Below are 56442 nucleotides of genomic sequence, written 5' to 3'. Positions count from 1 at the left end.
CGATCAGCTACTTTCAGAACGCTGTTTATGAGGTCGAAAAGAACTCCGCGGCGCCGCTTCATTCCGTTCCGCAGGCCAGGAACCTGTTCGCGGACATGGATCGCGCACGGTTTCGATCGGTCGCCGGCAGCTTGCATGCGAACAACACGTTCATGATCAAGCTGCGCGACCGGATGATAGAGCCGGACTCGCTGATATCACGCACCGGCTTTTGCCGGAAGGTCGCCGAGGAAACCGGCGAACCAGTTGATCTGGTCATCGCCCATTTCAAGGGCGCGCAAGTTTTGGCGCGCGGCCAGCACTTCAAATCCGATCAAAAGCCCTCTCTCTCCAAGCGGGAAACCTTCGAAGATGCTGTCCGCAATTCTGGCCTGACGCCCGAACAGCAAGCCTATCTTCTTGGACTCTGATGCCGCATGAAGTCATTTGAGACCATCCGCGATCTTGCCGCTCAACTTCATATGGAGCTTGTGCGGAAGGGTGCCAATCCGCAGGATCCGGAAAGCCTGATCGCGCACGCCATCACGCATTTCGACCTTGAATTGACTTTTCTCGAAACTGCCGACCCGGCGCTGAAGGGCGCGAAAGCGCTTTTCGACGAGCAGAGCGGGACGATTTGCGCGGCGAAGATCGGCTCTGCCGCCGAGCGGGCCCTGGTCGTCGCGCACGAAGTCGGGCATCTGGTCGCGCATGCTCAATCCTGTTCCTGTGGCGAGTCGGACATCGATCCGTCGCGCTCGACCGAAGCGGCGCCCGTCGGCTTGCAGAAGGTCGAGGATTACGGCGCCAAGGAGCGGCGCGAACTGGAAGCGAATGTCTTCGCGCGGGAGCTTCTTTTCCCGCGCTTTCTGGCATCCAAATGGTTTCTTGAGGACAGGGCCGGTGCGTCTGCCATCGCGTCGAAATCGGGGCTTCCGTTGCCGCTTGTGCGGCAGCAAATCCTGGATGCGGTCCTTCTGCCGAAGCTGGAGGCCGCAAAGCCGAAGCCTCCCGTCACGTTCAGGCGCGATCCCGCCCAGGAACGGGCCGCCGCGCATCGCAATTCACCGTACCAGCTCCGCGCCGGTCCCGGCACGGGGAAGACGCGAAGCCTCGTCAGCCGCATTCAGTCGCTCCTTGCGGATTCTGTCCAGCCTGCCGCGATTCTCGTTCTGACGTTTTCCAACCGGACGGCCGCGGAGCTTTCCGAGCGCCTCACGCTCGCCCTCGCCGACAAAGCCGCTGCCGTCTGGGTCGGAACCTTCCACGGATTCGGCCTCGACCTGGTCCGGCGTTTCCACGACAAACTTGGATTGCCGCCGGATCCCACATTGTTCGATCGCAGCGACGCAATCGCCGTGCTCGAAGAGATTCTGCCGACACTTCCTCTCAAGCACTACAAAAACCTGTGGGATCCCGTCATCGTGCTGCGGGACATCCTGCAAGCGATCTCGCGCGCCAAGGACGAAGTCGTGACGGCGCCGGAGTATCACAAGCTTGCAGAGGCCCAGCACGCGCGCGCCGCGGCTTCCGGTGATCCCGAGGCCATCAAGGCGGCGGAGAAAGTCCGCGAGATTGCCTCCGTCTACGAACTTTACGAGCAGGCAAAGGCCGCCCGCCAAGCGGTTGATTTCGGCGATCTCATTTTGTTGCCGACATTGTTGCTGGAGCAGGACGAAGCCGTGCGGGCTGCAACGCGTCTGCGCCACCGGCACATCCTGGTAGACGAATATCAGGACGTGAACCGCGCCAGCGTGCGCCTCGTGAAAGCCTTGGCCGGCGATGGAAAGAATCTTTGGGTCGTCGGCGATGCCCGGCAATCCATCTACCGGTTCCGGGGCGCGTCGTCCGCCAACATGGCGGCGTTTGCCGCGGATTTTCCGGGCGCCGTCTCTGAACCGCTTGAGATCAACTATCGATCCACGCAGAAGGTCATTGATGCCTACAGCGCATTCGCCGAGCGCATGGACATGCCGACGGCGCTCGCCAGGCTGGATCTGGAAGCGGCCCGCGAAGAGAATGCCCATGTTCCTGAAATCCGTGGATTCGGCACTCCAGACGACGAAGCTGCGGGAATCGCGGCCTGCGTGAGGCAGCTTGAGAAGGAAGGCATCGACTTGCGCGATCAGGCGGTCCTTTGCCGCACCAATCCACGGATCGACGAGATCGCCAAGGCGCTTGAATCGCGCGGCATACCCGTCCTGCATCTTGGAAGCCTGTTCGAGCGCGAAGAAATACGCGACCTGCTCTCGCTTCTGAGCCTCGCCACAGACCGCTTCGGAGCCGGACTGGTGCGGATTTGCACGATGCCGCGTTATCAGGCCTCGCTCCAAGACGTGAAGCGATTGCTGGCTCACCTCGACGGGGGCGACAAGCCTGCACTATCCCGGCTTGATGAACTTGCGGAGTTGCCGGACCTGTCCGCACCCGCGGCGGCGGCCATCAAGCGCCTGGCGGGAGATTGCGCAGGACTCAAACCCTCGCAGTATCCCTGGGACTACCTCACGACCATTCTTCTGGATCACGGGGACTGGACTCGGTCGCTTGCCGGCGGCGTGGACATCTCAGATCGCATGCGCGGGATCGCCATCTGGCAGTTCCTCAATTTTTTGCGCGAACAAAGTCCGGTTTCCAAAGGCTCGCCGATTTACACCGCGCTGGAGCGGGTGCGAAATCTCGTTCTTCTCAACGAGGAGCGCGATCTCCGGCAGGTTCCGGAGGCGGCGCTGCGAATGAACGCCGTGCGCCTCATGACAATACATGGAAGCAAGGGCCTGGAGTTCGAAGCGGTACATCTCCCAGGCATGGTCGTCACCGGCCTTCCCGCCAACCCGCACCCCGTGCAATGCCCTCCGCCCGAAGGAATGATCGCTGGAGCGACTGGATCGGTCGCCGAAGAACACGAGAGGGCGCATCGGCAGGAAGAAGAGTGCCTTTTCTTCGTCGCCATGTCCCGTGCCCGGACGCGACTCTGCCTTTATCTGACACGGTTGCAAAGAAACGGCCGCGGAAGGTCGCCCTCGCCGTTCATTGCGCGCGTGGCATCCAAGATGCGAAGCATCGACGACGCGCCTACCCTTCCGGGCGCAAAGCGGTCGCGCCCGACGGAGATTCAGGTCGCTTTTTCGGAAAGCTGGTCTCTCACCGACCGGCGCATCGGCTCTTACGAGCGTTGCCCGAGGCGATTCTTCTATACTCACATTCTGGATATTGGCACCGCGCGCCGGTCAACATCCTTCGAGCGCACCCATTCCTGCATCTACGAGTTGATCGACTGGCTCGCGAAAACACGGCTCGACGCTGTTCCTACCCGCGAGGAGACCCACGCTGCGTTCGATGCCATCTGGGCGCAAAAGGGACCGACAGATCCGGCCTATGCCGCGGACTACCGCCATCTTGCCCGCAAACTGGTCGACGGGCTTGTCGATGCCGGCGCCAGCCGGATATTTCGGGAAGCCACTCCGTTGGCGATCGATTTCGCCAATGGCCGCATACTGATCGAACCTGCCGAGATCGCCGAGCGCGCCGACGGCGTCGTCGTGGTCCGCCGTATCCGCAGCGGGCACCGGGGCAAGACCGAGTTCGAGAAGCTCGAATATTTTCTCTACCACGCGGCCGCAACCAAGCACTTCGGGAGCGGTGCAGTCGTTGAAGCCATCCATTTGACCGACAACGAGGTCGTCGACGTCCCTGCCCTCAAGCCCAATCAGACCAAAACCGGCACCAGGAAGACCGAAGAGCTCCTCGCCGGCATCGCGCGCGGCGCCTACAACCCGAAACCAAACGCCTTCACCTGCCCGCGCTGTCCCCATTTCTTCATTTGCGCCGCCGCGCCTGACGGCCCGTTGACCGCCGTCTGATTTTTTCTGCCGGGTGGTTTCGGCACGCCGATCCCGAGGGATTACCGGATCAGAAGCCAGTGACGGCAATCGCGCCGGTCACGGCTCTGTTCAGATCCGGAGTTCACATGAAGACCATCAACATCTTTTATCAGGGCGAGGGCGTCGCCGCGCTCGAACACATCGAGATCGGCGATCACGAAACCTTCGGCGCGCTTCGCGCCGAGCTCGCCAAGAAGCACGGGCTGGGCGCCGATGCCTGCCTGTTCATCGAGGACGAGGCAGAGCCGGTCGCCGACGAGGTGCCGATCGCGAGCAAGGCGGGCCGGGCCGGCGTCAAGGTCCACATCCATCGCTGCCGCGAGATCAAGGTCACGGTCCACTTCAACGGCAAGTCGGTGCACGACAAGTTCGCGCCCGGCGCTACCGTTGCCAGCGTCAAGCAGTGGGCCGCGATCCGCAAGTTCGGCATGACGGAGGAAGAGGCGAGCCACCACCACTTGCAGCTTGCCGGCACCACCATTCAGCCGGATCCCGGCACGCATATCGGCACGCTCGCCACGTCGGGCAAGTGCGCGGCCGAGTTCGACCTCGTGTCGACCCCGAAGGTGAACGGTTAAGTCCATGGCCACGCAAACCACCGGCGCGCCGGACGAGCGTGCCTTCCGGGCGGACGCGGCGAAGCCCGCGTTCCGCCTAGCCGAAGCCGAGGGACGATTTCGCGTCATCAGCATTGCCTGGCCGATCGTGCTGGCCGGCGTGCGCGCGGCCGACGGCACCGAGTTCTGCCTGCGGCTCGACTGCGCCGGCTATCCGGCAATCGCGCCGACCGGACGCTTGTGGGACCTCAAGAAGAACGCGCCGCTGGCCCACGCCTCCTGGCCCGGCAGCAAGGGCGGGCGCGTGAAAGCCGTGTTCAGAACCGACTGGAAGGACGGCACCGCACTCTATCTGCCGTGCGACCGCGTCAGCCGCCAAGGCCACGACAACTGGCGGCAGGAAACGCCGACGATGATCTGGGATCCGTCGCGCGGCATCACTCAATACCTGGAGATCGTTTATGAGCTTCTCAATTGCGGCGATTATCAGCCGCCTGTTCGCACCGCGGCATGAGCTGTCCTGCTCGTGGTTCCTCTGGCAGCGGCTGACCGCGCGCCTGCGCGAGCGCGGCCGCAACGAAAGCCGCGAGAGCGGCGCCTTCCTGCTCGGCATCCAGGAGCCGGGTCAGCCCGCGCGGATCCTTGACTTCATTCTTTACGACGATCTCGACCCGCACAGTCTCGACACGGGTATTGTTCGCTTCGACGGCAGGTATTTCGGCAAGCTCTGGTCAATCTGCCGCGAGCGCGGCCTCACCATCGTCGCCGACGTCCATGTGCATCCCGGCGGTTCGGCGCAAAGCGCCTCCGATAAGGCGCACCCGATGGTGACGCAGGCCGGCCATCTCGCGCTGATCCTGCCGCAATTCGCGCGGGCGCCACTGCGCCGCGAGGAAATCGGCATCTATCGCTATCTCGGCAACCAGACCTGGCACACCGTGCCGCGCACGCAGCGGCGGGCGTTCTTCCATATCGGATTGTGAGGCTCATAATGAACGCATTCACGTCGGCAGATACGATGCACCGCTTAGCCAAGCGGGCGATGGACAACGGCAGCGCCCGCAGCCGCGAGGAAGCCGAAGCGCTGTTGCAGGGCTACAGAATCGCGATCGCGGTCGACGACGCGGTCTGCACCGATCGGCATCACCAGGCGGCAGTGCTCGCTGCTGTTGCGCTTGGCCGCCGCGTCTTTCTGGGCGGCGTGACGGTTGCGGGCAATCTGGACGTCCCGCTTGTTGCGCCCCTGCCCTTCGGCCGCACGCTTGGCGAAGCGGTCGTCGCGCTTGGCGGCGCGCCCGGCGACATGCGCGCGGGCCTCCCGGTGCTGCGGATCGGCAATGGCTCCGGTGGCCGCGTGCAGGGGTTCTGCGTTCGCCTGACCTTCGCCGGCTGGCGTGGCGGGATTGTGCCGAACGACGCCGAGGGCATCGCCGCCCTTGCGGGCGAGACTATGGCGCTCGCGCCGATGCTCGCGGCGGCCTTGGCGGTCAACGAAGCCTTCCTGCATCTCTCCGGCGAAATGCCGTCGGCGGGCCGCCGTTGCGTCGGCCTGTCCCTGTGGAATCTCGCGGACAAGGACTGGCTCGATGCCCGCGCCCCGGACCCCGTGCTGCGGTATTTGCCGACGCGCCTCTGGCTGATCGGCCTTGGGCATCTCGGGCAGGCGTTTCTCTTCGCCCTAGGGCTCCTTCCCTACGAACGCCCGTCCGATCTTCACCTTCTGCTTCAGGACGACGACATCGTCACACCGTCGACCGAGAGCACCTCGATCCTCACCGACGCCGCCATGGTCGAGAAGAAGAAGACGCGGACGATGGCCGCATGGGCCGAGCAGCGCGGTTTCAACACGACCATCACCGAGCGGCTCTTCGACAAGGACACGCGGCGCCAGCCGCACGAGCCCGCCATCGCGCTCTGCGGGCTCGACAATGCCGCAGGCCGCCGCCAGCTCGATCTCGCCGGGTTTGACTTCGTCGCCGAGGCCGGCCTTGGCCGCGGCCACGCGGATTTCCGCAGCATGCTCATTCATACGCTGCCGGGCGACGCGCCGGCGGCCAAACTCTGGCAGAGCGTCGACGCTGGCGGGAGCGCCATCGACGCGGCCGCCTACCGCAAGATGCTGGAGGACGGATCGCTCGACCGCTGCGGCGTCACCCTTCTCGCCGGCAAGGCCGTCGGCGCGCCGTTCGTCGGCGCCACGGCCGCAACCATCGTCATCGCGGAAGTTCTGCGCCTGCTGCACGGCGCGCCGGTCAACCGCCTGGTCGAGCTGAACCTTATCAATCCCGATCACCGGCGGACGGCGCCGCAGCGCAACGATTTCTCAGGTCTCAATCCGGGCTTTGTGCCCGCGCTTGAGAGGAGTGAACAGCGTCCGGAGTAATGCACAAATCTGTTCGCTTTCTGTTCTTTCACGTGCTAGGGTTGAAACTTCTTCTGACCTTGACGATCGCGTGCAACATTTTCCGTGGGGGGGAGACGTGACCAATTTTCAGTTCCTGCACACTGGCGACATCCATCTTGACAGTCCGCTCAAGGGCCTTGCCGGGCAGGATGGGCCGGCCGCCGATCTCATTCGAACAGCCACGCGCCAGGCTTTCTCCAATCTCGTTGACCTGGCCATCGCGGAAGAAGTCGCGTTCGTCGTCATCGCCGGCGATCTCTACGACGGGGATTGGCGCGACTATCAAACCGGCCTGTTTTTCGTGCGCCAGATGGGCCGCCTCGCCCAAGCGGGAATTCCGGTCTACCTCATCTGGGGTAACCATGACGCGGAGAGCCAGATCACGAAGCGGCTCAACCTGCCAGACAATGTCAAAGTCTTCTCATCGCGCAAGCCGCAGACGCTCACGCTGGATGGCTTGAAGGTCGCCATCCACGGACAAAGCTTCAAGCAGCGCGACGTCACCGACAATCTTGTTCCTGCCTACCCCGCTCCGATCGCGGGCTGTTTCAACATAGGCGTACTGCACACTGGCCTTGGCGGCATGGGCGGCCACGCCAACTACGCACCGTGCAGCATGGATGACCTGATCAACAAGGGCTACGACTATTGGGCGCTCGCGCATGTGCACCAGGGCCAGGTGCTTCACGAACGCCCGCACGTCGTCTTCTGCGGCAACCTGCAAGGCCGCCATATCCGCGAGACGGGGCCGAAAGGCGCCTGCGTCGTTTCGGTCAGGGACGGCGCCGTCGACAACATCGCAACCATCCGGTGCTCCGTGGTGCATTGGGCCCGTCTGAATGTCGCGGCCGACAAGGCCCACCATTTCAACGATCTGATCGATGCCATTCGCGATGCCATCACCCGCGCCGTAGCTGCGGATGACGGCGGGCAATTGCTTGCCTGCCGGATCCAAATCACCGGCCGGACCAGCCTGCACGCGCAGCTCCCTGGCACGATCGAGCAGCTCACGGCCGAAGCCCGCGCTGCCGCGCTTGGTCTCGGCGAAGCCGCCGCGTGGATCGAGCGCATCGCGATCGACACCGAACCGGAGCTTGATCGGTCCCACGCCGTGCGTGCTGACGCGCTCGGCGATCTGCAGAAGATCGTCGAAGATGCCGCGTCGGATGGACAAGTCACCGCGCAGATCGAAGCCGCGCTCGGCGATCTGATCCGCAAACTTCCGCACGACCTGCGTGCCGAACTGGAATCCGGCGCGCTTATGGACGCCGCCACAGGCGACTACAAGAGGCTGATCGAACGCGCGGGGCGCGATCTTCTGGCGCAGCTCGAAGCGGAAGGAGCCTGATCATGCGCATCCGCCGACTCGACCTTCTCCGCTACGGGCATTTCACCGACGCTGCATTGCACATGCCGCCAGGCCAGCCGGATTTACATTTTGTCGTCGGCCCCAATGAAGCCGGCAAATCCACGGCTCTTTCTGCCATCGAGGACCTGCTGTTCGGTATCCCTCACAATTCCACGCGCAACTTCACGCACGACTACAACACGATGCGTATCGGCGCCCTTCTTGAGACCGAAGGCGGGCAGCTCGACATCCGCCGCCGCAAGGGCAACCGCGACACCATCATCGACGGCAACGGCGTCCCCTTTCCCGCTGGCGAGTCGGGTCTCGCTTCGTTTCTTGCAGGAGCCGACCGTGCTTTTTTTGTGCGAATGTTTTGCCTGGACCATGAACGCCTGCGAACCGGCGGCCAGGAAATCCTTCAGGCCCAGGACGATGTCGGACAAATGCTCTTCTCCGCCGGTGCCGGGATATCAGGGCTTCGGCAACGCCTGAAAGCGCTTGAAGAGGAAGCCGATACGCTTTGGGCCAGTCGCCGCGCGGGGCACCGCAAATTCTACCAGGCCGACGAGAAGCTGAAAGCTGCTGAAGCCGCTTTGCGCGAGCATACCTTCGCCGCTACCAAATGGCAGGACCTCAAGACCGCCGTCGAAGAGGCGGACGCGGCCATCGCCAAATTGGAAGCTGACATCGAATCGAAGGCAGCCGAACACCGGAAACTGACCCGCGTGCGCCGGGTCTGCCGCGACGTGCGCAAGCGCGCCGAGATCGACGCCGCCATCCAGCAACTTGGTGAGACGGTTTCGCTGCCGCAGGACGCCGCAGTTATACTGGCCGATGCCATCCGCGATCAGAACATCGCGGCTACCCGCATTGACACACTCAATGAAGAGATCGCCAAGCTCGAGCGCGAGCGCTCCCTGCTCGTTTACGATGAGAATTTTCTGATCAGGGGCGAGGACATCGCGCGCCTGCACGAAAGACGCATCACCATCCGCGACCGCCGAAGCGACCTGCCGAAGCGGCGCGCGGAACTCGCAGTCGCGGAATCGCAGCTTGCAGGCCTTGCCGCCGAAATCGGCTGGACACCAGGCGATGCCGCCGCGATTGTCGCGCGTATTCCGACCCGCACCGCGCTCGCTAGCATTCGCTCCCTGCTCAATCAACGCGGGGAGATGGACTCGGCGGTCGCCAGTGCAGAAGAGACAGCGCAGGAAGCCGAAAACAAGGCTGCCGAGCTGGTTCAGACACTTGCCGACGCGCCGGCTGTGCCGGATGTTTCGACGCTTGGTGCTGTCATCAAAACCTGTCGCGAGGCCGGCGACATCGCTGCGCGTATTGCCGCCGCCGAGCGTGACGCCAAGGAAGCGTCGGCCGCTTCCGAACGCCTTCTGAAATCGATCTGGCCGAAGGCTACATCTCTGGCCGACCTTGCGGCCCTCGCGCCGCCGTCCAAGGACGCCATACAGGCGCATCGTGATGCCGTGCGCGACCACGAGCGACGCACGCAGGCCTGCCTGGAGCGCATCCGCGCAGCCGAACAGGAATGCCTCCGCCACGACAAAGCCTATGCCCGCATCGCCAAGACGGAAAACGCCGTCTCGCTGGAAGGCCTTCGCAGTCTGCGGGAGCGGCGCGATCTCGGCTGGTCGATCATCCGCAGAAAGCATCTTGATAATGCGCCTGTCGGTGACGACGAAATCGAAGCGTTCCAGGGGCGCGGCACCCTGCCCGATGCTTATGAGGGCGCTGTCCGAGACGTTGACGATGCGGCCGACCGCCGTTTTGACAATGCGCAAGCCGCAGCCCGGCTTGCCGAAATTGGACGGCAACGCGCCGAGCAGCAGGAACTGCTTGATGCGCTCAAGGCTGAAAACGGCGCGCTGACAGCGGAGCAGCAAAGGCTTGACGGCGCGTGGACAACGCTTTGGGCAAATACAGGCATTGCTCCGGCTGCGCCCGACGAGATGCTCGCATGGCTCGATCTGCGGGCGCAGGCCATCGACTGCGCGGGAAAAATCGAAGCCGCAGAGCGCAATGCAGATTCTCTTCGCACAGAGGAAGACGCGAGCAAATCACTGCTCGCAAAGGAACTGACGCCCCTTGGCGTCGACCCCAGCCAGATTTCGTCCAAGCCTTTACGCGTCGTCATAGAGTTCGCTGCCGACGCCCACAAACGCTTCGAGAAGCAGGACGAGACCAGAAAGGCCCTGGAAGACTCTTTGAAATCGGCAAATGCCGAAGCAGCGCGAAAAAAGGCGGCGCTAGCCGCCGCCCAAACACGGCGGTCTGAGTGGCAGGACAAATCAGCCGCCGCCCTCGCCAGCCTGGGTGTGGACCAGAGCGTCCCTCACGAGACGCTGCTTGTTCAGCTCGGCATTCTCGATGAAATGCGCGAGATCGCAGCCAGGATTACGGACCTGCGGCAGGAACGCATCGAGAAGATCGAACGGGACATCACGGCATTCGAGGAAGAGGTTGCAGAGCTTGTTAAGGCGATCGCGGCCGACCTTGCCGCCACAGCGGCCGACGACGCAATCCTTGAACTGCACCGCCGCTCCGGTGAAGCCATCAAAATCCGGGACGAGATTGCGGCGAAAGACAAGGCGCTTACCGAGCAGCAGCAAAAAGTGGAGGAATGCCGCAAGTCCGGCGCAGGCGCGCAAAAGGCCATCGTTTCATTGCAAGCGGCGGCCGCCGTTACCTCACTCGACGATCTGAAGGATGCCATCAAACGGTCCGACACCATGCGCGCTCTCCGCGGAGACATGGACTCTGTCACCAGTACGCTTTCCTCTGACGGCGACGGCCTCACCGTCGCCGAGCTCGAAACCGAGTGTGCCGGCGCCGACCCCGATCATCTGGCCGCGCGCGAGGCGACCGCAGGCGAGGAGCTTCAGGCTCTTCGGGACCAGCTTGTCGATATGCGGCAAACCCAGAGAGATGCCCGGAAGAATTTTGACGCCGTCGGCGGCGCCGACGGCGCCGCCCGCGCCGCCGTGGACCGGCAATCGGCGCTCGCTGAAATGAGCGAGATCGCGGAGCGCTATGTCAGGCTGCGGAGCGCGGGCATTGTCCTGCGTCATGCCATTGACCGATACCGGCGCGAAAAGCAGGCGCCGCTTCTCAAGCGTGCCGGACAGCTCTTTTCCACGCTGACCGGCCAGTCCTTCACCGAGCTTCAGCTTGAACTGGACCAGCACGACAACGCGCATCTCGCCGGCATCCGACGCGGCGGCGGGAGCGTTCCGGTGTCAGGCATGAGCACGGGCACCGCGGATCAGCTCTATTTGGCGCTGCGGCTCGCAGCCGTCGAAGACTATCTCGGCCACGCCAGGCCCCTGCCCTTCGTGGCCGACGACCTGTTCATCAACTTTGACGACGATCGCTCGCGGGCCGGCTTTCAAGTTCTCGGCGAGATCGCAAAGAAGACACAGGTTCTCTTCTTCACGCATCACAAGCATCTGATAGACGTGGCGCGGGAAGCTTTGGGCGACGGGATGTCCGTCACCGAATTGGACGGCCCCGCTGTGGCGTATCAGGCGCCTTTGGCGATTGCCGCTGCGGAGTGACAGCGAGGTCTCCATGAAAGGAGTTTCCTCAAAGCATCAGGACCGCGCGAATTCCAACAGCGGCCCGATGTCGTGATTGTCGGCGGCTTGCAGGGCCGCGACATAGCGCGCGCGCAGCGTGCCGACATCGGCAAGGCTGCCGCCGCCCCAACTGAAGGGCTCACCGCCGAGCCGTTCGATCAGCAGGTCGGCCATGAGTCGCGCGTGCCGGCCGTTGCCGTTCGGAAACGGATGAATCGCAACCAGCCGGTGATGCAACCGGACCGCAATCTCGTCGGGCGGATAGGTCTTGTTTTCTACCCAGAACCGCACGTCGTCGAGCAAAGCTGGCACTTCCGTGGGGATGCGGAAGGCGTCAATTCCGATATTGCGTTCGGTCTGGCGATAGGTGCCGGCCCAGTCCCAGACGTCGCCCAGCATTTGCTTGTGGAGGTTCTTGACGAAATCCTCGGTCAGCAGATCGGCAGGCTTTTGTCCACGCCGGCGGCGCGCCCAGGCCGCGCCATCGATGATGTTCGCTTCCTCGGCCTCGTTGAGGTCCTGCCGGTTCGTGATCCAGGCCTGCAACAGACCCGCGCGTTCTTCGGGAGCGAGCGGCGTCGCATCGTTCGGCTCCTGAAACAGATCCGTCATCGCTCGTCCCAGAGATCGCGGTCGTTGAGATGCTCGCGGATATAGGCCTCGATCCTCGCTTCGAGACCGGCATCGCCCGTGCCTTGCGCTTCCAGCTTCATGGTATGCGCAATGCGGCCGAGATCGCGCATGGCGATCTTTCGCGCGCGCGTGCGCACGGCGCCATCGAGCGTCGCATTCGGCACGAGCGCATAGACAAGCGTGCAGTCGAGCGCCTCGGCGGCGCGGCGCAGGGTCTTGAGCTGAACCGTGCCGGTGGCTTCGGATTTTTCGAGCGCGTCCGCGCTTTGCGGACTGACCTGCATCCGGCGGGCGAATTGCACGCCGGTCATGCCAAGCGCTTCGCGGATCGCCTTTACCCACCCTTTCGGAGGCGGGGTAAAGCGGTCCGTGGGCTTAAGAGCCGCGAGGCGCTCGTCGAGCCGATGACGGGCATGTTGACGGAGGGTCGGTTTCATAGCAGAGCCTGAATTCCCTGACACTTGTATCAGATTATGGTTTGATTTTAGAGCCGACAATATCATACCGCAGACTGATTTTCCAATTGTAAAACTCAGACTAGAGGCTGACGCAGGATCGACGGAATCAAAGAACCGAGTAATTTCAAGAGATGCGGGACACAAGCGCCCTGTCGAAAACGCTCGGGAAACGTCACTTTTTTTTCAACATGGCGCGTCGGCTAATGGCCGACCGGGCTCTTGTGAACGGAGCCACGCTGACGGGCTTTGTCTCCGCCCTCCGGCTTCGATCCCTCGCGCACCGTTTTCCCGACGCTCCCCGCGTCGAAGCGCTTAGGGGCGCCACCCCGTCGGCGCGCCGCCAAGGACAATCTCGCTTGCCGTGGCGGCGCCGCCAAGGACAATCTCGCTTGCCGTGGCTCGGCTAAAGCCTGCGCCCGCACCCAACCCCGCGAGATTCTCCTTGCGGCTTACACACCCCGCTCTCGGCGAGGGCCAAGGCTGCATCGCACCGATGCAACCCTTGACCACGAAGAGAGGAATAAAAAATGATCGACACGATCCTTGCAGACCTGAACACCCCGGTGAATTGAAGACGGCCGCAATTCGAATATCTGTCTCGCGTTCGCGATCACCTTCTCACGACATCGCCTTTAGAGTTTCGCGCACGCCCAGATCGTCAGGAAAAAGATCGCGGGCGCGCCGAGCAGTATGGCGTTCGAGAGGAGGACCGCCTGAAAAGCCGACCGCTTTCGCCGCGCCCACGGGGTGAGAGCGACGACGAATACGGCAGGCGCGTACAGGATTAGCGCCAGAAGAGCGCCGGGCTGCAGACGCAATGTCTCGATGGCATCCTGAAACGTGGTCAGCCCGGCAGATAACCTGAAGCTCGAGTAGGCGGCGTACAAGATCGCGCACGAGATCCACAACAGGAGCAGCGTCGGGACTGGGGTGGAGCCTTCCACATAGCGCAGCGGCGGATCCCAGGTGGGCTGCACATGGGCTCGAACTGTTCGGCGTCTTCCACCCGAGCCGGGAGTGGGGACGCGATTATTGTAGTCGTTCCGCCAGCATGGGAGCGCGACGCGGGCCCGGGGAAACGAAGTGAACAGGGTCTACTTCGGTAGCACATCCTGCAGCTCGGCCTAAAGACCAGGCCAACCAACAAACCAAGCGCCCTTGAGAGCCAATGATGGGTGGGCCGAAAGCTAAGATCTACAGTGCGATCGCACGTGGCGACGTTGATGGATGCCTTCAAGGAGGCTTGACGCAGGTGCACAATTGTCGAGCTTTCTGACAGTGATTGCGGAGCGGCCGAGGAAATTATAGGTCGGGAAAGGCAATCATTTTGAAAGGCGAGCCGATAGCGTACGTCAAGAAGGAGTAGGTCGTCATGCCGTCGTCGCAGACTGCCACGCGGCTCGATGCAGCACTCCCCTTCTTGAAGGCCACCCCTTCCCTGTTCGTTGCCGCGGCCAGGTAAGTGAGTCCAATGCGGCGCCTATGGGGGGGGTTCGCATATCGGCGTCCGCGAGCTGTTTGCAGAGCGCGCTATTCCTTCGCAATCTTCGACCGAGCGTCGGGCTTCAGTAGCTCGAGATAATCCACATCGAGGGCGACCGACAGTTCGTAAATCGTCACGACAGTTGGGTTGCGCTGCCCCTTCTCCAGGCCGCTTATGTATTGCTGGCTGAAGCCAGAAATCTCCGCCAGCTTCTCCTGAGTCATTCCTTTGTTTTTTCGGATCCGCAGAACGTTGCGGCCAACCAATCGACGCATGTCCATGGGCAGAAGTCAGCCCATTGCGCGCATGGTTTTTATCAACTATAGTATGTATCCACTAAAGTATGTAACGCCTGATCGGCCTGAGAGGAGGTTCTGTGTCGCAAGGTCGTTTCGCCGAACCAAATTCGCAGGGTCGTGCCGTGGCAGTGACCGCGATAGAACATGGCAACGTGGTCATTACAGTCGCAAGCTTAACGTGCGAGCGCACCGTGTCCGCCGCCCCGGTCTGCGGCTTCATCACCACGATTTTGGGAGGTCCACTTCGCGGCGAAACGCGGGAGAGCAAAACGTGGAGCGGGATGATTCGCAGTCACTCGGACGCTGTCTCTCGCGTCTCCGAGCTCCTCGTGTCTGAGCAGGATGACGCCTCGCAAGCAGACGATGAGCACCCGCGATAGAGCCCGTGAACCGACCCTTTTGCTTCCGATAGCGCGATGACACTTCCGAAGGACGCAAAGACCTTCACTGTTACCTGATCCAAGGCCTAGACACGTCCTCCGGTGTTTTTTTCCGGCAGGTGCACAGGGCTTCGGAAAGGGTATCCGATCGATGCCAAGGCAGACGGCTCTCCCGTCATCACTCAAGCCGCGGCTCATTACACGCGAGGCGGCAGCCGCCTATATCTGCGTTTCCGCCAACGTCTTTGATCAAATGGTGCGAGCAGGCACCATGCCAAGGCCCAAAATTCTCGGCGAGCGCCGGAAAGCATGGGACGTCCGAGAACTGGACACTGCCATTGATCTGCTGCCTTCAGATGGCAATGATCCTGGCCTTGACGAGACGTGGAGCGATGTCGATGCCTCGAAGGTTGCCGCCATACGTTGAGCGCAATCACGTCAAGGGGCATACGTACCTGTCATTTCGGCGCGGCAAGGGTCGGCGCATTCGCCTGCCAGATGACCCGACCAGCCCTGAGTTCATGTCAGCCTACCAAAGCGCCCTTCTAGGTCAGGTGACAACGTCGAGACCCGAAATCCGCTCTCCCGTTCAGGGCACAATCTCCGCGCTGATCGCCTCTTACATGCGAAGCTCGGAGTACATCGGCCTTCGAAAGACCAGCAAGGAGGGGTACGGCAGACGCCTCGAGGCCATCAGAATCGAGCACGGGCATCGGACCGTCGCTGGACTTTCTCGCGAGCGCATCATCACCGGCATTCTTCAGCCGTTCGCCGATCGGCCCGGCGCGGCTCTCGATACTCTCAAGAAACTTCGCATTCTGATCCGTCACGCAATCAACATCGGATGGATCAAGCACGATCCGTCACTCGGGATAAAGCGACCCAAGCTTCAGCGCATCAGATCTTGGACCGAGGACGAGATCGAGCTTTTCCGCAAGAAGTGGCCTCTGGAAACCAAACAGCGGCTGGCTTTCGAACTGTTCCTGAACACGGGCCAACGACGATCCGACGTGGTCCGCATGGCATGGTCCCACATCACGCCCGAGAACAGAATCGCCGTCGCGCAGCAAAAGACAGGACGACGATTGTTAATTCCGCTCCACCGTGACCTGCTTTCGGCCTTGGCCATCGCGAAGCGTGACCACGTGTCGATCATCACGACCGCCTACGGCCAGTCCTTCAGCGTCGACGGCTTCAGCCAATGGATGCGGGACGCGATTACTGACGCAGGCCTGCCGCTTGGTTGTCAGCCACACGGTTTGCGGAAGGCAACCGGCCGCCGTCTGGCGGAGGCTGGCGCGACGGCAAAGATGATCATGTCCGTGCTTGGCCACACCACTCTTGCAGAAGCTGAGCGATACACCGAGGAGGCTGATCAGGCGAGCCTTGCGGTCGATGCTCTGGCGCGCCTTGAAGGACACAAGGCGAACGACTTTCCCCAAACGCAATCTGCCGGTTTGGGAAAACCGACCAAAAGCTCAAGGAAATCAGCGGGGGAAAGGCAGAACTGGCGCTCCCTAGGGGAATCGAACCCCTGTTTCAGCCTTGAGAGGGCCGCGTCCTAACCGCTAGACGAAGGGAGCGTGAGGTGAACCGCATAGCCTTGAACGCGCCGCGCCGCAAGACGGCGGATGCAGAATTTGTGGGGGTGCGGTGTCCGTGCCCCAAGGGTCTTTCCCCGTGTGGGCCCCCTCCCCTAGCCCCTCCCCACAAGGGGGAGGGGAACGGACTGCCCCGGGTGGCGAGGATCGCTCATTCGGCCATCATGGGATGAAAGCAGCCGGCCGCGAAGGCTGTGGGCTCCCTCTCCCGCTTGCGGGGGAGGGTTGGGGTGGGGGCGCCGCGGGCGCTGGTGCCAATGGAGAGAGTTCCCCCCACTCGCATCGCACTGAAGATGCGATGCAAGCTCTCAGAGCGAGCTTCGCTCGTCTCGCCCCGCAGGCGGGGGAGGCGCTGACTGCCCGTGTCGTCGGAGGTGGGGCCAAAAGAGAGAGGGGCCGAAACGGGCGGGCGAAACCGCCCTGCCCTTACGGTTCCACCGCGAAGCGGAGGCGGCCGGTGGGTTTCAGGGTCTTGGCGTCGAAGGTGCGGATCTCCGTGGTGCCCCCCACATCCAGGGTCACCGCGAGGCGGTCGCCGGCGGTGCCGGTGGCGACGATGCGGGCGCCCTTCGGGAGCATGGCGGTGAGGTCCGGGCCCGAAGCTGTGCTTCCCTCGCCGCGGAAAAGGCGGTAGCCGATGGCGACCAGGAGCACGGCGATCGCGATCGAGGTGGTCACGCCCGCGATCATCATCATGCGCCGCAGCCGCGCCATCAGCTGGGCCTGCTCGGGCGAGGACGGCTCGGGCGCAACGGTAGAGTTCATGGACATCTCGACTTCACAATCCCACGGTCTGATGACGGTCATTGTCGCCGGCGACGAAGGCTCGCCGCGGCTCGATCGCGTGCTGGCAGCCAGGCTGCCGGAGCTGTCGCGGTCGCGGCTGAAGGCGCTGATCCTGGCCGGACAGGTGTCGCTCCGCGCGGCGGCGGTGCGGGACCCCGCTTATCACGTCACAGCCGGCGACACGATCACAATCGACGTTCCGGAGGCCGTCCCGGCCGAGCCTGCGGCCGAGGCGATCCCGCTGAAAATCATCTACGAGGACGACGACATCATCGTCATCGACAAGCCGGCCGGCCTGGTCGTGCATCCCGCCGCCGGGCACGAGACCGGCACGCTGGTCAACGCGCTGATCGCGCATTGCGGCGCCAGTCTTTCGGGGATCGGCGGGGTCAAGCGGCCGGGCATCGTGCACCGGCTGGACAAGGACACCACCGGCCTGATGGTGGTCGCGAAGAACGATCACGCCCACGCCTCGCTGAGCGCGCAGTTCGCCGATCACGGCCGCACCGGCGCGATGGAGCGCGGCTATCTCGCTTTCGCCTGGGGCGTGCCGCACCGGCCGCATGGCACCATCAACGCGGCCATCGACCGCCATCCGCATGCCCGCGACAAGATGGCGGTGCGGCCCAAGGGGCGCGAGGCGATTACCCATTACGAGGTGCAGGAGAGTTTTGCCGGCCGCGACGGCAAGCCGGTGGCCTCGCTGATCGCCTGTCATCTCGAGACTGGACGCACCCACCAGATCCGCGTGCATCTCGCCCATCTCGGGCACCCGCTGATGGGCGACGCCGTCTATGGCCCGCATTTCAAGACCAAGGCCAACCAGCTCGCGCCAGGGGCGCGGGCGGTGCTCGAGGCGCTCGGGCGGCAGGCGCTGCACGCCTATCTGCTGGTGATCGAGCACCCCCGGACGGGAGAAATAATGCGCTGGGAATCGGAGCTTCCGGAGGATCTTTCTCTTTTGGGGCGCGCCCTGCGAGCGGCGCTATGACGCAGGACCTTCAGAAAAACGCAAGCATGTCAAAAACTTAATGGAGCCACACGGGGTCGTGACCCCCGGAATCCTTCCACCGGGGGGCGAAAATGGTGTATGTTGCGCCTGCGTCGAATGGTCGACGCATGGAACGTCGCAAACCGGCCGGCTTTAACCAAGCGACCGCTTTGCCTGGCCCGCCGCTATCGGGGGCCTGAACCAACTGGAGGGCGCTCGATGGCCCGTACAGCTACTCTGCCGGTTCTCAACGGAGAATCGGGACTTTCACGCTACCTCGCCGAGATCCGCAAGTTCCCGATGCTGGAACCGCAGGAGGAGTACATGCTCGCCAAGCGTTGGCGCGAGCATGACGACAGCGACGCAGCGCATAAACTCGTGACCAGCCACCTCAGGCTCGTGGCCAAGATCGCCATGGGCTATCGCGGCTACGGCCTGCCGATATCCGAAGTCGTTTCGGAAGGCAATGTCGGCCTGATGCAGGCGGTGAAAAGGTTCGAGCCCGAGAAGGGCTTTCGCCTTGCCACCTACGCCATGTGGTGGATCAAGGCGTCGATACAAGAGTACATCCTGAGATCGTGGTCGCTCGTGAAGATGGGCACGACCGCGAACCAGAAGAAGCTGTTCTTCAACCTGCGCAAGGCCAAGAGCCGGATCAACGCGCTGGATGAAGGCGATCTGCATCCGGATCAGGTCAAGCTGATCGCGAAGCGCCTCGGCGTGACCGATCAGGACGTGGTCGACATGAACCGCCGCCTCGGCGGCGACGCCTCGCTGAACGCGCCGATCCGCGACGACGGCGAAGCGGGCGAGTGGCAGGACTGGCTGGTCGATAACTCGCCCAACCAGGAAGCCATCATGGCCGAGCACGAGGAGTACGACCACCGGCGGCAGGCGCTGAACGGCGCGATCGGCGTGCTCAACGCGCGCGAGCGCCGCATCTTCGAGGCGCGGCGCCTGGCCGACGAGCCGATGACGCTCGAGGACTTGGCGGCCGAGTTCGGCGTGTCGCGCGAACGCGTCCGCCAGATCGAGGTGCGCGCGTTCGAGAAGGTGCAGTCCGCCGTCAAGGGCGCCATCGCCAAGCAGGAGGCGGCGGCCCTGGAGGCCGCGCACTAGACGCGCGGCTTGCTTGAAGGTGGTCTTTGGATGCGATCGGAGCCGGCGGAGACGCCGGCTTCTTTGTTAGATGCGATCAGTCCGGCGCGGCGCGGGCGAGCCCGGCGAGCGCACAGCCCTCGCAGTAGCGGGCGTCCTTGTAGTCGATCCAGTTGTGCGCATAGATCCGCTCCCGCGGGATGTTGTAGCGCAGCCGGAGCAGCTTCGAGAGGATGCGCCAGGCGGCGATCTGGGCCTCGGTGGGAGGCGTGGTGACGTCGGGATAGTTGCCGGCGAACTCCACGCCGATGGAATTGTCGCGCACGACCTTGCGATAGGTCGGGCCGTTGTCGATATAGCGGTTGTCGTTGCGATTGGCGCCGTCGCCATGCAGCGTGACCAGGGTTTCCGGCACCGCCCAGTACACGGTGCCGTCGGTTTCGACCCACAGGGTGACGCCGCGCCGTTTCGGGTTCTTGGCCTGCGCCAGCGCCCCCGCCCGCGCCGACCCGGCCGGCCCTTCGGTCTGGTGGACGATGATGTTGGTCCAGGGATGAGCCTGGTGCGGATCGCCCCATGGCGCCAGCCAGACGATTCTGAGCCCCGGGATCTCCGGCGTGCCGGATGATCGGGCCAGCGCGGCGAGGTCCTCGGCCGAGGCCGGCGGAGGCAGCGTGACGAGAAGCAGCGCGAGCGCTGCGCGGAGGGAGAACAGGACCGGCCTCATGGCCGGCAATGATAGCACCGCCTACCCGGCGGCGGCATCCTGGCGGCGCGGCGTTGCCACCAGCGGCTCGATCTGGTCCGGCGCCAGCGCCGGCGTCTCGTGATCGGGCGTGACGACGGCATAGCGGTTCTTGCCGTCCTTCTTGGCGACGTACAGCGCCTGGTCCGCCCGCGCCATCAGCCGGTCGGGGGATGCGCCGACATCCTCGGTCCATTCGGCGACGCCGATCGAGACCTCGATCGGCACCTCGGCGCCGGCACAGGCCTCCGCATCGTCGCGGCAGACCTGCAGGATGCGCCGCGCGATCATCGCGCCCTCGCGGAGCGAGGACGCCGGCAGCACGATGCAGAATTCGTCGCCGCCGGTGCGCGCCAGCATGTCGCCGGGGCGCAGCCGGGTCTGGGCCATCAGCGTGAAGTGCTGCAGGCAGGCATCGCCGGCAGCATGGCCATGGGTGTCGTTGATGATCTTGAAGCCGTCGAGGTCGATCACCAGCAGCGCGAACGGCCGTCGCGAGCGCTCGGCGCGCGCGCACTCCTCGCTCAGGCGCTGCATCAGGTGACGGCGGTTGGCGACGCCGGTGAGATCGTCGAGCAGCGCGAGATCGGCGACCTCGTTGCGCAGCCGGTCCACCGCCATCAGCAGGAAGCCGAAATTGAGCGACATCGACAGGAAGATCAGCAGCAGCACCGCGGCGGCCTGGCCGCTGGTGGAGTGGCTGAAATTGAAATCGGCGCCGATGAACGCCCCGATCGACCGCGCGGCAAACACCGCGATGATCAGAACGGACAGCAGGCCGGCCAGCCGCGCTCCCGGATTGACGGGCCCGCGCCTCGCATCCAGCACCAGCCGCGCGATGATCGCCATGGGGACCGCCTGCCCGATCGAGTAGCACAGGATCCTCAGCGGGCCGTGGTCGTATGCGTATTGGAAAAATGCGATCGACGCGCAGGTCATCGCGACGACGGTCAAGCTCAGCCGCCACGACGCCCTGTAGCCGTAGAAGCGCTCCACGCCCATCGCCGCGAGGCAGATCGCGAAGGTCATCAGCGAGCCGCCGGCCAGCAGCGGAACGAACGAGCCGAAATAGAACCGCGTCAGCGCGAATGTCGCCGCCGGCGCGCACATGAACGCAGATGCCGTCCAGTACCGTGCCGAATCCAGATTGGGATAGCTGCGCATCACGTAGGCCCAGATCAGGCCCAACGCGAGGAAATTGACCACGAAGGCGGTCCACAGCGTCGGAACGTTCAGCATCCCGACAGCAGGACGCCGCAGGCCCTGTCCTCGATGTTCAATAACGCCACGCTCATGAGCTACCCTGTTGTTCGGGGCAACATGGGCGCGGCGCAGTTAACGGTTCCTCAAGGGCGCAACCAAGATTGCGCCTTGGTTTTGAATCAATGAAGACACTTTTTACGATCCGCTAACCTTGTCAGGACCCGAGCGCCAGCGGCGCAACTTGCCGGCCAATGCATCGAGCTGTGGATAAGCGCAACGGCGCTGGTGACGGCGTGAGGCAGAGCTTCGCGAATCTGCTGGGATCGACACCCGAGGCATGATGCATGGCTGGCGTGCGCCAGCAAGCCTCGAAGTCGCGTTGCAATCCATCAAACTCCTGACGAGGATTCCATGGCGAAGAAGGCGAAGAAGGCCGCAAAGGCCACCAAGAAAGCTGCGAAGAAGACCAAGAAGGCTGCCAAGAAGAAGTAGTTGCACTTCCCGGGTGGGAGCGCGGCTTCCACCCGGCTCTCAGTTGGCTCGACCGCTAGCCGATTCTACTACGTCTCCACCGGTCGGCGTTTGCCACGCATCACCCTTTGAGCAACGCTGGCGGCGCGAGACCTTGCCTCATCCGATATCGGGCGTGCGCTCGAGCGTCACCTCGGCCTCGCGCAGCACGTCCAGCGGCGCCCACGGCTTGCTCCAGAACTTCGTGCCGCCCGGCAGCGGCTGCGACAACGGGCGGCCAGACGTGACGACCACATTGATGTGGGGGTGACGCGCCTTGGCGACATGGGCAAGCTCGACCCCGTTCATGCGGCCCGCCAGATTGACGTCGGTCATCAGCAGCACGATGCGATGCCCCGGCTTGTTCAGGACGAGTTCGGCGGCCTCCGCGCTCTCACACGCGATCACGTCGTACTCGCTCTCTTCGAGCAGCAGCGTGATCATCTCGCGCTGCGCCAGATCGTCTTCCACGATCAGTGCGGTGGCGCGAAAAGGTTGCGACTGTCCCATGCAGGTCCTCCACGAATGTGTGCTCGTAAAGTAATGTGAGTTAAAAGCTGAACCGCCGGATGGTTCGGTTCCAATCAGAAAAAGTGGCAGAAAACCCAGCTGCAATTCAACCAGGCACGTGGAACCGGTCCATCAGGGGAGTGAAGCGACAATGACGATCATTCGAGGCGCAGCTGCCGCCGTGACAGGCGCAGCCAGCGGTATTGGCCATGCGCTGGCGCAGGAGCTGGCGGCGCGCGGCTGCGATCTCGCACTTGCCGATCGCGATGAGGCGGGCCTCGCAAGCCTCGCCGCCGAGCTCACCGCAAGCGGCCGCAAGGTGACCACGCACCGGCTGGACGTCAGCGATGTGGTTGCGGTCACGCAGTTCGCCGAGGACGCGACCCGCGCGCATCCCGGCCTCAACATCGTCGTCAACAATGCCGGCGTGGCACTGTTCGGCAGCTTCGCCGAGATCGATCAGGCGGAGATGGACTGGCTGTTCAACATCAATTTCTGGGGCGTCGTGCACGGCACGCGCGCGTTCCTGCCACATCTTTCGCGCCGGCGCGAAGCGCATGTCGTCAACCTGTCCTCGATCTTCGGCATCATCGCTCCGCCCGGCCAATCGGCCTACGCCGCGGCAAAGTTCGCGGTAAGGGGATTTTCCGAGAGCCTGCGCCACGAGCTCACAGCCGCCGGCAGTCCGGTGCGGCTGTCGGTCGTGCATCCCGGCGGGATCGCCACGGCGATTGCGCGCAATGCTCGCGCTGGCCACGGCATGACCGACAATGCGCGCCGCGTGCAGGCCATCGAGCGGTTCGAGCGGCTCGCCAGGACCAGCCCACGCGACGCCGCGTTGCGGATCATCCAGGGCATCGAGCGCAATGAGCCCCGCATCCTGATCGGCAGCGATGCCCGCTTCATGGATCTCCTGCAGCGGTTCATGCCGGGCACCTATTGGCGCGTGATGGCGAAGCGGCTCGAGAAGGCGGCCGCGAAGCAGGCGTGAGCCACGGGACAGGGGGCCCCGCCCCGGCTCGCGCCCGTGGCGGATACGCCGGAGCGATCGGCGTGTCGGCAACCTTGATACGTCAGCCGCCCAACGAGCGGTCAGGCCGCTCTGATATGGGCCAGGAACTGGTTGACCTCGCTGCGCAGCCGGGTCGACTGCTGCGCGAGTTCGCCGGCCGCCGACAGCACCTCGTTGGCGGCATGCCCGGTCTGCACGACGCCGGACGTGACGCCCGCGATGTTGCGCGTGACGTCCTGGGTCTTGCCGGCAACGACGTTCACACTGCCGGCGATCTCGCGGGTCGCCGCGTCCTGCTGCGCGATCGATGAGGCGATGATGGTCGAGATCTCATCGACCTCCTGGATCGTGGCGCAAATCATGCCGATGCTGTGGACGGCAGCGGCGGTTTCGGCCTGAACCGCGGCGATCTGAGCCCCGATCTCTTCCGTTGCCTTAGCCGTTTGGGTCGCCAGCGTCTTCACCTCGCTGGCCACGACGGCGAATCCCCTGCCCGACTCGCCGGCGCGCGCGGCCTCGATCGTCGCATTCAGCGCCAGCAGATTGGTCTGGCTGGCGATCTGGGTGATGAGCGCGACGACCTCGCCGATCTTGCCGGCCGCGAGGTTGAGCCGCTGCACCTTGTCGTTGGATTGCTGCCCTTCGTCCGCCGCCTTGCGAACCACGGACGACGCACGCTCGAGCGTCTTGCTGATCTCGTTCATCGAGGATGACAGCTCTTCGGCCGCCGAGGCAACGGTGTTGACATTGTCCGATGCGGAGCCGCACGCCTGCGATACCGTCAGGGCCTGCTGTTTCGACTGATCGATCGTCACCGACATCGAACGGGCGGTCGCCTCCATTTCGATGGCCGCAGCCGACACTGCGTCGACGACGCCGCGGACGCTGGCCTCGAAGCCATCGGCCACCTCCATCAGCATGCGGCGCCGGTCCTCCTCGGCACGAGCCTGGGCCTTCTCCTGCTCCGCCTGCAGATCCCTCATCCGGACGGCGTTGTCCCTGAAAATCGAAACGGCGCGTGCCATCTGTCCGACCTCGTCCTTGCGCCAGTCGGCCGGGACGCGAACGTCCAGGTTGCCGTCGGCGAGCTCGCGCATCGCGCTCGTCATCTGGACGATCGGGCGGGAGATGCTGCGCGCGATCAACAGCCCGGCGAGCGCGATCAGCACGAGGCCGGCCAGCGTCATCCCGATTGCCAACGCCCCGGCGCGATTGCGAGCCTGGATGAACTCGCTGTTGTCCATGACGATCTCGACGGCACCGATCGGCTTGCCGGAGAAATCCTTGATCGGGCCCAGCAACGCGACGACCGGAACACCTTTGAGCTGTCCTTGGCGCGACAGGAAGCCGCCGGCCGACGCCTCCCGATAGTCGCCGCTTGCGAAGAAGGAGGTCTCCCCGATCGTCGTCGCGAACAGCTTGAAGCCGGTGTCGCCAGCCAGGCGGAACGCGACGTCGACACTGCGGCTGCGCTTGAACTCGTCGAAGAAGTTTTGGCCAAAGGTCAGGCCGAACTCGACTGAGCCCAGATGTTTGCCGGCGGAAACGATCGGTACGACGCCGCGGAGGCCGAGGCCGGCAACGCCGCCCTCCAGCCCGACGATCGGCTTGCGGTCGGTGTTGGCGGCCACCACCGTCTTGCGGAATCCCGACAGATCGTCGCCGAACTTGGCCGGCTGGTGCACCCGCAGGAAGGACATCGCCGGCGGCGTGTGAAACTGAAACTGGTCGACACCGTAATCGGCTTTCAGGCTGGCCATGCCCGCACCGAACAGCCGCATCAAGGCGTCGCGGTCGTTCTGCGCCATGGCGTCCTGGACCGCGGGGATCTTGGCGACCACCGCGCTCATCGCTTCCGCGCGGGTCGACTCCAGCTGCAGGCGCGAATTGAAGGCGTCATATTGGGCGTGGAGTTCGCGCTCATTGGCGCGGTCGATGATGCCGCCGATGATCCACATGGCGACCAGCAGCACGAAGAGGGCCGTCGCTGCCGCACCGATCACCAGAGAAAGGGTGATCCGGGTTCTCAAGCCAACAAACTTCAACATGCGATCCTCGAACGTCGACTGGTGTCCGAGTATTGCAGCGCTGCAACTAATTATTCCTGAACGAGTCAGCCATTGTAGCGGACTAACAGCAAACTCTCGCGACGGGGCGGCGCGACGTTGCTAGCGAAACTCCCGTCCCCCGACTTGTTATTAACCTGCCGCAATCCCCTTTGATTGCAGACATGCCGACGTTCAACTTCGCATATCTTCGATCTCAGGCCATGACATCGCTGAATGTCGGGCTGGTCGGACAGTACGAGCCTACGCGACAGGGCCGCCCCGCGCCCGCCAGCCGCTCATGCCGCCGGCATAGTGGCGGATATCTTGCCGCCCGGCCGACAGCGCCCGCCGCAGGGCGGTGGCCGAGCGGCCGCCGGCCTGACAGATCAGAACCACCGGCTTGTCGTGCACGAGGTTGCCCGGGTCGAAACGCGACAGCGGGTGATTGACGGCGCCCGGGATGTGGCCGCCCTTGAACTCATGCGGCTCGCGCACGTCGACGATGACGCAGCTTCGCTGCTGATGCGCCCGCACCAGCTCATCATGCTCGATCGCCGGCACGCTGGTCGACCCTGTCAACCTGCTGAACAGTCCTGATAGCATGGGAGGAACCTCTCACTGTTTGACGTAGGGGCACTCGGGCGACTCAGCCTAGCCCTGCGTCCGCTTCGCCTTGGCCTCGGACGCTTCGACCCAGAAGAAGAACGCACCTGCGCCGATCGCGAGCGCGGCGAACCAGACGCCATCCGGCACGCCGGTGATGTCGGGCAGCCGCACCTTGCCGAGCGCCCAAACATTCAGGACGTGGGCCTTCACCCAGTCGAAGCTCAGCGCGTAGAGGATCGCGCCGACGATCATGCCGAAAGCGCCGACTGCGGCATGCACGCTGCCGCTGGCGATGGCGCCGAGCGCGGTGCCCGGGCAGTAGCCGTAGACCACCATGCCGATGCCGAAAAGCGCCGCGCCGAGCGCGACCGCGAGCATGTTGGCGTCCTTGACGTAGTATTTGGTGTTGCCGGTGTCGACCAGCAGCAGCACGCCGATGCCGCCGACGACGATCGCGGTGCCCATCACCTTCAAGACGGTGAAGTCGCGCAGCCGGAACTGATTCTCGATCACGTTGCAGCTCGTGACCTTGCCCTGCTGTAGCAGATAGCCGAACACGGCGCCCATCAACAGCGGGCCGGCGATGCTCATCAGCGACGTCATGGCCCTTCTCCTACGCTTTGCGGAACATGAGGCGCGACACGAAAAGGCCGGTCGCGAACATCACGGCGAGGAACAGCCAGCTCGACAGCGCCAGTTGCAGACCGCCTGAAATGCCGTGTCCGCTGGTGCAGCCGCCGGCCAGACGCGCGCCATACATGATGACGATGCCGCCGAGAAACGCAGCGACGAAGCGCTTGAACACCGACGGACCAAAGCGCTCCCTCCAGACCTCCGGCACCAGCTCGAGGCGCCACGTGCCGGAGATGACCGCCGACAGGAATGCGCCGAGCGGAATGCCGACCAGAAACCAGACGCCATAGTCCCATTTCAGCGGCATCGACTTCCAATAGCTGTTGGCGGCGACGGCGTCGGATCCGATCACCGGCGCGGCGAACAGCGCCGCGATGCGCGAGAACGCCGTCGTCACGCCGAGCGGGTCGCCGAACCCGGCAAAGGCCACCCAGCTGAGGATGCCGATGCCGGCGCCGACCAGATAAGGCGACCAGTCGATCCCCCGGGACGTGCCCAGATCCTTGACCATGACGTCGTTCATCATTGCCACGACGGGTCCTCCCTGCTGACGCGGCCCAGCGCCGCGACCGACGTACGCCACTATATACATATATTCGAATTTATGCAATTATATTCAGCGGGTGCCGATAGGTGACGATGCCGATAGGTGAAGAGGCGGGGCTCTGCGGTAGCGTGACGGCGAGGAAACAGCGGCACTGACGACTTCGGGAACGGCAGCCCCGCGCAAGCCGCGGCGGAGCTTGATCCGCCGCGGCCCCACGCGCTCTATTCATGTCGGCGCGGGCCTCGCAAGCCCATCGCCACCACGCGACTCGGTCGCGCAGCTTGCCGCGGCCGCAGGGAGAAGTCATCGAGATTGGGCTCGCAGGCCAACGCAGAAGCGATGGCCGGCGAGGGGTGGCCGGGGCCTGCGCACCTGTCCAGCACCCCCGACGCGGCCCGGCGAATGGCGGCGAGATCGGATCTCTGCGGCTCTCGGTCGCTGCGAGCTCCTAGGCGGCTCTCACGCCGGCGATGAACTTCTTCACTTCCATGCTCAGTCTGGCACTGTCGTCGGCCAGCGATTTCGCGGCGGACAGCACCTGGGACGCGGCGGTTCCGGTATCGACGGCGCCGCGCTGCACATCCGCAACGTTGGCCGAGACCTGCTGCGTTCCCGCCGCCGCGTGCTGGACGTTGCGCGAGATCTCCTGCGTCGCGGCGCCCTGCTGCTCCACGGCCGATGCGATCGTCGACGAAATCTCCTGCAATTTCTCGATGGTGATGCTGATGTCGCGGATGGCACCGACCGATTGCTGGGTGGCGGACTGGATGCCGGAGATCTGCTGGCCGATCTCGCCCGTGGCCTTCGCCGTCTGCTCGGCCAGCGCCTTGACCTCGGATGCGACCACCGCAAATCCGCGGCCGGCCTCGCCGGCGCGTGCGGCCTCGATCGTTGCATTCAGCGCGAGCAGATTGGTCTGTCCGGCAATCGTATTGATCAGCTCGACGACGTCGCCGATGCGGGCAGCGGACTTCGAAAGCTCGCTGACCTGTTCATTGGTCTTGCGGGCCTGTGCCACCGCCTCATTGGCCATCCGGGCGGAATCCTGGACTTGCCTGCTGATCTCGTTGACGGACGCGGAGAGCTCCTCGGTCGCAGATGCCACCGACTGCACATTGGTGCAGGCTTCCTCGGAAGCCGCGGTGACGGACGTGGCGAGGTTCTGGGCTCGGCTCGCCGTGTTGCTGAGCCCGCCGGCGTGACCCTCCAGAGTGCTCGATGCCGTGGACACGGTGTCGACGATCTCGCCGACCACGGCCTCGAAGCGGCCAGTGATCTCGTCGAGCCGCCGGCTGCGTTCCAGTTTCACCTCCGCCTCTTTCGAAGCGATGTCGTCGGCCAGCTTCTTCGCAATCAGGGCGGTCTTGAAGACCTCCAGGGCGTCGGCCATCATGCCTACTTCGGTCTTCTGGCCGCGATAGGGGATCTCCATCGCCAGGTTGCCCTCACCGAGCGCCTGCATCGGCCTGATGATGGAGGCGATGCACCGGGAAATGTCGCGAACGAACCAGCTTCCGATGCCGACGCCGGCGAGAACGGCAAGGACGATGACCGTCGACATCAATTCAAATGCCTCCGCATAGCCATCCGCGGCGATCTTGGTTTCGGCGTCGGCGCCACGATTGTTGAGGTCAATCAGCTTCCGAAGAAATTCGTCCGACTGATTGGCGACGCTCCGGACCGTCTTGTTGAACAGATCGCTCGCCTGCTTGGTCGTATTGCCGTTCCCTGCGCGCAGCACCTCGAGCACACCATCGGCAGCCTTGACGTATTGCTCCCAGCCCCGAGACCAGCTCTCGAACAGGCTGCGCTCCTCGGCCGACGAGATCATCGCCTCATAGGAGCGGCGCGCCGTCGCGATGACGACGAGCGTTGCCTTCATGTTGCGGTCGAGATTGTCCTTCTCCTCAGTCGTATCAGCCGTCATGTAAGCCCGGAGCTGCGCCCGATTGAGGTTGATCGCCGAACGCAACTCGCCGAGCACGCGCACGCTTGGCAGCCAGTTCTTGGCGATCATTTCGGTATGCGTATTGATTGTCTGCATGCCGCGGACGGCCAGCAATCCGACGATGGACATCGCCACCAGCAGCAGCGCAATGACGGCCGCCATCTTTGCTCGAATGGAGAGTTGCGACATCTCGCGTGCCTTTCGTCGTCCCGGCGATTCGTATCGGTCCGCCGCATGATTGCGCCGTCCCCCGCGCGACGGTAACACCCGACCTTCGCAAATTGGTTAACATGCGGGATCTCCAGACCGGGATCTACCAACGTGATGTTCGGGCGTGATGGTCCGAATGCCGTGTTCGGCACGCATCTCCTGTGGCCAACCGCGGACTACGCGATCTGCGCGCCGGCGTGACGATGCAAAGACGCGTGTCTTCAGGTTCGATCCGATCTGATCAGACAGTATTTTTCGTCAGAGGCTGGAAGTGCGCCGACACACCAGGCATCGACGAGCCTGTGACCGGAGATTCATGAATGCTGCTCTTTGACGCTGCATTTGCAATGCCGCTCGGCAGAGGCAGGCTCGCTTCCGCAGGATGCCTCAAGAAGGCATGGCGGAGGGCGACTGAACCGGGCTCTGCGCCGGCTTGGTGGCGAACAGCCAGCGGTCGACGACAAAATCGGTGACGGCCGCACCCAACCACATGCCACCGAGCACGATCCACGCTGTGAGCGCGAACACCGATGCCCCGGTCACGCCGGCGCCAACGGCGCAGCCGCCCGCCAGCATCGCGCCGAATCCCATCAGGACGGCGCCGATCATGTAACGGCGCATGCCGCGCCCATCCGAGAAGCCTTCGAGATTGAGTTCGCGCGCCAGCGCGGCCGCAACGAACGAGCCGATGAACACACCCGGAATGATGCCGAGATCGAAGCCCGGCTTCAGTTGCGGGCTGGCGAGCACCTGCATCAGCAGCTCCGCCGAAGGACCGCTGAATGTCAGGCTCTTCAGCGGCACCGGCGAGAACGAGGCCTGGCCGAGCTGATAGGTGAGGAGCCAGCCCCCGGCGACCGCCGCGCCCGCGGCCACCGCCGAGCGCAGGATCTTCGGGCCAACCTGAAACTTCGACACGGCGGCGAGCCCGGCCAGGAACCACAGCATGCCGAAGCCGAGCTTCTCGGGCGTACCGCCGCCGAACAGGCTCATGATGTCGCGCGACGGTCCGCCGTCGACGAGCCAAAGATTGGTGAGCCACTCGCGTGCCGGCGCGAGCAGGCCGCGATAGGCGGACTGCGCCGTCACCGCGAAGATGAGGCCGGACAGCAGCGCCCGCAGATTGCCGTTGGCCGAGAGCACCAGCAGACGGCTGGCACAGCCTCTCGCCAGGATCATGCCGCAGCCGAACAGCGTGCCGCCGATCATCGCGCCGGAAATGCTGCCCTGCTGCGCCAGCTGGCGCGCTTCGGAGACGTCGAGCAGGCCCATTGCCACCAGCGCCTGGGTGCCCAGCAGCGCCGAGGCGAAGGTGAGGAGCCACACCGCCAGCCGCGGACCGCCCTGCCCGCGCGCGAACTCGATCGTGGCCGCCCGGAGGCAGAAGCGGCTGCGCTGGGCGAAGAAGCCGAACGCGCCGCCGGCCGCGAGCCCGCACAGCAGCGACACCAGCTCCTCACCCAGAAGGTCGATCAATGCGGTGAGCACAGGCGCTCCCGTCGTTCAGGCCGGCCGCTCAACCTGCCGGGCGGCATCGGCAAGGACGCATGTGCCCGTCACGGGCGCAGGTAGGCGTATCCACTCTGCTGCAGCTCGGTGAGGCGCACGACGCCGCCCTTCTCCGCCACCGCAAAGCCCGGCAAGAGATCGTCGAGCTTCACGCCCTGCGCCTTCATGGTGTTCGCACAGGCCTCGAAGCCGACGCCGGCCTTCATGAGGCGCTCGGCCAGAGCCGAGATGGTCTGGTCGGCCGAAATCGCATGAAAGGCCCGCAAGCCCGGACCGTGGATCACCAGGCGAATGTCTGCGCGTCCAGGTCCTCCGGTGCCATCGACGTGGTTCTGGAGGTTGCCGAGAACGAACAGGGCGCGGTCCTGATCGGCGAGATGATAGGCGACGCGCTGGCGCGGAGATTCCGTCGCCGCGCGTGCGCTGCTGACACCGAAGATTCCAAACAGGCTGGCAAGACCAGCTTGCATCAAAGATCGACGTTCCATGGTGGCTCCTAGCGCGCGGCTGCAATGAATCCTGCGATGCGATCAGCGGCATCCTCGGCGGCGAGATCGCGAAAGAAGTGATCTGCGTCGTCAATCGTCTCCAGTCGGACACGGCTGCCGGCGCGTGAGGCCAGCGGCGCGAACGACGCTGCCACGTCCGGCACCGTCTTGTCTTGCGCTGCCGCAAGCACCAGAACCGGCAGGCTCACATCGGCGATCAGCGCCGCCGTATCCTGGCGCCGGTCGGCGCGATAGAATGCTGCGAATGCGCGCGCCGTCACCTTGGCATCGCGGCAATAGATGAAGCCCGGCACCGACATCCAATCACCGCCGCGCCCGGCGGCGATCGCAGCCTCGGCCTTGTCGAGCAGCGGCGCCAATCGCTGGCCGTAGCTCTCCGCATAGGCGTCTCTCAAGCCGGTCTCGATGCTCGCCGTCGCCGGCGCCAGGAGGATCGCACCGTCGACCGCGGCCTTGGGATTGGCGGCTAGATAGCGCGCGACCTGATTGGCGCCGCGCGAATGTCCGAGGACGAAGACGTGCGACGACGTCTTGCGCGCTTCGCTCAGCCACGCGGTGATCTCCACGACCGCATCGTCCGTCACATAGTCATGGGGTTTGGCACAATCGTACATGCCGGTGCGGCGATCGAGACCGAGCACGAGATTGTGCGCGAGCGAGGCGATGCCCCGCTCGGCCAACGCCTTGGACAGGCCCTGGATGGTCTCCATGTCCTTGTGCGCGAGCGTGCCGTGCGTCATCAGCACCAGCGGCACATCCGGTCCAGACTGCGCCGGCAGTCGGAGCGTGCCGAGCGCCGTACGCCCGCCGATCGTGAGTTCGCGCGGCTCCTCGGCCGCGAATGCGATCGACGCAATGAACGAGACGACAAGAGCGAGCCACCACCGCATCGCAAATTCCTCAGGGACGCACGATCGTCCAGTTCTTCTCGGACAGCTCCAGCAGGGTCGCGACCCCGGTCTTGACCACCGTGACACCATCGAGCAGAGGCGGCCGCCGTCCCTCCTTGCTCGCGAGCGTCTCCAAGGTATTGCCGCAGGCGATGAAGCTCACATTGGGCATCGACTTGGCGAAGCCGAGCACCCGCTCCTTCACCGGCGAGCGGTCGGCCAGCAGCATGTCGAGGCCGCCATTGAACGCGACGATCACGATCTCGACCTCCGCGCCCTCGCCCGAATAGTGGCGGGAGACATTCGCGGCGACGTCGAGCACCGCGCGCATCTTGGCCGTATCCTCGTCGCTGATCTGCAACGCGAGCCTATGTGGCTCGGCTGCAGCGGCGATGGATGCAACCCCGCTTCCGGCCAGGGCGACGGATGCGGCCGCCAACAGCATCTCGCGGCGGCTGCATCCGGCAATCCTCACTCGACGCCTCGCGGCTTGCCGTCCTTTTCTTCCGGCGTGACGTCGACCGCCGTCGCGCGTCCGGTGATCTTGACCGGCGCGATGCAGTTCTTCATGCAGGGATCCTTCTGCCAGAACGCCTTCTCGCTCGTGGCCCGGTCATCCATGATGAACCCGCCCTCGTTCGGCATCTTGATCGTGGCGAGATTGCTGTTGCTCAGCTCGAAGTTCTGATCGGTGATCACGTCGTTCAGATAGAGCACATAGGCGACCAGCGCATAGTACTCGTCGACCTTCAGCGACTGCGGGCTGCCGAACGGCATCGCGTGGCGGACGTAGTCGAACAGCGTCGAGGCATAGGGCCAGTAGGAGCCGACCGTCTTGACCGGATTGTCTGATGTCAGCGATCCCTTGCCGCCGGCAAGCACCGGCCAGCGGCCGGCGCCCTCGCCGAATTCGCCATGGCAACTGGCGCAATTGTCCATGAACAGCTTCTCGCCCTGGGCGACGGTGCCCTTGCCGACGGGCAGCCCCTGTCCGTCCGGACGCACGTCGATATCCCAGCCGCGAATCTCCTCGGCGCTCGGAGCTCGGCCGATGTTGAAGCGCTGCGGCGCCTTTACATCAATCTTGGCCTCAGTCTTCTCGCCCGGGCCGCCGGCGAATGCCACCGAGCCCGCAAGGGTTGCGAGCGCTGCGGCGGCAATGATGAGCTTAGGCGACCTCGACATTCTCGACCTCACCGTTTGCCTGCACGTGCCAGGTCTGGATGCCATTGTTGTGATAGATGGAATTGTAGCCGCGCACCTTGCGCAGTTCGGCCTTGGACGGCTGGACGTAGCCGGTCTCGTCCTGGACCCGCGACTGCAAGAGCAGCGGCTCGCCGTTCCAGTCGAACTCGTAGTAGAAGCGCGTCAGCGCCTTGTCGAGCACCGGGCCGTCGATCCGCGCCGGCCACCAGTTGCGGCCGCCATCGAGCGAGACGTCGACGCGCTTGACCTTGCCGTTGCCCGACCACGCCAGGCCCGACACGATCGTAAAGCCCTTGCCATGCTTGATCGGCGCCTGCGGGCTCGGGCTCGTGATCACCGACTTCGCATCCATCGCCCAGGTGAAGCGTCGCGCCTTGCCGTTCGGCAAGAGATCCGTGTACTTCGAGGTCTCCTCGCGGGTGTGCCAGGGCTGGTCGCCGACCTTGATGCGGCGCAGCCATTTGACCCAGAGATTGCCCTGCCATCCGGGTACGACCAGGCGCATCGGATAGCCCTGCTCGGGATACAGCGCCTCGCCGTTCATCTTGTAGGCGATGATGCAGTCGTCGAGCGCCTTCTCGATCGGCAGGCTGCGATCCATCGACGCGGAGTCGGCGCCCTCCACCAGCAGCCATTTGCCGTTGGTCTTGACGCCGGCCTCTTCGAGCAGGGTGCGCAGCGAGACGCCGGTATATTGCACGCAGTGGATCATGCCGTGCGTGAACTGGCAGCCGTTGAGCTGGGCGCCGCGCCACTCCATGCCGGAGTTGGCGGCGCATTCCATGAAGTGGATGCGGTTGACGCGCGGATAGCGCTTGAGCTCGTCGAGCGACAGCAGCAGCGGCCGCTCGACCAGGCCGTGGATCATCAGCCGGTGATCGGCCGGATCCACGTCGGCCACGCCGCCGTGATGGCGTTCGAAGCACAGTCCGTTCGGCGTGATGATGCCTTCCAGCTCGTGCAGCGGCGTGAAGCTGACCGAGGATTCGCGCGAAGCCGTCAGCCATTCGACGTCGCGGCGGACGACGTCCTTCTCGAACTTCGACGGCTTGCCGTAGGGCCGGACGGCGACGCCCTCGCCGAGGGTGCGCGTCCATTCCGGCACGTTCGGCGGCTGGTTGGCGGGATTGCCGGCGCCGGCTCGCGCCTGCGAGGCCAGCGCGGTGGCGGCGAGACCGCCGGCCGCAGTCAGGAAACCACGACGCGAGGCGCGTGGGGCTGAGGGAAGTGATTTGTCCTTGGACATCGTCGTCACACTCCGGAGACTTTGACGGCCCGGTTGGGCTCGAGACGAACGGTTTTCTGGCGCTGCAGATAGCTCGACACGACCTCCCAGATCGGCGGCCCCTGCGTGCCTTCGTTGACGCTGGCCCAGCCCGCGACCTGATACTCGCGCGCCGGATCGATCGCGGCGCCGGTCTTGATCAGGCGCATGTCGGAGATGCGCCGTCCCTGCGGCTTGTTGACGTCGATGGCATAGGACATGCCGCCGATGCGGACCATGTCGCCGCCCTGCTGGTAGTAGGGATCGACGTTGAACAGGTTGTCGGCGACGTCCTCGATGATCTCCTTCAGCCGCGTGCCGGTCATGCCCATGCGATAGACAGCGGGATAGGTGATCGCGGTGGCGTTGGTGACGTCCTCGAAGGTGATGTCCTGGCCCGGCATCACGCTTGTACCCCAGCGGAAGCCCGGCGACAGCGCGATCTCGGCATCGCGTTCCTGCAGCAGCGCCTGGCAGATCAGGTCGTCGAATGTGCCGTTGAAATTGCCGCGGCGATACAGCAGCGTCTCGGTCCGTCCCAGCGGGCGGGCAAGATCGGCGGCAAACGGCTTGCGCACCTCGGCGATCTTCGCCGCCATCGCCGGGTCCGGCGTGATCACGTCGGAGAACAGCGGGATCAGCTTGTAACGATAGCCCTTCACCTCGCCGTCCTTGACGTCGAGATCTAGCCGCGAGACGAACTTGCCGGACGACCCCGACGCGATCAGCAGTGTCTTGCCGACCTTGACCGCTTCAGGCAATGCATCATGGGTGTGACCCGTGAGAATGACGTCGAGACCCTTGACGCGGCTGGCCAGCTTGCGGTCGACGTCGAAGCCGTTGTGTGACAGCAGCACCACGAGGCCGGCGCCGTCCTTGCGCGCCTTGTCGACCTGGGTCTGAACATCCTCCTCGCGCACGCCGAACGACCAGTTCGGAATCATCCAGCGGGGATTGGCGACCGGCGTGTACGGGAAGGCCTGGCCGAGCACCGCGATCTTGACGCCGCCGCGCTCGATCATCGTCGAGGCTTCGAACGCCGGCTCGTTCCATTCGGTGTCGCGGATGTTGAGGCCGAGGAAGGGGAAGCCCAAACCATCGACCGCCTGCTTGACGCGCTCGGTGCCGTAGGTGAACTCCCAATGCCCGGTCATCGCATCCGGCTTCAGCAGCGCCATGCAGTCGATCATGTCCTGGCCGCGGGTCTTCAGCGACGTCCAGGATCCCTGCCAGGTATCGCCGCCGTCGAGCAGCACGACCTTGTCGCCGCGCTCGGCGCGGATGGCCTTGATGACGGTGGCGGCGCGGTCGAGCCCGCCGATCCGCCCGTACGTCTTGGCGAGCGCCTCGAAATCCTCCGAGGTCAGCGCATAGGCCGACGACGAGCCCGGCGCGATGCCGAAGCGGGTGAGGAAATCCTTGCCGGTGACATGCGGCGGCTGGCCCTTGGCGTCACCGACGCCGAGATTGGTCGACGGCTCGCGGAAATACAGCGGCATCAGCTGGCCGTGGATGTCGGTGACATGCACCAAGGTGACGTTGCCGACCGGATCGAACGCCAGCAGCTCCTTCTCGGTCAGCTTCTGCTGAGCAAAGGCGCGGGTCGCACCCGCAAGACCGGAGCCACCCGTCAAGGCAGCCGCCGCCAATGCGACCTGAACGAATTCGCGACGCGATATCATGATGTGTCTTCCTTGTGGCCGCGGCTAGTTGCGGACCGACGGTGTCTCGACGGGAAGCCCGATGCCGCGCCAGGCGACGTAGATTTCGAGCGCGAGGAACTCGTCCGACAGCGGCTTGTAGGGCACGCCACGAACGTCGAACATGCAGCCCTCGAACCGTTCGTGCAGCGGGACCAGGCGCTGATCGCGCAGCCGGTAGGTCGGAAAGCCGTTGGTCTGGCCTTGGCTCAGAAAATCGGCGCGCATGAACTTGCCGTTGTTCTTCTCGTGGCAGGAGGCGCAGGCGAGATCGAGCTGGCCGACCCGCGTGTAGTAGATCTCCTTGCCCTTCTCGAACCACGGCGACATCGGTCCGTCGGTCTTCACCGCCACAGGCATGCCGCGCGACTGATAGCGGATGAAGGTCGTCATATCCGTCAGCTCCTTGGACTTGAACGGCCAGGGCTGCGCCTTCATATGCTCGGCGCGGCAGATGTTGATCTGCTGCTCGAGATTGACCGGCTTGTTGAGCTTCTCGCTCCATTTGGGCATGGCCGCGCCGACGCCCTTCATGGTCTTTTCCGCCTCGCCGTGGCAGCTCATGCACGACTTGCCTTCGCCGCCGTCGACCGTCTTCCAGACGTCGGCGGCGCGCTCCACCGCGAGGAAACCGGGATTCTCCAGATCGTCATCCTGGAGCGCGCGCGTTTCCTTGGTGCGGAACTGATAGCCCGAGATGATGGTCTTGAAGACGTGGCCGGGAGGCGCCGGAATGCCCTTCCGTTCGGCCTCCTGGCCGTACGTCGCGATGGCCGACAGGGCCAGCGCGGCCGACGCCAGGACGGCGAGAGAACCGTAGCGAATGGACATCCGTCACTCCTCCTAGCGATCACACGCTGCCGGTCAGGCCTTCAACGCGATCTTCTCTTCGGCCGTCACGACGGAGCCATCGTCATCCGTCCACGCGAACTTGAACGTGCCTTCCTCGTCGATCCTTGCGTCGAACTGGATGTACGGGTTGGCGGAGATCGCCGGCTCCAGCGCGCAGGAGAACACCGGCTTGCCGTTGAACTCGCAGGTGAACTTGTTGATGATCTTGCGTGGGATCGGCTTGCCCTGCGCATCCTTGCGCTGACCCGATTCCATCAGGTGCGAGACCAGCGTCTTGATCTGGATGATCTCGCCCTTCTTGGCTTCCTTCGGAAGCTTGATGCGCGGCTTGTCTGCCATATCAGTCTCTCCCCTGTCTCAGCCGCCGCAGCCGCCGATGGTGACCTTGACGGTCTTGCGCTCTGTGAAGAGCGAACCGTCACTCATCTTCGCGACCGCGATCACGTTCTGGGTCTGCGCCAGACGGATACGGATCGACGCCTCGGCCTTGCCGGACATCGGCGTGAACATCAGCGTGGCGACGCCGCCGTTCGGATTGCCGTCGGCCACGAACAGCACTTCCTTGACGTAGTTCTCGGCGGTCATCGGGCTTTCGACCGAGAGCGCGAGCGGCACGGTGTTGCCGTTCTCGGCGATCTCAGGCAGATCGAGCGTGATCTTGCCCTTGGCCGCTTCCTTGCCGCCGGTGAACTTCTTGATCATCTCGGCCGCGTCGTTGCTCGGCTCGGCGTTGGCGGCCATCGGCAGCACCGTCAAAGCGACGAAACCGCCGCCGAGAAGGAACGCCTGTCGTCTGTTGATTGCGCCCATGCATCATCCTCCAGAGGCGGTTATTTCAATGTTTCGAGATAGGCGACGACGTCCTCGACCTGCGCGGCGGTGAGGACGGGTTTGCCGACGAACTCAGGCCTGACGCGATTGAGTCCGTCGTTCTTGTAGAAGGCGGGCATCACCGTGTCGGTGAAGATGCGCTTGGGATCGGCGACGATCAGGCGCAGTTGCGCCGTGTTGTAGCGGGTCGCGACGCCGTCGAGCGACGGACCGAACTCGCCGTGAAACTCTTCCGACTTCAGCGACGACACCTGATGGCAGGCGAGGCAATTGCCCAGCGTCCGCGTCAAGAACACCTTCTTGCCGGCATCGGCATTGCCGGGCGCGCCCGTCAGCGATTTCGGAATGGCGTAGTCGACGACATCGAGCCTGATCGGCTCGTCACCTCGCGCGGTTGCCGACAGCAACACGCACAGCAAGGCGGCCGGAATCAAACGGCGCATGTTTCCACCCTGACCGACGAGGCGTCCCCTCGCCTTACGATGACACGACGGACTTACGATCCATCATATTCAAGAATTATGATTTGATAATGTGATTGGTGTCAAGCGTATTTCGATGCCGCAGTGCACTCAACCCTTGGTCGAAGCGAGATAGTCGCGGAATGTGCCGCGCTCATAGGCCCTCTCGCGCACGAAGCGGAACATTGCGAGGAAATGCGGCGGCTTGAGATAGCCCGGCGCGCGCGCCACCTCGCGCGCGAGCGGCTCCTTCGTAGAGACGCCCTCGGCCGATGGCGGAAAGAACTGGAACGTCGGCGTGAAGCGGATCGCGTAGCGCTCGGCGAGCTCCTTCTCGGCGAGCTCCTTGCCGTCGAAGTCGATCACCTTGCGCGCGCCGAGCAGGTTGAGCTGCAGCACTTCGAAATTGGCACGGATGTAGTCCGCGATCTCTTGATCGGCAAAGTTCACCAGATGCGTCTCGCGGCAATACGGGCAGCCGCGCAGCTCCCACATGATCGCAAGCCGTTTGCCTTCCGATGCCGCGCTTTCGAGATCCTCGCGCAGGTCCAGGAAGCTGTTGAGAAACCAGGACTGGTGATAGAGCCCGTCGTCGCCCAGCACCGCGTCGGCCTGCGCCGGCGCTGAGGCCAGGCCGACCGCCGCCGCGGCAGGCAGCAGCGCAACCAGATTGCGCCGTGTCATCGTCCGGTTCGTCGTCATCAGCCTGCTCGCGCGCTTTGCCAAGTCACTGGCACCAAGTCCACTTTGCCAAGTCCACGGAATTTCGATACATGATATTCGAATAACAGAATGTGAAAAGGACATTCGATGCTGCGCCGCGTCATGATGCTGTCGCTCGTGCTGTCATGCCTCACGCATGGCGTCCGTGGGCACGCCGAAGGGAACGCGGATGTTGCTGCCTTCATGCACTCGGCGATGGCCAGCCTGCGCACAGCCGCGAGCTATGGCCGCACCGGCAATGTGGGCTTGGCGCAGATCGAGCTCGACGACGCCCGGATCGCCTGGGGCAGGCTCAGCCGGCTCGCCGAGCGCTCCCATGCGCCCTATTCGGCCAGATCCTTTGCAGAGCTGATCGCCACCGGCAACGATCGCCTGAAGCAGGCGGACGAAGCGCTGACCGCAGGTGACGGGGCACGCGCTGCGGCGGCCATTGCCGCGTTGCGCCGGTCGCTTCACGCCCTGAGGCAGGACGCCGGCGTGGTCGAGCTCAGTGATTGCGTGTTCGACCTGTCACCCGTCATGGACGCGTTGCGCAACGCCGCGGCGCGGTTCGCAGCGGGCAAGGCCGAGCCTGGCGAGGTCGTCCAGGCCGGCACAGCGCTGCGCGACCGGCTGCAACGCTGCAACGGCCTCGCCACGCCCGACGTGGCGAGCCAGGCCGAATTCCGCCGCCTGATCGACGGCGCCACGACGAGTGCCAACGAGATCGGCCGCGCTGCGCGCGAGAGCGACGCCGGCCTGGTGCATCGCTATGCGATCGAACTGCAGTCCTTCGTCAATCTATTGGACTTCCGCTTCGGCTGATCAGCCGATGGTGGCGAGCGACGGAAAGCGCTCGAAGATCCATTCCGACATCCGTGGGATCACGCCGGCGAGAAAGGCAGCGCCGGTCAGGACGAGAAAGCCGCCCATCGTCTTCTCGACCAGGGGGAGATGCGGCTTGATGCCCTTGAGCATGGTCATGAACTGCCCCGTAAAGGCAGCGGCGATCAGGAACGGGATGCCGGTCCCGACCGAGTAGGCGGCGAGCAGCAGCGCGCCCTTCCCCACCGTCGCCTCCGCGCCGGCCATCATCAGCACGGCGGCCAGGACCGGCCCCGCGCACGGCGTCCAGCCGAAGGCGAAGGCCAGTCCCATCACGAACGCACCGAGCAGGCCGGCCGGCTTGCGTCCGACGTCGATCGTCGCGCTCCGGTACAGCAGCGGAATCCGGAGCACCCCGAGGAAGTGCAGCCCCATCATGATGATGACGAGGCCGGCGAGGATGCCGAGCTGGCTGAGATGGCCGGCGATGAACCGTCCGAACACCGAGGCGGTGGCGCCGAGACCGACGAACACCAGCGAAAAACCGCCGACGAAGCACAGCGCCGTCAGCACCGTCCGCCGCCGCTGGGCCATGCTGGTTTCGCCGATCGCGTCGGCCGCCGAGACGCCGGCCATGTAGCACAGGAACGGCGGGACCAGCGGCAGAATGCACGGTGACAGAAACGACAACAGACCCGCGGCCAGCGCGGCGCCCAGCGTGACGTCGAGATCCATCTTTCCTCCCGGTCGGCCAGCGCTGCGTGCCCGGCCTACCGGGCGGGATTCGGAAATCGCGCACTAGTACATATTCGAATTTAATGATAGATTGGCCGACAAGTCCAGAGAGGATCTCGGCATGACCGGCAGAACTGCATCGCGCGGATTCGCAACGCTCGCAGGAGCGGTGGTGACCGGCATTTGCCTCTCGTCGCCGGCTTTCGCCTCCGAGCTCGTGATGTTCGAACGTCCGGGCTGCGGCTGGTGCGCCCGCTTCAACGCGGAAATCGGTCCGATCTACGACAAGACTGACGAGGGGCGCGCGCTGCCGCTGCGACGGGTCGACCTTGCCAAGCCGCTGCCGACGGACCTGTCCGGTATCGATCCGGGAGCGTTCACCCCGACCTTCGTGGTGGTCGATCAGGGCCGCGAGATCGGACGCATCCGCGGCTATCCCGGCGACGCGTTTTTCTTTGGGATGCTGGGTCGTATAATGAATGCTACAAGCGGGGCGCCGGCCCGCTCCTGACGCCAACCGAGGGATCCCGAATTCATGCCGCTGCCGAACTTGAAGGACATCGAAACCTCTGCCGAGCTCGAGCAGATGATCGAGAAGGCGCGGGAAGCCAGCGAGATGCTGAAGGCGCTGTCCCACGAGTCCCGGCTTTTGCTGCTCTGTATCCTCGCCGAAGGCGAAAAATCCGTCACCGAGCTCGAGCAGTTCCTGGGCGAGCGGCAGTCGACCGTCTCGCAGCAGCTCGCCCGTCTCAGGCTCGACCGGCTGGTCACGACGCGGCGCGACGGCAAGACGATCTACTACAGCCTTGCGAGCGAAGATGTCCGCAAGATCCTGACGGCGATCTACGACGTCTATTGCGAGCCGGTCCGCAAGCGCCGCCGCTGACAGGTTCGCCCTCGCGGTCTCGGGCTTCGCATCGGCGCGCCCTGTAGCGGCGCAAGAGGTCTGGCGTCCCCGCCGTTCCTGGAGCACAATACCGGGAAACCAACGAGGACGTCGGAGAGGAATGCTCGGCCCGTCAGCACTGACGTTCATGTGTGGGCTGCTCGCGGGCGCCGTCCTCGGCGTCGCCGGCCGCGCCGGCCGCTTCTGTACGCTCGCGATGCTGGAGGACGCGTTCTTCGGCGCCGATACTCGCCGGCTCAAATCGTTCGCGCTCGCGGCCGCGGTGGCGCTGGTCGCAACCCAGTTGCTCGCCAGCTTCGGCCTGATCGACCTGTCGCGCTCGATCTATTTGACATCCTCGATTCCGCTCGGCGGCGCCATCATCGGCGGCTTGTTGTTCGGAATCGGGATGGCCCTCGTCGGCACCTGCGGCTTCGGCACGCTGGTCCGGATCGGCGGCGGCGACCTGCGCGCCATCGTCGTGTTCCTGGTGCTGGGCGTGTCGGCCCTGGCCGCGATGCGCGGGCTCACGGGATTCCTGCGCATCTCGCTGATCGAGCCGCTCTCCATCCGCCTGCCCGAGACCATGACCCAGGGCATGGATGCGCTGCTGTCGTCCGCACTCGGCTCATATGCGCGGCCGCTGACCGTATCCGTCGCAGCAGTTGCGCTCGCGGCCTGGGCACTGGCCGACGGGCGCCTCGTGAGATCGCCGCGCCTGCTGCTATCCGGCCTCGCCGTGGGCTTCGCGGTGGCGTTCGGCTGGTTCGCCACCAGCTGGCTCGGCAATGACGATTTCGATCCGGCGCGCGTGGCATCCCTCACCTTCGTTGCCCCGCTCGGCAACACCGTGCTCTACATCGCCACGCTTTCGGGCACGCACGCCGACTTCGCGATCGGCTCGGTCGCCGGCGTGATCCTGGGCTCGTTCGTCGCGGCGATGTTTTCGCGCGTTTTCCGCTGGGAAGCCTGCGACGACGCGCGCGAGCTGAAGCGTCACATGACCGGCGCACTGCTGATGGGCACCGGCGGCATCATGTCGATGGGCTGCACGATCGGACAGGGCCTCTCGGCCTTCTCGACGCTGGCGGTCTCGGCACCGCTGACGATGCTGGCGATCACCTGCGGCGCACGTCTCGGCCTCGAATACACCATGACCGGCGAATGGCGCCCTGCCGTGCGCAACCTGCTGCGTCTGACATCGTGACGAGCGGCTACGCTCGCGCAAGGTGCGAACTTGCTCCCACGGCTGGCCAATGACGCTGTGCCGCAGGCAAGCGGACCGTGGATTTCGTCCGTTCCCTCGACATTTTCAGTTCAACGCAAGCTTCGCAAATTGACTGCCCACTCCCAGTGGCCGTCTGGAGCGCAGTCCCCCTGATAATCCTCGGATCGTCCGACGCCGCGCTTCACGAGGCGGCACCGTCCTCCTCAGCTGCACAGCAGCTTACCGGGATGAAACAGGGATGCAGAGGCACAAACCAAAAACTCCCGCAGCCTCATCGGCTACGGGAGTGTCGGTCTCAATGGTTGCGGGGATAGGATTTGAACCTATGACCTTCAGGTTATGAGCCTGACGAGCTACCGGGCTGCTCCACCCCGCGTTAACTTGTGCGTCACCTTCAGGGAAGTGCCAGGCGGTCCTGGCAGACACCTGAGGCGCTGCCGATCCATCCCAAAGGCTTCCTGAGAAGGCTTGAGCCCGTTGGCCTAGCCGACCGTCGGGTGCGGGGCGGTATGTACCAATGCGAGGCCGGTTTGGAAAGGGCTTTCGGGAAGTTTTTTTGCCGGATTGTGACACCGCTTGTCGCGGGACTCATTTCAGAAATTACATCGATATGACAGACGCTTATGTGGCGGCCTGTTTGCCGGCGGGGACCAGGGGCACGGCGCGGGCTGGGGACAAGGAAAAAGTTCCTCGAAGGGCGGCGGCAGGGACCGACGACACACGCCCGCCAAATGGATCGGCTCCACGCGCGCGCTAGGCGGCGCGAAACCGACGCCGCGCTTGCCAAGGGTTCCGCAACGCGGCAGCTTTAGGCCAACCAGAATGACGGCCCTGCACGCGGCCGCGCTACACGCGAGGAGACGTCCATGGACCAGTCCCTGAAGAGCCCCGCCCTCTCGGCGCTCGACAACGCGTTCCACACGCAGGTCGAAGCCTCACGCAATGCGCCTCCGCCCGCCCTCGCAGCACGGCTGGACGGCCTGAAGCGGCTGCGGGCCATGCTGTCGGAGAATGAGACCCGCCTGGAGCAGGCGATCTCAGCCGATTTCGGCCACCGCTGCGTGGTCGAGACGACGATTGCCGAGACGCTGTTCCTGCAGGCTGAGATCAGGCACACGCTCAAGGCGCTGCCGCGCTGGATGGCGCCGCGACGCATCGCCACCGCGCTGCAGTTCTGGCCGGCGCGCAACCGCCTGATGCCGCAGCCGCTCGGCGTGGTCGGCATCATCGCGCCCTGGAACTACCCGCTGCAGCTGACGCTGGCGCCTGCGATCGGCGCGCTCGCCGCCGGCAACCGGGTCATGATCAAGCCGAGCGAGCTGACGCCGCAGTTCTCGGCGCTGCTGAAGGAGCTCATCGCGGCGAATTTCGACCCGACCCAGTTCATCGTCACCGGCATCGAGGACGGCGTCGCGGAGGCCTTTGCCGGGCTGCCGTTCGATCATCTGGTCTTCACCGGCTCGACCCGCGTCGGCCGCATCGTCGCTGAGGCCGCCGGGCGCAACCTGACCCCGGTGACGCTCGAGCTCGGCGGCAAGTCACCGACCATCGTCGACGTCTCCGCCAACATCGACGAGGCCGCCGAGCGTATCGCCTATGCCAAGCTGCTCAACGCCGGCCAGACCTGCATCGCGCCGGACTACGTGTTCGTGCCCGAGCAGCACGCGGACGCGTTCGCGAGCAAGCTGCACCGACACATGCTGCGGATGTTCGGCACCAACCCGGCCAATGCCGACTACACGTCGATCATCTCCGAGCGGCACTATGCCCGGCTGGAAGGATTGCTGCGCGACGCGATCGCGCGCGGCGCCAGGACGCTGAGCACGACCAGCCCGGAGGATCCGGCCTGGAAGAAACTGCGGAAGTTTCCGCCGACGATCGTGACGGGTGCGAGCGCGGACATGGCGATCATGCAGGAGGAGATCTTCGGCCCGCTGCTGCCGATCATGCCCTATCGGCAATCCGACGACGTCATCCGCCACATCAATGCCCACGACCGGCCGCTTGCGCTGTACTGGTTTGGCAGCGACGCGGCGGCGCGCGACGCGGTGCTGGCGCGCACCGTCTCCGGCGGGGTCACCATCAACGACTGCCTTCTGCATTTTGCGCAGATGAATCAGCCGATGGGCGGCGTCGGCGCCTCCGGCATCGGCCACTATCACGGCGAATGGGGCTTCAACAGCTTCAGCAAGCTGAAGCCGGTGTTCTACCGCTCGCCCTTCAACCGCATGAAGGATCTCTATCCGCCCTATGGGGCCAGCATCGCCCGCATCGAGAAGCTGCTGCGGTTTCTGAGCTGACCCGTTCGGTCATTCCGGGGCGCGCGCAGCGCGAACCCGGAATCCGGAGATGATGAGACGTCAACTTCGAGAGTCCGGGTTCGCCGCTGCGCGGCGCCCCGGAATGACGACCAAATAAAAAAGCAAATCAGGGAGACGAAGCACGTGACGGACGAGGTCGATTTCATCGTCGTAGGCGGCGGCAGCGGCGGCGCAACGGTTGCCGGCCGCCTGTCGGAAGATCCGGCGACATCCGTCGCGCTGCTCGACGCCGGGGGGCGCAACGACAACTGGATCGTGACAACGCCCTACATGCTATTCCTGATGGTCGCGGGGCCCGTCAACAACTGGTCCTTCACCACCGTGCCGCAGAGGGGCCTGGACGGGCGCAGCGGCTATCAGCCGCGCGGCCGCGGGCTCGGCGGCTCCTCCGCGATCAACGCCATGGTCTACATCCGCGGCCACCGCGCCGACTACGATCATTGGGCTTCCCTCGGCAATACCGGCTGGTCGTATGACGACGTGCTGCCCTACTTCAAGCGCGCCGAGAACAATGCCGAGTTCAACGGCGCGTATCATGGCCAATCGGGACCGCTGCCGGTCAACCGGCTGCGCACCGACAATCCCGTACACGACATCTTTCTCCAGGCGGCGCGCGAAGCGCAGTTTCCGGTCCGCGACGATTTCAATGCCGAGACGCAGGAAGGGCTCGGCCTCTATCAAGTCACGCAAGCCAATGGCGAGCGCTGGAGCGCGGCACGGGCCTACATCCAGCCGCACATCGGCAGCCGCAGCAACCTGCGCGTCGAGACATCGGCGCATGCGTCGATGATCCTGTTCGAGGGCAAGCGCGCCGTCGGCGTCAAGTACCGCCAGGGCAAGGAGGTCAAGCAGATCCGTTGCCGCCGCGAAGTGATCCTCGCCTCCGGCGCGTTCCAGACCCCGCAATTGCTGATGCTCTCCGGCGTCGGAGATGCAAGCGCGCTGGCGCGGCTCGGCATCGCCAGCATCCATCATCTGCCCGGCGTCGGACAGAACCTGCAGGACCATCCGGATTTCATCTTCGCCTACACCTCCGACAACCCCAACTTCTCCTCGCTGTCGCCGAAAGGCCTGCGCCGGCTGCTGGCGGGCATCGGCCAATATCGCCGCGAGCGCCGCGGCGTCCTGACCTCGAATTTCGCCGAATGCGGCGGCTTCCTGAAGACGCGGCCTGATCTCGACGTGCCCGACATCCAGCTGCATTTCGGCATGGCCGTCACCGACGATCACGGCCGCAAGCGCCACGGCAACGGCTTCTCCTGCCACTTCTGTCTGCTCCGGCCGAAGAGCCGCGGCACGGTGGGACTGAAGAGTGCCGATCCGCTGGCGCCGCCGTTGATCGATCCGAACTTCCTCGGCGAGGCCGACGATGTCGAGACCATGGTCGCCGGCTACAAGACGACGCTGCGGCTGATGGAGACGCCGGCCATGCGCAGCCTCGCCACGCGTGACCTGTTCACCTCGGATGTCAGGACCGACGACGACATCCGCGCCATCCTGCGAGCCCGCGTCGATACGGTCTATCATCCCGTCGGCACCTGCAAGATGGGCGTCGACGATCCGCTCGCCGTGGTCGATCCCGAATTGAAGGTGCACGGAACGTCCGGCCTGCGCGTGGTCGACGCCTCGATCATGCCGACCCTGATCGGCGGCAACACCAATGCGCCGACGATCATGATCGGCGAGAAGGCCGCCGACATGATCAAGGACGAGCTGAAGGGCTGAGACCGCTCGCCATCGTGGGAAATCAACCTGCGGATCAGCCGGGCCTCACGTCAGCAGGAAGCCGCCGTCCACCGTCACCACGCTGCCGGTCATGTAGCGCGAAGCGTTGGACGCCAGCAGCAGGATCGCGCCGTCGAGGTCGCTCTCATGGCCGACGCGCCGCTGCGGGATGCGCTTGATCAGCTTCTCGCCCGCCGGCGTCTCCCAGACCTCGTGATTGATGTCGGTGTCGATGTAGCCCGGCGCCAGTGCGTTGACGCGGATGCCGCTCGCCGCGAGCTCCAGCGCGAGCGCCTTGGTCGCCTGTACCACGCCGGCCTTGGAGATCGCATAGGGCGAGATGAACTTCACGACGCTGAAGCCGAGCACCGAGGCGATGTTGATGATGTTGCCGCCGGCCTTGCGCGCGGCCATGCGCCGCGCCGCTTCGGTTGCGGCGAAATAGGCGCCCTTGAGATTGGCGCCGATCACGGCGTCCCAATCCGCCTCGCTCTGCTCGACCGCGAGCTTCTCCACGGCGATGCCGGCATTGTTGATCAGCACCGTGACGGGCCCGAGCGCGGCCTCGGCGGCGTCCATGCCCCTGGCGATCGACGCCATGCTCGTCACGTCCATCTCCACGGCGGCAGCGCGACCGCCCCTCGCCCTGATCTCCGCCTCCAGCGCCTTGAGCTTGCCGGTCTGGCGTGCCGCGAGCGCGACGGCGGCGCCATGCGCCGATAGAACCCGGGCGAACTGCCGCCCGAGACCCTGGCTCGCGCCGGTGATCAGGATCACCTCGCGGCTGACGTCGAACAGCTCGGACATGGTTCCTCCCACGATTTGCTCATTTGTTGCGGCGCTTTGATACAGACGATTTGAAGCAGCGCAAACCGGAATCGTTTACCGGGCGCGGCCTACAACCGCGGCGGAGCAACCATGAACGCTTTCGACCTCGCCGCTTGTGCCGCACTGATGGTTGCCGTCTACAGCGGCTTCTCAACCGGGCTGTTGCGCAGCGCCATCACGATTCTGGCCTATCTGCTCGCGATGCCGCTGGCGATGGGGGCGGTCGCAGCGATGAGCCCGCAGCTGCAAGACGCGCACGGCACTCCGCTGGCCCAGAACTGGCTGCAGTTCTTCGCCGCCTTCGTCGTGATCGGCATGGCGCTGGGCAAGATCGGTCGCATCCTGCTCGACGAGGCAATCGGTTCCGAGGCCGGCTTTGGCGACCGGCTCGGCGGCGCGCTGCTGGGCGCGGTCCGCACCGGCATGGTCGCGACCACGCTGGTGCTGGTGTTCGACAGGATCGTTCCTCCCGAGCGCCAGCCGCGCTTCCTCGACGGATCACGCCTGCGTCCGATGCTCTCGCTCGCAGGCGCAAAGGGCTTCCGCTCGCTGCCTCCGGAGGTCGCAAGCCTGATCGACCGGCTGAAGCAGGAACGGCGCATCTGACCGACCCGGCGGCGCCTCTCCCGTCATAGCGAGCCATGCAATTCGGCACAGGCCGGCTGCTCTTATCAGCGGCAATGCCGTTGGCTAGAATGCGCCCATCTTCCTTTCAGCCTCACTGACATATCGGAGTGATCAATCGTGGATCTCGGGATCAAGGGCCGCCGCGCCATCGTCTGTGCCTCCAGCAAGGGTTTGGGCCGCGCCTGCGCCATCGCGCTCGCCAATGAGGGCGTGCATGTCACGATCACGGCGCGCGGCGCCGAGACGCTGGCCAAGACCGCGGCCGAGATCCGCGCGGCCAATCCCGGCATCACCGTGACGGAAGTGGCGGGCGACATCACCACGCCGGAGGGCCGCGCCGCGGTGCTGAAGGCCTGCCCGGACCCGGACATCCTGATCAACAACGCCGGCGGCCCGCCGCCCGGCGATTTCCGCAACTGGACCCGCGACGACTGGATCAAGGCGCTCGATGCCAACATGCTGACGCCGATCGAGCTGATCAAGGCGACCGTCGACGGCATGATGGCGCGCAAGTTCGGCCGCATCGTCAACATCACCTCGGCCGCGGTGAAGGCGCCGATCGACATTCTCGGCCTCTCCAATGGCGCCCGCGCCGGCCTCACCGGCTTCGTCGCCGGCCTGTCGCGCAAGACCGTGATCAACAACGTCACCATCAATGCGCTGCTGCCGGGGCCGTTCGAGACCGACCGCCTTCTCTCCACGGCAAAGGGCGAAGCCGAAAAGCGCGGCGTCACGCCGGAGCAGATCCTGGCCGACCGCGCCAAGACAAACCCTGCGGGTCGCTTCGGCGATCCCGAAGAGTTCGGCCTCGCCTGCGCCTTCCTGTGCGCCGCCAAGGCCGGCTACATCACCGGCCAGAACATCCTGCTTGACGGCGGCGCGTTCCCGGGCACGCTTTAAGCGGCGTATTGCGGGAAACGTTGGAGTGCAGAGGTCTCTCGCGACTTGCTCGCTCTGCGCCTCTCCCCGCGTGCGGGGAGATGTCGGATCGCATCGCCAGATGCGATCCGGGTGAGGGGGTACAGGCCTCACCACGAACACTCCCCGAGCGTTTGCCCTCTGACACCTCCTGTGCGGCTGCCCCTCACCCCACCCCTCTCCCCGTGAAGAACGGGGAGAGGGAGCGCACCGGCGTCGCGGGAGAGCGCTCGACTCTTAGCTGGAAAGCCTGCGGTCACTATTGCGTAGTAGTTACCTGCCCTGATCTGCAAAGACCTACCGCTTCGTGATCTCGTCCTCGTCGCGCTGGCTCGGGCTCGACGAATCCGCCGTGGTGCGGCCTTCGGTCCAGTCGATGCCGAACGCATCGAGGCCCTCGGCCAGCAGGTCGCCGAGCATCGGCTCGCCCAGCAGATAGCGCGCGGTGTGGCGGTCGCGCTGGCCGGCGGCCTCGCGGCGCAGCTCGTCCCACTCGTCGATATCGCCGTCGCCGCGACCGAGCCGCATCAAGGCGACGAGATCGGTCTGCTCATCCTCGGTCATCGCGTTGATGAAGCCGGTGATCTCGCGCACCACGGGATCATCGCCGCTGTCCTGGAGCACGTCGACCATGTCGTCATCGGCGGCATTCGAGCCGGAATCCTCATCGGTCGCCTGCTCCTTGACGTCGAACTCGCGCGCCTTTTCGATCAGGAAGGCAACCTTCTCGGGCGATATCGTCAGCTCTGGCATGGCGTTCTCCTCATGGACGGACTGCAGCAACGCCTGTTCCGGGCAGTTGATCCATTGCGCCGGAACAAGCCGCGCGGCATCGTTACCGGCATCAAGAATAAGACGAGGAAGCGCGCATGTCTTGGACGATCGGCCGGGTCAGGATCACCAAATTCGTCGAGCTGGAGACCGTCGGCGGCACCCGCTTCATCCTGCCGCAGGCAACACCCGAGACGATCCGCGAGCTGTCCTGGCTCACACCCGATTTTTCGACCGACGAGGGTCGGCTGAAGATGTCGATCCACACCCTGGTGCTGGAAACACCGAAGATGCGGATCGTGGTCGACACCGGGCTCGGCAACGATAAGCAGGGCCGCAGCGTGCCAATCTGGAACAACCGCGCGACACCCTTCCTGGAGACGATGAGCGCTGCGGGCTTCCCGCCTGACAGCATCGACATGGTGATCTGCACGCATCTCCACGTCGACCACGTCGGCTGGAATACGAAGCTGGTCGACGGCCGCTGGGGGCCGACCTTTCCCAATGCGCGCTATGTCTTCGGCCGCGCGGAATATGAGCATTGGCGCGATCACAGCGAGGCCGCCGACGAGACCGCGACCTTCGCCGATTCCGTCCAGCCGATCGTCGCGGCCGGACGCGCGGAGCTCGTCGGAAGCGAGGATGTGATCACCGACGAAATCACGCTGATCCCGACGCCGGGGCACAGCCCGGGTCATGTCAGCCTGCACATCCGCTCGGAGGGAGCGGAGGCCGTGCTGACCGGGGACGTCGCCCACCATCCCTGCCAGATGGCGCATCTCGATTGGAGTTCGACGGTCGATTCCGATCCGGCGCAGGCGGCCGCCACGCGCCGGGCGCTGTTCTCGCGCTTCGCCGACACTGAGGCGCTGGTGATCGGCGGCCATTTCGATGCCGGCCATATCCGGCGCAACGGCGCCACCTTCCGCTTCCAGGCAGTGCCGGGCCGCGGCAGCGCATAGCCCGCGAGGTTGAATTTCGCCCCGCCATGCTCCATGACAGGGCTCTGGAATACCAAGGAATTGAGGGAGAGAAACCAATGAAGCTTGTTCGCTACGGCGAGAAGGGCGCGGAAAAGCCGGGCCTGATCGATGCATCCGGCCAGCTGCGCGACCTGTCCGCGCATGTGAAGGACCTCGACGGTGCGGCCTATGCGCCGGAGTCCCTGAAGAAGCTCGCCGCGCTCGATCCGGCCTCCCTGCCCGCCGTCGCCGGCAAGCCGCGGCTCGGCGCCCCCGTGACCGGCATCTCGAAATTCGTCGCGATCGGCCTCAACTACTCCGACCACGCCAAGGAGACCGGCAACCCGATCCCGGCCGAGCCGATCTTCTTCCTGAAGGCCAACACCGCGCTGTGCGGTCCCTATGACCAGGTCGAGAAGCCGCGCGGCTCCACCAAGCTCGACTGGGAGGTCGAGATCGCCGCGATCATCGGCACCCGCGCCAAATACGTCTCGGAGGCCGAGGCGCTCAACCACGTCGCCGGCTACACCGTCTGCAACGACGTCTCCGAGCGCAACTTCCAGATCGAGCGCCTGGGCCAGTGGACCAAGGGCAAGTCGCACGACACGTTCGGTCCGGTCGGCCCGTGGCTCGTCACCAAGGACGAGATTCCGGACGTGCAGAACCTGTCGATGTGGCTCGACGTCAACGGCCTGCGCCGCCAGACCGGCACCACCGCGACGATGATCTTCTCGATGGCCAAGTGCATCTCCTACGTCTCGCAGTTCATGACGCTGCTGCCCGGCGACATCGTCACCACCGGCACGCCTCCCGGCGTCGGCATGGGAATGAAGCCGCCGACCTTCCTCAACGTCGGCGACGTCGTCACGCTCGGCATCGAGCGCCTCGGCGAGCAGCGCCAGGAGATCATCGAGGCGTAACGTCACCTCACCGTCATTGCGAGCGAAGCGAAGCAATCCAGGGCGTCACGCGCGGCTCTGGATTGCTTCGTCGCTTCGCTCCTCGCAATGACGGATAACAATCCGCATCGAGCCAACAGGAAGACGCCGATGAAACTCACCTTTTCGCCCGCCTCGCCGTTCGCCCGCAAGGTGCGCATCGCCGCCATCGAGCTCGGACTGATCGATCAAATCGAGTTCGTGCCTGCGGCCGTGGTGCCGGGTCAGGCCAACGAGGAATATTCGAAGATCACGCCGCTGAAGAAGCTGCCGGTGCTGATCCTCGACAATGGCGACGTCATCCTGGATTCCTACGTGATCGTCGAATATCTCGACGAGCTCGCCGGCGGCAACAAGCTGATCCCCGCCTCCGGCCCGTCGCGCTGGAAGGTCAAGAGCGAGCATTCGATGCTGCAGGGCATGCTCGATTCCATGCTGCTGTGCCGCTACGAGGCCTTGGTGCGCCCGGAGGGAATGCGCTGGCAGGCCTGGTCCGACGACCACTGGAACAGAGCCTGGATGGGCATGGCGCGCTTCAATGCGCAGAGCGACCTGATGACGCGCCCGTTCGACGTCGCCGCGATCGGCCTCGTCTGCGTGCTCGGCTATGCCGATTTCCGCTTCGCCGATTGCGGCTGGCGCAAGGCGTTTCCGGCGCTCGACGCGTTCCATAACAAGATGCTCGAACGCGAATCGGTGAAGATCTCGGTGCCGCCGGCGGCTTGATCCCCGAACAGGAGCTGCCGTGACGCTGACATTCTCGGTTGCAGACACGACCATTCATCGCATCATCGAGCAGGAAACCACGTTCCTGCCGGCGCGCGAGATGTTTCCGGAGCTGACGCCGGAGATGCTGGCGGCAGAGCGCAGCGCGCTGCAGGCGGCCGGCGCGCTCGATGCGCAGGACACGCTGATCCTGTGCTTTCAGTCCTACGTGGTGAGGACGCCTCACCACACCATCCTGATCGACAGCTGCATCGGCAACGACAAGCCGCGCGCGCGGCCGGTCTGGAACATGAAGAGCGACGACAGCTATATGCGGGCGCTCGCAGCCGCCGGCGTCTCGGTCGACGACATCGACGTCGTGATGTGCACCCATCTGCACACCGATCATGTCGGCTGGAACACGCGGCTCGACAATGGCCGCTGGGTGCCGACTTTTCCGAATGCGCGCTACGTCTTCGCGCAGCGCGAATATGACTACTGGGTGGCGCAGAACGCCAAGGCCGAGGTGCCTCCATTCGCCGACAGCGTGCTGCCGGTGGTCGAGGCCAAGCGCGCCGACATCGTCGGCGACGAATTCTCGATCGGCGATCATATCCGCCTGCTGCCGACGCCGGGGCATACGCCCGGCCATGTCGCAATCGCCGTGGGCAAGGGCCGAGACGACGCGGTGTTCGCCGGCGACCTGATCCACACGCCGTTGCAGCTCGGGCTTCCCGAACTGTCACCGAAGTTCGACGTCGACCCGAAACAGGCGGCTGTCACGCGACGAACGTTCCTGGAGCGTTATTGCGACACCGCGACGCTGTGCTGCACGGCGCATTTCCCGTCGCCCTCGGTCGGCCGCATCAGGCGCAAGGGCAGTGCCTTCGCCTGCGAGGCGGTCTGACGCCCGAGCCTGGCGTCCGCCGCGCGCTTTCGCATCAATCGAACAGGCTCGGCGTATGGTTCACGGCGGCGCCCTCGATCGCCAGCATCTTCAGCTTGGTCTCGACACCGCCATTGGCGGAGAAGCCGCCCGGCTTGTTGCCCGCCGCCAGCACGCGATGGCAGGGCACCACGATCGGGCACGGGTTGCGCCCGAGCGCCTGGCCGACCTCGCGTGACAGCTCGACTCCGCCGAGCTGCTTGGCGATATCGCCATAGGTCAGGGTCCGGCCCGGCGGGATCCGGCGCGCGATCTCGTAGACGCCGCGCTGGAACGCGCTGACGCCGTCGAGATCGAGGTCGACATCGCTGAGATCATCCGGCTCTCCGGCAAGCAGCGCCGTGATCCGCGTGATGGTGCGCCGCACATGCGGCGGCGGGTCGGCCTCGCCGATGCCGTCGTAACGCTGCTGCATCCGGATGCGGATCTGCGCGACGCCGCCCATCGGCAGTTGCACCGCATTGATGCCGCGCGCTCCCCATGCGATCGCGCAAGGGCCGATCGCGGTTTCGAAAATCGCAAAGCTGTGCTCTGACATGACGGACTCCATCGCCGCTCTGCCCCGTATCATCTGCCAGTCAAATTAGGCTTGGAGAATGTTGCGATCCACCCGGATTCTGCCAATGTCGACAGCGGAAGCGCCGTGATGCCCATCGGCAGGCCGAAAGCATGGGAGCACGGCGCAGGGGCAGCCCGGCGCAAAGAGCGGGCGCCTCATCCGAGGAAACCAAGGCGAGGGAGAAGGCCATGAAGCTGACGCCGGAGCAGATTGCATTCTTCAATCGCGAGGGCTGGCTGTTCCTGCCCGAGCTGTTCAGCCCGGAGGAGACCGCGTTCCTCGCCGGCGAGGCGGAGGCGATCTATGCCGCCGACAGGCCCGAGGTCTGGCGCGAGAAGAGCGGCGCGCCGCGCACGGCGTTTGCCGCCCACCTCTACAACGACGCCTTCCGCGTGCTGGCCGCGCATCCGCGCATGATCGAGCCGATCGAGCAGATCTTCGGCGAGAAACTCTACATGCATCAGTTCAAGATCAACGCCAAATCGGCCTTCACCGGCGATGTCTGGCAATGGCACCAGGACTACGGCACCTGGAAGCGCGACGACGGCATGCCGGAGCCGCGCGCGATGAACATCGCGATCTTCCTCGACGAGGTGATGCCGATCAACGGCCCCTTGATGCTGGTGCCGCGCAGCCAGCATGCCGGCGATCTCGAGGCCTCGCATGATCTGGCGACCACGTCCTATCCGTTGTGGACCTTGGACGAGGCCACGGTGACGCGGCTGGTCGCGGAAGGCGGCATCGTCGCGCCAACCGGAAAGCCCGGCGGCATGCTGATGTTCCACGGCAATCTTGTGCACGGCTCCGCCGGCAACATCACGCCCTACCCGCGCAAGATCGTGTATCTCACGCTGAACGCCGTCTCGAACCACATCCGCACCCCGACGCGCCCGGAGTACATCGCGCATCGCGACTTCACGCCGATCGAAACCCTGCCGGATGATGTGTTGCTGCAACTCGCGCGAGCGCATCGCGAGGCGGCGGAGTAAGCCATATCGCCGTCACGAAAGCAGGTCGTCATGCCCGGGCTTGACCCGGGCATCCATCCTCTCGGCAAAGCCGCCCTGCTGAGAGATGGATGGCCGGGTCAAGCCCGGCCATGACGACGGAGGTGGTAGTTGCAGGTCGCGCGACAATCTGGAAACCGGACAATACAATGAACCTCCACGCCCTCCTCCAAGCCCGCGCCGCCGCCGGCAAGCCCGTGCGCGTCGCGTTGATCGGCGCCGGCAAGTTCGGCTCGATGTTCCTGTCGCAGGTGCCGCACGTGGCGGGGCTCGAGGTGCCCGTCATCGTCGACCTCGATCCGGGGCGCGCGCGGGACGCCTGCCGCACCGTCGGCTGGAGCGCCGAGCGGATCGAACGCACCGCGTTCAGTCCCGACGGCGCAAAAGCGCTTGCTGACACCATTGATGTCGTCGTCGAAGCGACCGGCAGTCCGGCCGCGGGCATCCGCCACGCGCAGGCGGCCATCAGGGCCGGCAAGCACATCGTGATGGTCAATGTCGAGGCTGACGTTCTGGCGGGGCCGTTGCTGGCCGACGAGGCGCGCAGGGCCGGCGTTGTCTACTCACTCGCCTATGGCGACCAGCCGGCATTGACAGCCGAGCTCGTCGACTGGGCGCGTGCGACCGGCTTCCATGTCGTCGCCGCAGGCAAGGGCACGAAGTATCTGCCGGCCTATCACGACGTCACGCCGGACGGCGTCTGGCAACATTACGGCCTCACCGCCGGCGAGGCGCAGTCGGCCGGGATGAACCCGCAGATGTTCAATTCCTTCCTCGACGGCACCAAGTCGGCGATCGAGATGGCCGCGATCGCCAACGCGACGGGGCTCGACGTGCCCACGAACGGACTGCTGTTTCCACCCTGCGGTGTCGATGACCTGCCGCATGTGCTGCGGCCTCGCGACCGCGGCGGCGTGCTCGAGCGCTCCGGCATGGTCGAGGTGGTCTCATCGCTGGAGCGGGACGGGCGTCCGGTATTTCGCGATCTGCGCTGGGGCGTCTATGTCGTGCTGGAGGCGCCGAACGACTACGCCGCGGACTGCTTCCGGCAATACGGACTCAAGACCGATTCAAGCG

The 56442-nt window shown here is 64.8% G+C and carries 54 protein-coding genes, 2 tRNA genes and 2 pseudogenes (2 of these 58 running past the window's edge); 27 read left to right on the top strand and 31 right to left on the bottom strand.

Annotation, left to right across the window (positions count from 1 at the left end; genetic code table 11):
* The 8 genes from ACQR1X_RS19580 to ACQR1X_RS19545 all read left to right on the top strand — a co-directional run.
* Window positions 1-410 carry the 3' portion of a hypothetical protein gene (locus ACQR1X_RS19580; RefSeq protein ID WP_172133944.1) on the top strand. The gene continues 223 nt to the left of window position 1, outside the view, so only the last 410 of its 633 coding nucleotides appear in the window; its start codon lies beyond the left edge, outside the window; it ends in the stop codon at window positions 408-410.
* 6 nt (window positions 411-416) lie between these two features.
* Window positions 417-3839, top strand: a complete 3423-nt coding sequence (locus tag ACQR1X_RS19575; protein ID WP_434899409.1) for a UvrD-helicase domain-containing protein — start codon at window positions 417-419, stop codon at window positions 3837-3839.
* A 107-nt stretch (window positions 3840-3946) separates the two neighbouring features.
* Window positions 3947-4438, top strand: a complete 492-nt coding sequence (locus ACQR1X_RS19570; protein WP_316237025.1) for a hypothetical protein — start codon at window positions 3947-3949, stop codon at window positions 4436-4438.
* Window positions 4439-4442: 4 nt separating this feature from the next.
* Window positions 4443-4931, top strand: a complete 489-nt coding sequence (locus tag ACQR1X_RS19565) for a DUF7665 family protein (RefSeq protein WP_316237026.1) — start codon at window positions 4443-4445, stop codon at window positions 4929-4931.
* Window positions 4879-5400, top strand: a complete 522-nt coding sequence (locus ACQR1X_RS19560) for a hypothetical protein (protein ID WP_316237027.1) — start codon at window positions 4879-4881, stop codon at window positions 5398-5400. Before ACQR1X_RS19565 ends, ACQR1X_RS19560 begins: the two co-directional genes overlap by 53 nt.
* An 8-nt stretch (window positions 5401-5408) precedes the next feature.
* Window positions 5409-6800, top strand: a complete 1392-nt coding sequence (locus tag ACQR1X_RS19555; RefSeq protein WP_316237028.1) for a hypothetical protein — start codon at window positions 5409-5411, stop codon at window positions 6798-6800.
* Window positions 6801-6897: 97 nt separating this feature from the next.
* Window positions 6898-8169 (top strand): metallophosphoesterase family protein, encoded by a 1272-nt coding sequence (locus tag ACQR1X_RS19550; protein ID WP_434899408.1) that lies wholly within the window; start codon window positions 6898-6900, stop codon window positions 8167-8169.
* A 2-nt stretch (window positions 8170-8171) separates the two neighbouring features.
* Complete coding sequence (locus ACQR1X_RS19545) at window positions 8172-11738, top strand: AAA family ATPase (RefSeq protein ID WP_434899407.1); 3567 nt, start codon at window positions 8172-8174, stop codon at window positions 11736-11738.
* A gap of 36 nt (window positions 11739-11774) precedes the next feature.
* On the opposite strand, the gene ACQR1X_RS19540 is transcribed toward ACQR1X_RS19545, so the two are convergent.
* The 4 genes and pseudogenes from ACQR1X_RS19540 to ACQR1X_RS19525 all read right to left on the bottom strand — a co-directional run bounded on the left by ACQR1X_RS19540 (window position 11775) and on the right by ACQR1X_RS19525 (window position 14614).
* Entirely contained in the window at window positions 11775-12371 is a 597-nt protein-coding gene (locus tag ACQR1X_RS19540) for a mobile mystery protein B (protein WP_172133936.1), read from the bottom strand.
* The gene (locus ACQR1X_RS19535; protein WP_172133959.1) at window positions 12368-12829 is read right to left on the bottom strand and encodes a mobile mystery protein A; all 462 of its coding nucleotides are present in this window, start codon (window positions 12827-12829) and stop codon (window positions 12368-12370) included. Before ACQR1X_RS19535 ends, ACQR1X_RS19540 begins: the two co-directional genes overlap by 4 nt.
* 941 nt (window positions 12830-13770) lie before the next feature.
* Window positions 13771-13944, bottom strand: a pseudogene (locus ACQR1X_RS19530) (integrase core domain-containing protein); the annotation flags it as partial.
* Window positions 13945-14380: 436 nt separating this feature from the next.
* Window positions 14381-14614: a helix-turn-helix domain-containing protein gene (locus tag ACQR1X_RS19525; protein ID WP_316237032.1), complete on the bottom strand. Its 234-nt coding sequence runs from the start codon at window positions 14612-14614 to the stop codon at window positions 14381-14383.
* A gap of 549 nt (window positions 14615-15163) precedes the next feature.
* Here ACQR1X_RS19525 and ACQR1X_RS19520 point away from each other — a divergent pair.
* Window positions 15164-15439, top strand: a complete 276-nt coding sequence (locus ACQR1X_RS19520) for a helix-turn-helix transcriptional regulator (RefSeq protein ID WP_434899406.1) — start codon at window positions 15164-15166, stop codon at window positions 15437-15439.
* A pseudogene (locus tag ACQR1X_RS19515) lies at window positions 15369-16331 on the top strand (tyrosine-type recombinase/integrase); the annotation flags it as partial. The gene ACQR1X_RS19520 and the pseudogene ACQR1X_RS19515, both read left to right, overlap by 71 nt.
* Window positions 16332-16520: 189 nt before the next feature.
* Here ACQR1X_RS19515 and ACQR1X_RS19510 read toward each other — a convergent pair.
* Together ACQR1X_RS19510 and ACQR1X_RS19505 are read right to left on the bottom strand one after the other, a co-directional pair.
* Window positions 16521-16595 (bottom strand) — tRNA-Glu (locus ACQR1X_RS19510).
* Window positions 16596-17039: 444 nt separating this feature from the next.
* On the bottom strand, window positions 17040-17378 hold the full coding sequence (locus ACQR1X_RS19505; RefSeq protein WP_316183578.1) for a hypothetical protein: 339 nt from the start codon (window positions 17376-17378) through the stop codon (window positions 17040-17042).
* Window positions 17379-17409: 31 nt separating this feature from the next.
* On the opposite strand from ACQR1X_RS19505, the gene ACQR1X_RS19500 reads away from it, so the two are divergent.
* Both ACQR1X_RS19500 and rpoH read left to right on the top strand, forming a co-directional pair.
* Entirely contained in the window at window positions 17410-18390 is a 981-nt protein-coding gene (locus tag ACQR1X_RS19500; RefSeq protein ID WP_434899405.1) for an RluA family pseudouridine synthase, read from the top strand.
* 219 nt (window positions 18391-18609) lie between these two features.
* On the top strand, window positions 18610-19509 hold the full coding sequence (gene rpoH, locus ACQR1X_RS19495) for an RNA polymerase sigma factor RpoH (protein ID WP_315805519.1): 900 nt from the start codon (window positions 18610-18612) through the stop codon (window positions 19507-19509).
* 76 nt (window positions 19510-19585) lie between these two features.
* Here the strand turns inward: rpoH and ACQR1X_RS19490 are convergent, their stop codons facing one another.
* The 3 genes from ACQR1X_RS19490 to ACQR1X_RS19480 all read right to left on the bottom strand — a co-directional run bounded on the left by ACQR1X_RS19490 (window position 19586) and on the right by ACQR1X_RS19480 (window position 22456).
* Window positions 19586-20215 carry a peptidoglycan recognition protein family protein gene (locus ACQR1X_RS19490; protein ID WP_434899404.1) on the bottom strand — a complete coding sequence of 210 codons (630 nt, stop codon included), beginning with the start codon at window positions 20213-20215 and terminating at the stop codon, window positions 19586-19588.
* A 21-nt stretch (window positions 20216-20236) separates the two neighbouring features.
* On the bottom strand, window positions 20237-21472 hold the full coding sequence (locus ACQR1X_RS19485) for a GGDEF domain-containing protein (RefSeq protein WP_434899403.1): 1236 nt from the start codon (window positions 21470-21472) through the stop codon (window positions 20237-20239).
* A gap of 594 nt (window positions 21473-22066) precedes the next feature.
* Window positions 22067-22456: a response regulator gene (locus tag ACQR1X_RS19480; protein WP_315805471.1), complete on the bottom strand. Its 390-nt coding sequence runs from the start codon at window positions 22454-22456 to the stop codon at window positions 22067-22069.
* 151 nt (window positions 22457-22607) lie between these two features.
* Here ACQR1X_RS19480 and ACQR1X_RS19475 point away from each other — a divergent pair, with 151 nt between their 5' ends.
* Complete coding sequence (locus tag ACQR1X_RS19475; protein ID WP_434899402.1) at window positions 22608-23447, top strand: SDR family NAD(P)-dependent oxidoreductase; 840 nt, start codon at window positions 22608-22610, stop codon at window positions 23445-23447.
* A gap of 101 nt (window positions 23448-23548) precedes the next feature.
* Here the strand turns inward: ACQR1X_RS19475 and ACQR1X_RS19470 are convergent, their stop codons facing one another.
* The 17 genes from ACQR1X_RS19470 to ACQR1X_RS19390 form a co-directional block, all read right to left on the bottom strand.
* Window positions 23549-25516, bottom strand: a complete 1968-nt coding sequence (locus ACQR1X_RS19470) for a methyl-accepting chemotaxis protein (RefSeq protein WP_315805473.1) — start codon at window positions 25514-25516, stop codon at window positions 23549-23551.
* Between the two features lie 261 nt (window positions 25517-25777).
* The gene (locus ACQR1X_RS19465; protein ID WP_315805474.1) at window positions 25778-26119 is read right to left on the bottom strand and encodes a rhodanese-like domain-containing protein; all 342 of its coding nucleotides are present in this window, start codon (window positions 26117-26119) and stop codon (window positions 25778-25780) included.
* A 48-nt stretch (window positions 26120-26167) separates the two neighbouring features.
* Window positions 26168-26725, bottom strand: a complete 558-nt coding sequence (locus ACQR1X_RS19460) for a YeeE/YedE thiosulfate transporter family protein (protein ID WP_315805475.1) — start codon at window positions 26723-26725, stop codon at window positions 26168-26170.
* Window positions 26726-26735: 10 nt separating this feature from the next.
* A complete protein-coding gene (locus ACQR1X_RS19455; protein WP_315805520.1) occupies window positions 26736-27278 on the bottom strand; it encodes a YeeE/YedE thiosulfate transporter family protein in 543 nt (180 codons plus the stop codon).
* 472 nt (window positions 27279-27750) lie between these two features.
* Complete coding sequence (locus ACQR1X_RS19450) at window positions 27751-29439, bottom strand: methyl-accepting chemotaxis protein (RefSeq protein ID WP_434899401.1); 1689 nt, start codon at window positions 29437-29439, stop codon at window positions 27751-27753.
* 408 nt (window positions 29440-29847) lie between these two features.
* The gene (locus tag ACQR1X_RS19445; RefSeq protein WP_315805477.1) at window positions 29848-30948 is read right to left on the bottom strand and encodes a YeeE/YedE family protein; all 1101 of its coding nucleotides are present in this window, start codon (window positions 30946-30948) and stop codon (window positions 29848-29850) included.
* A gap of 68 nt (window positions 30949-31016) precedes the next feature.
* Complete coding sequence (locus ACQR1X_RS19440) at window positions 31017-31457, bottom strand: DsrE family protein (protein WP_409997992.1); 441 nt, start codon at window positions 31455-31457, stop codon at window positions 31017-31019.
* Window positions 31458-31465: 8 nt separating this feature from the next.
* Entirely contained in the window at window positions 31466-32368 is a 903-nt protein-coding gene (locus ACQR1X_RS19435) for an alpha/beta hydrolase (protein WP_316217965.1), read from the bottom strand.
* 10 nt (window positions 32369-32378) lie between these two features.
* A complete protein-coding gene (locus tag ACQR1X_RS19430; protein WP_434899487.1) occupies window positions 32379-32813 on the bottom strand; it encodes a hypothetical protein in 435 nt (144 codons plus the stop codon).
* Between the two features lie 26 nt (window positions 32814-32839).
* On the bottom strand, window positions 32840-33598 hold the full coding sequence (locus ACQR1X_RS19425; RefSeq protein WP_315805479.1) for a c-type cytochrome: 759 nt from the start codon (window positions 33596-33598) through the stop codon (window positions 32840-32842).
* Window positions 33537-34820: a sulfite dehydrogenase gene (soxC, locus tag ACQR1X_RS19420; RefSeq protein WP_316217966.1), complete on the bottom strand. Its 1284-nt coding sequence runs from the start codon at window positions 34818-34820 to the stop codon at window positions 33537-33539. The genes ACQR1X_RS19425 and soxC overlap by 62 nt, the downstream gene beginning before the upstream one ends.
* Before the next feature lie 5 nt (window positions 34821-34825).
* A complete protein-coding gene (soxB, locus tag ACQR1X_RS19415; RefSeq protein ID WP_434899400.1) occupies window positions 34826-36520 on the bottom strand; it encodes a thiosulfohydrolase SoxB in 1695 nt (564 codons plus the stop codon).
* A gap of 24 nt (window positions 36521-36544) precedes the next feature.
* Window positions 36545-37369: a sulfur oxidation c-type cytochrome SoxA gene (gene soxA / locus ACQR1X_RS19410; protein ID WP_434899399.1), complete on the bottom strand. Its 825-nt coding sequence runs from the start codon at window positions 37367-37369 to the stop codon at window positions 36545-36547.
* A 33-nt stretch (window positions 37370-37402) separates the two neighbouring features.
* Window positions 37403-37729 (bottom strand): thiosulfate oxidation carrier complex protein SoxZ, encoded by a 327-nt coding sequence (soxZ, locus tag ACQR1X_RS19405; RefSeq protein WP_315718309.1) that lies wholly within the window; start codon window positions 37727-37729, stop codon window positions 37403-37405.
* A gap of 18 nt (window positions 37730-37747) precedes the next feature.
* Window positions 37748-38200, bottom strand: coding sequence for a thiosulfate oxidation carrier protein SoxY (gene soxY / locus ACQR1X_RS19400; RefSeq protein WP_315805483.1), 453 nt, complete (start codon window positions 38198-38200; stop codon window positions 37748-37750).
* Between the two features lie 20 nt (window positions 38201-38220).
* Complete coding sequence (gene soxX, locus ACQR1X_RS19395) at window positions 38221-38664, bottom strand: sulfur oxidation c-type cytochrome SoxX (protein WP_315805484.1); 444 nt, start codon at window positions 38662-38664, stop codon at window positions 38221-38223.
* A gap of 129 nt (window positions 38665-38793) precedes the next feature.
* Window positions 38794-39384 (bottom strand): thioredoxin family protein, encoded by a 591-nt coding sequence (locus ACQR1X_RS19390; RefSeq protein WP_315805485.1) that lies wholly within the window; start codon window positions 39382-39384, stop codon window positions 38794-38796.
* Window positions 39385-39492: 108 nt separating this feature from the next.
* On the opposite strand from ACQR1X_RS19390, the gene ACQR1X_RS19385 reads away from it, so the two are divergent.
* On the top strand, window positions 39493-40209 hold the full coding sequence (locus ACQR1X_RS19385) for a hypothetical protein (protein WP_434899398.1): 717 nt from the start codon (window positions 39493-39495) through the stop codon (window positions 40207-40209).
* Here ACQR1X_RS19385 and ACQR1X_RS19380 read toward each other — a convergent pair whose 3' ends face one another.
* Window positions 40210-40944, bottom strand: coding sequence for a cytochrome c biogenesis CcdA family protein (locus ACQR1X_RS19380; RefSeq protein WP_316237062.1), 735 nt, complete (start codon window positions 40942-40944; stop codon window positions 40210-40212). It lies immediately after the preceding gene.
* A gap of 121 nt (window positions 40945-41065) precedes the next feature.
* On the opposite strand from ACQR1X_RS19380, the gene ACQR1X_RS19375 reads away from it, so the two are divergent.
* The 3 genes from ACQR1X_RS19375 (at window position 41066) to ACQR1X_RS19365 (ending at window position 43037) form a co-directional block, all read left to right on the top strand.
* Window positions 41066-41455, top strand: coding sequence for a thioredoxin (locus ACQR1X_RS19375; RefSeq protein ID WP_315805523.1), 390 nt, complete (start codon window positions 41066-41068; stop codon window positions 41453-41455).
* Between the two features lie 24 nt (window positions 41456-41479).
* On the top strand, window positions 41480-41830 hold the full coding sequence (locus ACQR1X_RS19370) for an ArsR/SmtB family transcription factor (protein WP_315805488.1): 351 nt from the start codon (window positions 41480-41482) through the stop codon (window positions 41828-41830).
* A gap of 121 nt (window positions 41831-41951) precedes the next feature.
* Window positions 41952-43037, top strand: a complete 1086-nt coding sequence (locus ACQR1X_RS19365; protein WP_315805489.1) for a YeeE/YedE family protein — start codon at window positions 41952-41954, stop codon at window positions 43035-43037.
* A 320-nt stretch (window positions 43038-43357) separates the two neighbouring features.
* Here ACQR1X_RS19365 and ACQR1X_RS19360 read toward each other — a convergent pair.
* Window positions 43358-43434, bottom strand: a tRNA-Met gene (locus ACQR1X_RS19360).
* 490 nt (window positions 43435-43924) lie between these two features.
* On the opposite strand from ACQR1X_RS19360, the gene ACQR1X_RS19355 reads away from it, so the two are divergent.
* The gene (locus tag ACQR1X_RS19355) at window positions 43925-45358 is read left to right on the top strand and encodes a coniferyl aldehyde dehydrogenase (RefSeq protein WP_434899397.1); all 1434 of its coding nucleotides are present in this window, start codon (window positions 43925-43927) and stop codon (window positions 45356-45358) included.
* 144 nt (window positions 45359-45502) lie between these two features.
* The gene (locus tag ACQR1X_RS19350; RefSeq protein WP_315805507.1) at window positions 45503-47104 is read left to right on the top strand and encodes a GMC family oxidoreductase; all 1602 of its coding nucleotides are present in this window, start codon (window positions 45503-45505) and stop codon (window positions 47102-47104) included.
* A 45-nt stretch (window positions 47105-47149) separates the two neighbouring features.
* Here ACQR1X_RS19350 and ACQR1X_RS19345 read toward each other — a convergent pair whose 3' ends face one another.
* Window positions 47150-47911 carry an SDR family oxidoreductase gene (locus tag ACQR1X_RS19345; RefSeq protein ID WP_316217973.1) on the bottom strand — a complete coding sequence of 254 codons (762 nt, stop codon included), beginning with the start codon at window positions 47909-47911 and terminating at the stop codon, window positions 47150-47152.
* A 111-nt stretch (window positions 47912-48022) separates the two neighbouring features.
* Here ACQR1X_RS19345 and ACQR1X_RS19340 point away from each other — a divergent pair, with 111 nt between their 5' ends.
* The gene (locus tag ACQR1X_RS19340) at window positions 48023-48538 is read left to right on the top strand and encodes a CvpA family protein (RefSeq protein WP_315805509.1); all 516 of its coding nucleotides are present in this window, start codon (window positions 48023-48025) and stop codon (window positions 48536-48538) included.
* Window positions 48539-48676: 138 nt separating this feature from the next.
* On the top strand, window positions 48677-49459 hold the full coding sequence (locus ACQR1X_RS19335) for an SDR family oxidoreductase (RefSeq protein WP_315805510.1): 783 nt from the start codon (window positions 48677-48679) through the stop codon (window positions 49457-49459).
* A gap of 315 nt (window positions 49460-49774) precedes the next feature.
* Here the strand turns inward: ACQR1X_RS19335 and ACQR1X_RS19330 are convergent, their stop codons facing one another.
* Complete coding sequence (locus tag ACQR1X_RS19330) at window positions 49775-50230, bottom strand: DUF3775 domain-containing protein (protein WP_315805511.1); 456 nt, start codon at window positions 50228-50230, stop codon at window positions 49775-49777.
* A 116-nt stretch (window positions 50231-50346) separates the two neighbouring features.
* Between ACQR1X_RS19330 and ACQR1X_RS19325 the strand changes: the two genes are divergently transcribed.
* The 4 genes from ACQR1X_RS19325 to ACQR1X_RS19310 all read left to right on the top strand — a co-directional run bounded on the left by ACQR1X_RS19325 (window position 50347) and on the right by ACQR1X_RS19310 (window position 53760).
* A complete protein-coding gene (locus tag ACQR1X_RS19325) occupies window positions 50347-51210 on the top strand; it encodes an MBL fold metallo-hydrolase (protein WP_434899396.1) in 864 nt (287 codons plus the stop codon).
* A 77-nt stretch (window positions 51211-51287) separates the two neighbouring features.
* A complete protein-coding gene (locus ACQR1X_RS19320) occupies window positions 51288-52130 on the top strand; it encodes a fumarylacetoacetate hydrolase family protein (RefSeq protein WP_434837968.1) in 843 nt (280 codons plus the stop codon).
* Between the two features lie 129 nt (window positions 52131-52259).
* Entirely contained in the window at window positions 52260-52874 is a 615-nt protein-coding gene (locus tag ACQR1X_RS19315) for a glutathione S-transferase family protein (protein ID WP_434837969.1), read from the top strand.
* Between the two features lie 19 nt (window positions 52875-52893).
* Entirely contained in the window at window positions 52894-53760 is an 867-nt protein-coding gene (locus ACQR1X_RS19310; protein ID WP_315805515.1) for an MBL fold metallo-hydrolase, read from the top strand.
* A gap of 34 nt (window positions 53761-53794) precedes the next feature.
* Here ACQR1X_RS19310 and ACQR1X_RS19305 read toward each other — a convergent pair whose 3' ends face one another.
* Window positions 53795-54337 carry a methylated-DNA--[protein]-cysteine S-methyltransferase gene (locus tag ACQR1X_RS19305; protein WP_434899395.1) on the bottom strand — a complete coding sequence of 181 codons (543 nt, stop codon included), beginning with the start codon at window positions 54335-54337 and terminating at the stop codon, window positions 53795-53797.
* 209 nt (window positions 54338-54546) lie between these two features.
* Here ACQR1X_RS19305 and ACQR1X_RS19300 point away from each other — a divergent pair, with 209 nt between their 5' ends.
* Both ACQR1X_RS19300 and ACQR1X_RS19295 read left to right on the top strand, forming a co-directional pair.
* Window positions 54547-55347: a phytanoyl-CoA dioxygenase family protein gene (locus tag ACQR1X_RS19300; protein WP_434873630.1), complete on the top strand. Its 801-nt coding sequence runs from the start codon at window positions 54547-54549 to the stop codon at window positions 55345-55347.
* Window positions 55348-55514: 167 nt separating this feature from the next.
* A protein-coding gene (locus ACQR1X_RS19295; RefSeq protein ID WP_434837971.1) for an NAD(P)H-dependent oxidoreductase crosses the window boundary here: on the top strand, window positions 55515-56442 show its 5' portion. 377 nt of this gene lie beyond the right edge of the window; only the first 928 of its 1305 coding nucleotides appear in the window; the start codon lies at window positions 55515-55517; the stop codon falls past the right edge of the window.

Source organism: Bradyrhizobium sp. HKCCYLRH3073, assembly GCF_051167995.1.
GTDB lineage: Bacteria > Pseudomonadota > Alphaproteobacteria > Rhizobiales > Xanthobacteraceae > Bradyrhizobium.
The sequence above is the reverse complement of the archived record's forward strand: the minus strand, read 5'-3'. Positions and strand labels throughout refer to the sequence as shown.

Coding starts and splice junctions, on each gene's coding strand:
- ACQR1X_RS19575 (WP_434899409.1), top strand. CDS start 417: ATGAAGTCATTTGAGACCATCCGCGATCTTGCCGCTCAACTTCATATG.
- ACQR1X_RS19570 (WP_316237025.1), top strand. CDS start 3,947: ATGAAGACCATCAACATCTTTTATCAGGGCGAGGGCGTCGCCGCGCTC.
- ACQR1X_RS19565 (WP_316237026.1), top strand. CDS start 4,443: ATGGCCACGCAAACCACCGGCGCGCCGGACGAGCGTGCCTTCCGGGCG.
- ACQR1X_RS19560 (WP_316237027.1), top strand. CDS start 4,879: ATGAGCTTCTCAATTGCGGCGATTATCAGCCGCCTGTTCGCACCGCGG.
- ACQR1X_RS19555 (WP_316237028.1), top strand. CDS start 5,409: ATGAACGCATTCACGTCGGCAGATACGATGCACCGCTTAGCCAAGCGG.
- ACQR1X_RS19545 (WP_434899407.1), top strand. CDS start 8,172: ATGCGCATCCGCCGACTCGACCTTCTCCGCTACGGGCATTTCACCGAC.
- ACQR1X_RS19540 (WP_172133936.1), bottom strand. CDS start 12,371: ATGACGGATCTGTTTCAGGAGCCGAACGATGCGACGCCGCTCGCTCCC.
- ACQR1X_RS19535 (WP_172133959.1), bottom strand. CDS start 12,829: ATGAAACCGACCCTCCGTCAACATGCCCGTCATCGGCTCGACGAGCGC.
- ACQR1X_RS19525 (WP_316237032.1), bottom strand. CDS start 14,614: ATGGACATGCGTCGATTGGTTGGCCGCAACGTTCTGCGGATCCGAAAA.
- ACQR1X_RS19520 (WP_434899406.1), top strand. CDS start 15,164: ATGCCAAGGCAGACGGCTCTCCCGTCATCACTCAAGCCGCGGCTCATT.
- ACQR1X_RS19505 (WP_316183578.1), bottom strand. CDS start 17,378: ATGAACTCTACCGTTGCGCCCGAGCCGTCCTCGCCCGAGCAGGCCCAG.
- ACQR1X_RS19500 (WP_434899405.1), top strand. CDS start 17,410: ATGACGGTCATTGTCGCCGGCGACGAAGGCTCGCCGCGGCTCGATCGC.
- rpoH (WP_315805519.1), top strand. CDS start 18,610: ATGGCCCGTACAGCTACTCTGCCGGTTCTCAACGGAGAATCGGGACTT.
- ACQR1X_RS19490 (WP_434899404.1), bottom strand. CDS start 20,215: ATGAGGCCGGTCCTGTTCTCCCTCCGCGCAGCGCTCGCGCTGCTTCTC.
- ACQR1X_RS19485 (WP_434899403.1), bottom strand. CDS start 21,472: ATGCTGAACGTTCCGACGCTGTGGACCGCCTTCGTGGTCAATTTCCTC.
- ACQR1X_RS19480 (WP_315805471.1), bottom strand. CDS start 22,456: ATGGGACAGTCGCAACCTTTTCGCGCCACCGCACTGATCGTGGAAGAC.
- ACQR1X_RS19475 (WP_434899402.1), top strand. CDS start 22,608: ATGACGATCATTCGAGGCGCAGCTGCCGCCGTGACAGGCGCAGCCAGC.
- ACQR1X_RS19470 (WP_315805473.1), bottom strand. CDS start 25,516: ATGTTGAAGTTTGTTGGCTTGAGAACCCGGATCACCCTTTCTCTGGTG.
- ACQR1X_RS19465 (WP_315805474.1), bottom strand. CDS start 26,119: ATGCTATCAGGACTGTTCAGCAGGTTGACAGGGTCGACCAGCGTGCCG.
- ACQR1X_RS19460 (WP_315805475.1), bottom strand. CDS start 26,725: ATGACGTCGCTGATGAGCATCGCCGGCCCGCTGTTGATGGGCGCCGTG.
- ACQR1X_RS19455 (WP_315805520.1), bottom strand. CDS start 27,278: ATGAACGACGTCATGGTCAAGGATCTGGGCACGTCCCGGGGGATCGAC.
- ACQR1X_RS19450 (WP_434899401.1), bottom strand. CDS start 29,439: ATGTCGCAACTCTCCATTCGAGCAAAGATGGCGGCCGTCATTGCGCTG.
- ACQR1X_RS19440 (WP_409997992.1), bottom strand. CDS start 31,457: ATGGAACGTCGATCTTTGATGCAAGCTGGTCTTGCCAGCCTGTTTGGA.
- ACQR1X_RS19435 (WP_316217965.1), bottom strand. CDS start 32,368: ATGCGGTGGTGGCTCGCTCTTGTCGTCTCGTTCATTGCGTCGATCGCA.
- ACQR1X_RS19430 (WP_434899487.1), bottom strand. CDS start 32,813: ATGCTGTTGGCGGCCGCATCCGTCGCCCTGGCCGGAAGCGGGGTTGCA.
- ACQR1X_RS19425 (WP_315805479.1), bottom strand. CDS start 33,598: ATGGCATCCAGACCTGGCACGTGCAGGCAAACGGTGAGGTCGAGAATG.
- soxC (WP_316217966.1), bottom strand. CDS start 34,820: ATGTCCAAGGACAAATCACTTCCCTCAGCCCCACGCGCCTCGCGTCGT.
- soxB (WP_434899400.1), bottom strand. CDS start 36,520: ATGATATCGCGTCGCGAATTCGTTCAGGTCGCATTGGCGGCGGCTGCC.
- soxA (WP_434899399.1), bottom strand. CDS start 37,369: ATGTCCATTCGCTACGGTTCTCTCGCCGTCCTGGCGTCGGCCGCGCTG.
- soxZ (WP_315718309.1), bottom strand. CDS start 37,729: ATGGCAGACAAGCCGCGCATCAAGCTTCCGAAGGAAGCCAAGAAGGGC.
- soxY (WP_315805483.1), bottom strand. CDS start 38,200: ATGGGCGCAATCAACAGACGACAGGCGTTCCTTCTCGGCGGCGGTTTC.
- soxX (WP_315805484.1), bottom strand. CDS start 38,664: ATGCGCCGTTTGATTCCGGCCGCCTTGCTGTGCGTGTTGCTGTCGGCA.
- ACQR1X_RS19390 (WP_315805485.1), bottom strand. CDS start 39,384: ATGACGACGAACCGGACGATGACACGGCGCAATCTGGTTGCGCTGCTG.
- ACQR1X_RS19385 (WP_434899398.1), top strand. CDS start 39,493: ATGCTGCGCCGCGTCATGATGCTGTCGCTCGTGCTGTCATGCCTCACG.
- ACQR1X_RS19380 (WP_316237062.1), bottom strand. CDS start 40,944: ATGGATCTCGACGTCACGCTGGGCGCCGCGCTGGCCGCGGGTCTGTTG.
- ACQR1X_RS19375 (WP_315805523.1), top strand. CDS start 41,066: ATGACCGGCAGAACTGCATCGCGCGGATTCGCAACGCTCGCAGGAGCG.
- ACQR1X_RS19370 (WP_315805488.1), top strand. CDS start 41,480: ATGCCGCTGCCGAACTTGAAGGACATCGAAACCTCTGCCGAGCTCGAG.
- ACQR1X_RS19365 (WP_315805489.1), top strand. CDS start 41,952: ATGCTCGGCCCGTCAGCACTGACGTTCATGTGTGGGCTGCTCGCGGGC.
- ACQR1X_RS19355 (WP_434899397.1), top strand. CDS start 43,925: ATGGACCAGTCCCTGAAGAGCCCCGCCCTCTCGGCGCTCGACAACGCG.
- ACQR1X_RS19345 (WP_316217973.1), bottom strand. CDS start 47,911: ATGTCCGAGCTGTTCGACGTCAGCCGCGAGGTGATCCTGATCACCGGC.
- ACQR1X_RS19340 (WP_315805509.1), top strand. CDS start 48,023: ATGAACGCTTTCGACCTCGCCGCTTGTGCCGCACTGATGGTTGCCGTC.
- ACQR1X_RS19330 (WP_315805511.1), bottom strand. CDS start 50,230: ATGCCAGAGCTGACGATATCGCCCGAGAAGGTTGCCTTCCTGATCGAA.
- ACQR1X_RS19325 (WP_434899396.1), top strand. CDS start 50,347: ATGTCTTGGACGATCGGCCGGGTCAGGATCACCAAATTCGTCGAGCTG.
- ACQR1X_RS19320 (WP_434837968.1), top strand. CDS start 51,288: ATGAAGCTTGTTCGCTACGGCGAGAAGGGCGCGGAAAAGCCGGGCCTG.
- ACQR1X_RS19315 (WP_434837969.1), top strand. CDS start 52,260: ATGAAACTCACCTTTTCGCCCGCCTCGCCGTTCGCCCGCAAGGTGCGC.
- ACQR1X_RS19305 (WP_434899395.1), bottom strand. CDS start 54,337: ATGTCAGAGCACAGCTTTGCGATTTTCGAAACCGCGATCGGCCCTTGC.
- ACQR1X_RS19300 (WP_434873630.1), top strand. CDS start 54,547: ATGAAGCTGACGCCGGAGCAGATTGCATTCTTCAATCGCGAGGGCTGG.